The following is a 56060-nucleotide window of genomic DNA, read 5'->3' as shown; positions in this document are numbered from 1 at the left end:
AAACGCTCCACCGGCACGCCGCGCATGTAGCCCGACCCGCCGTGGACCTGCACGGCGCGGTCGGCGATGCGCCCGACGGCCTCGGAGCAGAAGTACTTCGCCGTGGACGGGCCGACGCTCGTGTCCGAGCCGTCGTCGTAGGCGCGCGCGGCCTCCCGCACCAGCGCGCGGCCGGCGTGCCAATCGGTCACCGCGTCGGCCACGAGCCCCTGCACGAGCTGGTAGGCGGCGATCTTGTGCCCGCCCTGCTCGCGCTCGGTGGCGAACAGCCGCATCTCCTCGACCAGCCGCGCGGCCATCCCCATGCACAGCGCGGCGATGTGCAGCCGGCCGTGGGCCAGGCAGCGCATGGCGGTGACGAAGCCGCGGTGCAGCCCGTCCTCGCCGCCGACGAGGTGCGCGGCCGGGACCCGGACGTCGTCGAGGTAGACCTCGCACGTCCACGAGCCCCGCTGGCCCATCTTCGCGTCGTGCTCGGAGAACGAGACCCCGGCCGCGGACGTCGGCACCAGGAACGTCGAGATGCCCTTGGCCGGCGGCGCGTCCGGATCGGTGCGGGCGAAGACCATGAGCACGTCGGCGAGCGGAGCGTTGGTGATCCAGCGCTTCTGGCCGGTGATCACGAACTCGTCGCCGTCCCGGACGGCGCGCGTGGACAGCGACGACGGGTCCGACCCCGCGTCGGGCTCGGTCAGCGCGAACGACGCCACGACCTCGCCCGTCGCCAGCCGCGGCAGCCACTCCTGCTGCTGCTCGGCCGTGCCGCCGGTGAGCAGCACCTGGCCGGCGATGCCGTTGTTGGTGCCGAACAGCGAGCGCAGCGACGGCGTCGTCCAGCCGAGCTCCATCGCGAGCTCGACCTCCTCGGCCATCGACAGCCCGATCCCGCCGAACTCCTCGGGGATCGCGAACCCGTAGAGGCCCATGGCCTTGCACTGCTCGCGGAGCTTCTCGGGGACCTCGTCGGCCGCCTCGATCTCGTCCTCGCGCGGCACCACCTGCTCGCGGACGAACTCACGGACCGAGGACAGGACGTCGGCGAAGTCGGAGGCCTCCATGCCGCTCACGGTGTCACGTTCCGCACGGCGCCGCCGCCGCTACCGCACCCCGCGCATCGCCCGCCGGATCCACGGGGCCAGGGCGAGCAGCACCAGGCCGAGGACGATCGCGGCGCCGCCGGTGATGCCGAAGTAGGTGCCCTCGTGCTCGGGGGCGTAGAAGCCCGCGAGCGTGCCCGACAGCGCCGAGCCCAGCGAGATCGACAGGTAGAAGAGCGCGACCGTGAGGTTGCGGAACGCGGCCGGGCCGATGCGGGTCGACAGCGAGAGGCCGACGGGGGACAGGTTGAGCTCGGCGAGGGCGAACACCAGCAGGATGAGCACGACCGCGAGCACCGGGGTGGTGTTGCCGACCCCGCCCGCCCACGGCAGGAACAGCAGGAACGCGATCCCCATGCCGGCGGCGCCGATCGCGAACTTGGCCGGGGTGGACGGCGCGCGGGTGCCCAGCTTGGTCCAGAGCACCGCGAACAGCGGTGCGAGCACGATGACCCAGAAGGGCTCGACCGAGTTGACCCAGTTGACCGGCATCTCCCAGCCGAACAGGTTCCGGTCGAGCCGCTCGTCGGAATAGAGCTCGACGACCGTGAACTGCTGCTGGAACAGCGACCAGAACACCACGCTGCCCAGCCACATCGGGATGAACGCCCGCACGCGGCTGCGCTCGTCGGCGTCGACCTTGTGGCTGGTCAGCATGATCGTGAAGATCACGATCGCGATGACGGCGACGACGATCGCCACGCTCGTCGAGAGCGTCGCCGCGGAGAGGATGCCGGTCGCGAAGCCCACCACCACGAGCACGACGACGACGGCCGCGGCCACCGCGGGCCGGACCCACGCGCCGGCCGGCAGCGGGTCGGGCACGATGGCGGCGCTCGCGGGCAGGGTCCGCCGGCCCAGGGTGTAGATCCCGAGGCCGAGCGCCATGCCGATCGCCGCGAGCCCGAAGGCCCAGTGGAAGCCCGCGACCTGCTGCGTGAGTCCGGTGAGCAGCGGCCCGACGAGCGCGCCGATGTTGACGCCCATGTAGAAGATCGAGAACCCGGCGTCCGCGCGGGGGTCGTCGCGGTCGTAGAGCGAGCCGACCACCGTCGTCGCCGACGTCTTCACGCCGCCGCTGCCGAGCGCGACCAGCACGAGGCCGACCGCGACCCCGGTGATCCCGGGCAGCACCGCGAGCGCGACGTGCCCGACCATCACCGTGATCGCGGAGTAGAAGAGCGTCCGCTCGGCGCCGAGCACCCGGTCGGCGACCCACGCGCCGACGACGGCGGCGAGGTACACCAGCCCGCCGTAGGCGCCGATCACGCTGGTCGCGGAGGCCTTCGGGAAGCCCAGGCCGCCCTCGGACGCCTGGTAGTAGAGGTAGAAGGCCATGACGGTCTGCATCCCGTAGAACGAGAAGCGTTCCCACAGCTCGACCGAGAACAGGCTGCCCAGCGCGAGCGGGTGCCCGAAGAAGCGGCGGTCGGTGGAGGGCCCGGTGTCGGTGGCGGGGCTCGTCGTCACGGGCAGCAGCGTCCTCCTCGCAGAGCGCTACCGCCAGAGGAGCGTCCGGGCGACCGGTGGCCGTCCCGCGAACGGACTGTGACCCGATCGAGTCGACAGCGGGCGACGAACAGGGCACCCTGCGCTACCACTCCGGCACTGAGGCCGGCGTGAGGTCGGGAGGTGGCTCGTGTACGTGCAGAACGACACCCCGCTCGGCGGATCGCTCGCCCTGAGCGCCGTCGTCGCGGTGCTGCCGCTGTTGGTGCTCTTCGTGCTGCTCGGCGGCCTGCGGGTCCGGGCCTGGCTGGCGTCGCTGATCGGCCTCGCCGTGGCGCTCCTCGTCGCGATCCTCGCCTACGGGATGCCGGTGGGTCAGGCGCTGCTCGCGGGCACCGAGGGTGCGGCGTTCGGTTTCTTCCCGATCCTCTGGATCGTCATCAACGCCTTGTGGATCTACCAGATGACGGTGGCGTCGGGGCACTTCGACGTGCTGCGGCGGTCGTTCGGCTCGGTATCGGACGACCAGCGCGTGCAGGCGGTGATCATCGCCTTCGCGTTCGGCGCGCTGCTCGAGGCGCTCGCGGGGTTCGGCACCCCGGTGGCCATCTGCACGATCATGCTCATCGCCCTGCGGTTCAGCCCGCTCAAGGCCGCCGTGGTCGCCCTGGTCGCCAACACCGCGCCGGTGGCGTTCGGGGCCATCGCGGTGCCGATCACCACGTTGGCCCAGGTCACCGGGCTGCCGGAGGCCGAGCTCGGGGCCATGGTCGGCCGGCAGACCCCGATCCTCGCCGTGTTCGTGCCCTTCGTGCTCGTCGCCCTCGTCGACGGCGCGCGGGGGCTGCGGGAGACCTGGCCGGTGGCCCTGGTCGGCGGCCTCGTCTTCGGCCTCGCCCAGTACGCCACGTCCAACTTCCTGTCGCTGCCGCTGACCGACATCGTGGCCGCGCTGCTCTCGGCCGGCGCCGTCGTGCTGCTCGTCCGCGTCCGCCCGCCGCGGTACGCGGCCGTCGGGTCCGGCGCGGACGCCGACACCCGCGAGCCGGTGTCCGTGGGCGGCGGGGGCGACGCCGGGGGGACCGGCGCCGGCGGGGACGGCGATCGTCCCGAGGCCCCGGAGGCGCCCGCGGGGTCCGGGCACGACGACCACAGCCGGGACTCCCGGCGCGACACCGTGCTCGCATACATGCCCTACGTGATCATCATCGCGCTGTTCGGCATCCAGCAGATCCCCGCGGTCAGCACGGCGCTCAAGTCCGTGACGGTGAAGTTCAACTGGCCCGGCCTGGACGTCCGGACCGCCGCGGGCAAGCCCGTCTCCACCGTCGCGTTCAACTTCAACTGGCTCGAGGCCGCGGGCACGATCCTGCTCATCGCGGGCATCGTCACCGCCCTGGTGCTGCGGGTGCGCCCCGGCGACGCGGTCGCCGCGTACGGCCGGACCCTGGTCCAGCTGCGTACCGCGATCCCGACCGTCATGGCCGTCCTCGCCCTGGCCTACGTCATGAACGACTCGGGCCAGACGCTGACGCTGGGCAGCCTCCTGGCCGGCACCGGCGACTTCTTCGCGGTGCTCTCGCCGGTGCTGGGCTGGCTGGGGACGGCCGTCACGGGCTCCGACACGTCGTCCAACTCGCTGTTCGGGGCGCTGCAGGTGACCGCCGCGAAGGGCGCGGGCCTCGACCCGATCCTGCTTGCCGCAGCCAACAGCTCCGGCGGTGTGCTCGGCAAGATGATCTCCCCGCAGAACCTCGCCATCGCCGCGTCCGCCGTGGCCATGAGCGGGCGGGAGGGCGAGATCCTGCGCCGCGTGCTGCTGTGGAGCCTGGTGTTCCTCCTCGGGATGTGCGTGCTCGTCTACCTGCAGTCGACCCCGGTACTGGGCTGGATGGTGGTCTCCGGCTGAGCGTCGGGCGCAGCGGCCAGCGACGTCCGGACGCTCTTGGTCCGGATGCCGCTCGTCGTGTCTGCGCACGGTCCGGAGCCGTAGCATGATCGCGACAGCGTCTCGGACCCGGGAGGACAGATGGATCCGGTGGTCATCGTCATCGTGGTGGCCGCGCTCGTCCTCGTCGTCGGTGTCGTCCTCGTCGTCATCGCCCGGTCGCGGTCGCGGTCACGGCGGGCCGCCCTGCGCAGCCACTTCGGCGACGAGTACGACCGCGTGGTCGGCGAGTACGGGCAGCGCGACGGCGAGCGCGAGCTGCGCGCGCGGCTCAAGCGTCGTCGCGAGCTCGAGGTCCGCGAGCTCGACGGCGGGGAGCGCGACCGCTTCGGCAAGGCGTGGGAGTCGGCGCAGGCGACGTTCGTCGAGCACCCCTCCACCGGGCTGCGGGACGCCGACCTGCTCGTCCAGCAGGTGATGCGCGAGCGCGGCTACCCCACCGAGAGGTTCGAGGAGCGCGCCAAGATGATCTCGGTGGACCACCCCGACCTCGTCGAGCGCTACCGCTCGGCCCACCGCACGTCCACCGACGTGGAGGACGGCTCGGCCGACACCGAGAACATGCGCCAGGCGATGGTCGACCACCGCTACCTCTTCGACGCGCTCCTCACCGGCGGTGACGCGGACCGCACCCGCCGGCTGTGAGCGCCCCGGGTCACGCGCGGGTCCTCAAGGACCGCTACGAGCTGCAGGGCCTGATCGGCCGGGGCGGCATGGCCGAGGTGCACCGCGCGCTCGACCGTGAGCTGGGCCGTCCCGTGGCGGTCAAGCTGCTGCCCGCGGAGCACCGCGGCGACGCCGAGTACGGCGGCCGCCTCCGGGACGAGGCCCGCGCCGCGGCCTCGATCCACCACCCGAACGTCGTCGCCGTGCACGACGTCGGGTTCACCGACGACGGCGAGGTCTTCGTCGTCATGGAGTGCGTCGAGGGGCGCACCCTGCGCCAGGAGCTCGACGACCGCGGCCGGGTGCCGCCCGGCGAGGCGGCCGCGGCGCTGGTCCCGGTGTGCGAGGCCCTGGCGGCGGCCCACGACCGCGGGATCGTGCACCGCGACGTCAACCCCGGCAACGTCATGCGCTGCGACGACGGCACCGTCAAGCTGATGGACTTCGGCATCGCGCGGGTCGCCGACGTCGAGGGGTTCACCGGCACCGGCGTGGTCATCGGCACCGCGGCCTACCTGTCGCCCGAACAGGTCCGGTGCGAGCCGCTCGACGGCCGGTCGGACGTCTACGCGGTGGGTTGCACCCTCTACGAGATGGTCACCGGCGAGACCCCGTTCCGCGGGCCGAGCTCGGTGGAGGTGGCTGCGCAGCGGCTGCGCGAGTCACCGGTGCCGCCGCGCGAGCTGGTCCGGGACCTCTCGCCCGACCTGGACGCGGTCGTCCTGCGCACCCTCGCCCTCGAGCCCGCGATGCGCCACCACGACGCCCGGGAGCTGGCCGACGACCTGCGCCGCTTCGTCACCCCCGAGCCGACGGCGCGCACCGAGGTGATCCGCGACGCCCCGGGCCGGCCCCGCGACACCGGCGGCGGCGTCGCCCGCCGCTCGACCGGGTCGACCGTGCCCGCCACGCGCCCCCACGACTTCCCCGACGACGACGGCCCCGACCCCGGCGAGCGCAACCCCTGGTCGGGCGTGCGGCTGCTCGGCATCGCGCTGGTCGTGCTCGCCGTGCTCGTCCTCGCGGGTGCCGGGGCGCTGCTGCTGACCCGCTAGGGCTGGCCGATCCGGCGCAGGGCCAGGCGGCCGTCCGCGGGGCCGGTGGGCGTCCAGGCGCCCGACGCGACCGTCCACGTCCGCCCGTCGTAGGTGACGCTGTCGAGCCCCAGCCGCTCGCCGTGGGCGACGAGCCACGTGGCCAGCGCCCACCCCGTCTGCTCGGGCTGCTCGCCGGAGAGCCGGCGGGTGCCGAGCTCCCGGGCCGCCAGATCGGCGACGGCGGTGCCCGACGGGTCGGCGGGCGGGGTGGCGGGCAGGTCGGAGCACGTCCACGCCGCCGGTGCCTGCCCGAGCAGCGCCACGGCCATCAGCCGCGCCTCGGGCTCGTGGTCGGCGTAGGCCTCGGGGTAGCCGCTGCGCTGCACGCGCTGCGCGGCGGCCGTGACGTCCATGCCCGCCCAGCCCGGCACCTGCACCAGCGCGGAGTAGAAGGCCGTGCTCGCGTACACCGGGTCGAGGATCTCGTCGGTCGACCCCCAGCCCTGGCTCGGGCGCTGCTGGAACAGGCCGAGCGAGTCGCGGTCGCCGCCGCGCAGGTTGGCGAGCCCGGACTCCTGGATCGCGGTGGCCAGCGCGACCGTCACCGCGCGGTCCGGCATGCCCAGCCGGCGCCCGACCCCGGCGATCGTCGCGGCGCTGTCGGCCTGCTCGGGCGACAGTGTCCACGTCGTCGGCAGGCCGGGGGAGTCGGGCGGTGCGGTGATCGTGCAGCGCGGCGTCGCGAGCGGGTTGCTGCGGCCGAGGACGACGACGAGGGTGATCACGAGCGCGAGCACGGCCAGCACCACCACGACCACGACGGCGAGGCGGCTGCGCTCGGCGAGGGGTGAGCTCAGGACGGTCCTCCCTCGGCGGTGGGCAGCGCGGTGGGCAGCGCGGTCGGCAGCTCCGCCCGGTGGTGCGCGACGGCGTCGACGACCTGGGTGAGGAAACGCTCGACGAGCGCCTGCTCGTCCTCCGAGTAGGTGGCGAGCACGCCGTCGATCCGGGCGGCGAGCGGGCCGAAGAAGGCGCGGCCGACGTCGGCGCCCGCCGGGTCGTGGTGCAGCGTCACGCGCCGGCGGTCGACCTCGTCGCGCACGCGGTGCAGGTGGCCGAGCCGCTCGAGGCGGTCGACCGCCGCCGTCGTCGCCCCCGAGGAGAGCCCGACCTCGGCGCCGAGGCGGCCCGGGGTGAGCGCGTCGCCGTCGCGCTCGGCGCGCAGGACGGCGAGCAGCGCGGCGGCGTCGGTGCGGTGCAGCCCGTGCCCGGCGGCGAACGCGTGGCCCAGCCGGCCGGCCTCGTCGGCGTAGGCCTGGAGCAGCTCGACGATCCTCTCCCGCACTCCTGCATCGTAGCGACACGTGGAGTAATCTCCACTGTCGAGAGATTCGATCGTGGAGGAGTAGCTGTGTCGACCCTGCTCGCGGCCCCTGTCCGTCCCGCCGACCGTGTGCGGTCCGGCGCCCTGCTGCTCGGGACGCTGCTCCAGCTCGTCGCCGGCGGGCTGGGCGGCTCCGGCGCCTTCGGCCTGTCGGTGGGCGTGGTGGCGCAACAGAACACCACCGTCGTCATGCCGGTCCCGGCGGCGTTCTCGATCTGGGGCCTGATCTACGCGGCGCTGCTGCTGCTCGCGGTGCGCCAGGTGCTCCCCGGCCAGCCCGGGCGCCCGGTGCACCGGGCGACGGGCTGGTGGCTGGTCGCGTCGACCGTGCTCAACGCCGGCTGGATCCTGGTGTTCTCGGCGCAGGCCGTGGTCCTGGCCCAGGTGGTGATCGTGGCCCTGCTCGTCGTGCTCGCGGTGGCCCTGGCCCGCCTCACCGCCCACCCGGCCGAGGGCGTCGCCGACCGGCTCCTGCTCCACGGCCCGGTCGCCCTCTACGCGGGCTGGGTGAGCGTCGCGACCGTCGTCGGCGCGGCCACCACCGGCACGTTCCTCGGCGCCCCGGGCGCGGGCGGCGTCGCGACGGTCCTGGGTGCCCTGGTGCTCCTGGTCACCGGGGCGATCGCGGCCGGCGTCGTCACCCGCACGGCCGGCGCGCTGCCCTACGCGGCGTCGGTGGTCTGGGCCCTCGGCGCGATCGTGGTCATGGCCCCGCCGCTCCCGGTGGTCGTCGCGGCGCTCGTGGCCCTGGTCGCGGTGGTCGCGGCGGCGGTCCGGCGCGTCCTCGCCGCTCCCCACTCCGGCCGTGTGGCCGCCGCGTTCGGCTGATCCCGTTCGCTGCGTCACCCGCGGGCCGCGTCACCACGGCGCCGGACGGCGGGGCGTGGTGAGCTGATCGGGTGCTCGTCTGGCTGGTACGCGCGGTGGCGGTGGTCTGGCTGGTCGGGGTGCTGGTCGTCGCGGTCGGGACGACGCTGCCGCGCGTACCGGTGATCGGGTTCCTCGGGTCGTTCGTCACCGGCCAGTACCCGCTGCACGCCGTGCTCGCCGGCGCGGTCGGGATCGGTCTCGGCGGGCTGGCCCTCGCCGCCGGGGCGCGCCCCGACGGCCTGGTCGTCGGCGCGCTGGCCCTGGTGGCGACGCTCGTGCTGACCGGCGCGCTGGTCGCCCAGGTGCGCGCCGCGACGGTGCCGGTCGACTGGTGGCAGGCGCTCACCGTCACCGGCCAGCCCGACGGCCGGCCCGACCGCACCGAGCCCTACGCGACCGACGACGCCGGCCGCACCCTGTCCCTCGACCTCTACCGGCCCCCGACGCCCGGCCCGCACCCCGTCGTCGTGTGGGTCCACGGCGGCAGCTGGGTCCGCGGCGAGCGCACCGACCGCACCGCGCTGTGCCGGTGGCTCGCCGACCGCGGCCACGCCGTCGTCGCCGTCGAGTACCGCCTGCCGCCGCCCGGACCGGTGGGGGAGGGCCAACGCCGCGACGTCGCGGCCGCCGCCGCGTGGGTGGCGGCGCACGCCGCCGCGGAGGACCTCGACCCCGGCCGCCTCGTCATCGCCGGCCAGTCGGCCGGCGCGACGCTGGCGCTCAGCACCACCGCGGGCATCCTCGCCGGCACGCTCGACGCCCCCAGCCCGCGCGCCGTCGTCGCCTACTACCCGGTGACCGACCTCCGCGCCGTCGCCCCGCAGCTCCAGGACGCCGTCCTCGGCGGCCCGGCCCGCGACCGCGACGCGGAGGTCCGGGCCGGGTCGCCGACCGACCTCGTCCGTCCCGACCTGCCGCCGACCCTGCTCGTGCTCGGGTCCGCCGACCACTTCGTCTTCCCCGACCGCGTCCGCGCCTACGACCGCGACCTGCGGGCCGCCGGCGTCCCCGGCCGGCTGGTCGAGGTGCCGCACGCCGACCACGTCTTCGACTTCCCCTTCGGCAGCCCCGGCGCCCAGGCCACCCGGCCGCTGGTCGCCGCCTTCCTCGCCGAGCACGTCGGGGTGCGGACGTGAGGGCCTCCCGGTAACGCCCTGTTCGTGGTGGACTGCGGCGTGTGACCGATCAGGAGACCGGCCAGCAGGCCCGCCGGCGCTGGAGCCTCGTGGGGCCGGGCATCGTCGTCGCGGCGACCGGCGTCGGGGCGGGCGACCTCGTCGCGACGCTGGTGGCGGGCTCGGAGTACGGCTACACGCTGCTGTGGGCCGTGGTGCTCGGGGTCGTCGTCAAGATCGCGCTGGCCGAGGCCACCGGGCGCTGGCACCTCGCCACCGGCACCACGATCTTCGCCGGTTGGCGCTCGCTGGGCGCCTGGACGACCGTCTACTTCGTCGTCTACGTCGCGATCTGGGGCTTCGTCTACGGCGCGACGGCGATGACGTCCTCGGCGCTGCCGCTGGCGGCGATGTTCGGCGGCTCGATCCCCGCGTGGGGCATCCCGTGCGGCCTGCTCGGCCTGGTGCTCGTGTGGTTCGGCAACTACGCCTTCTTCGAGAAGGTCATGACGGTGCTGGTCGGCGTCATGTTCGTCGTCGTGGTCGGGCTGGCGATCCTCGTGCTGCCCGACGTGCCCGCCCTGCTCGCCGGGCTGCTGCCGACCCTGCCGCAGGGTTCGGGGATCTACACGCTGGGGCTGGTCGGCGGCGTCGGCGGCACCGTCACGATGGCCGCCTACGGGTACTGGGTGAACGCCAAGGGCTGGCGCGACAGCTCGTGGATCCGGGTCATGCGCCTGGACAACCGCGTCGCCTACATCACCACCGGCATCTTCGTCGCGGCGATGCTCGTGGTCGGCGCGGAGCTGCTGTACACGGCCAACATCGCGCTGGTCGAGAGCGACCGCGGCCTGCTCGACCTCGACGCGATCCTCGAGCAGCGCTTCGGCCCGGTGATCGCCACGCTGTTCCTCGTCGGGTTCTTCGCGACGTCGTTCTCGTCACTGCTCGGGGTCTGGCAGGGCGTGAGCCTGCTGGTCACCGACTTCGTGCGCACGCGGCGCGAGGCGGTCGCGCGGACGCCCGACCAGCTCGCCGCCGCCGGCCAGCTCACCGACGACGCCGAGCGCAGCCTGCCGTTCCGGGCCTACCTGCTGTGGCTGACGTTCCCGCCGATGCTGCTGCTGTTCCTCGGGCGGCCGTTCGCGCTGGTCGTCGCGTACGGGGCGCTCGGGGCGTTCTTCATGCCGTTCCTGGCGATCACGCTGCTGTGGCTCCTGGGCAGCAGCCGCACCCCGCGGGAGTGGCGCAACGGGTGGCTCTCGACGTCGCTGCTCGTCGGCGCCGCCGCGCTCTTCGTGGTGCTCTGCGTGTCGGAGCTGGTGGACACCTTCGGCTAGCCACGTGGTCTAGAACGTCAGGACCAACCGGCCCCGGACGCCGCCGGCCTCGAGGCGGCGGTGGGCCTCGGGGGCCTGCTCGGCCGGGAGGGTGTCGGCCACGCGCAGGGTCAGGACGCCGTCCTCGGCCTGCCGGCGCAGCCGGTCCAGCGCGGCGTGGTCCTGCGCGACGTCGCGGACGAACACCGGGTGCCAGGTGATCCCGCGCTCCTCGGCGCCGCGGTGGCCGCGCACCGTCGCGATCCGCCCGCCGTCGCGCACCGCGTCGAGCAGGGCGTCGCCCTGCAGCGACCCGTCGGCGACGGCGTCGACGCCGCCGGGCTGGTCGTCACGGATCCGCGCGGCGACGCCGTCGCCGCGCCGCACCACGACGTCGGCGCCGAGGGACCGCACCAGCTCCTCGTCGGCCTCGGACGCGTCGGCGACGACGGTGAGCCGGTCGGCCTTCGCGAGCTGCACGACGTACCCGCCGAACGCCCCGGCGGCGCCGGTGACGGCGATCGTCTGCCCGGGGGCGAGCGCCAGGACGTCCAGGGCGTGCCGCGCGGTCAGGGCGTTCATCGGCAGCGTCGCGGCCGCGGCCACCGACGCCCCCGCCGGCGCCCGGACGACCGACCCGGCCGGCACCACCACGTGCTCGGCGTAGGCGCCGTGGCTGCCGTCGGGCACGACGACCGCCATCGCGGCGTCGCCGACGTGCAGCTCGGTGTCGGTGCCCTCGCCGATCTCGTCGACCTCGCCCGCCGCGTCCATCCCGGGCACGTACGGGGGCGGGTCCTTGCCCCATCGGCGTGCTGTATCGGATGCGCTCGAGGCGCGGTCGCCGTTGCGCACGAAGGTGTCCGTGGGGTTGACCGCGGCCGCCCGCACCCGCAGCCGGACCTCCCCGCGCCCCGCGTGGGGCTCGGGCAGCTCGACGACCTCGAGCGCCTCGGGCCCGCCGTCCGTGTTGACTCCGATGGCTCGCACGCATCGTGCCTACCCGGACGGGTAGACCGGGACGCGTGCGCCGCTTCCGTGTCGTCGACAGCCCGATCGGCCCGCTCACGCTCACCTGGGATCCCGACGCCGGGGCGGTGGTCGGCCTGCACGTGCACGACCAGCGGGACCGCGGCCCCGACCCGGCCTTCGGCGAGCCGGACGAGGGTCGCTGCGGCGCGCTCGACCACCTCGGCGGCGAGCTCACCGAGTACTTCGCCGGGCAGCGCCGGGCGTTCACCCTGCCCGTCGACCCGCCGGGGACGCCGTTCGCGCGGGCGGTCCTCGCCGCGCTGCGGGACGTCCCGTACGGCGCGACGACGACCTACGGCGCGCTCGCCGCGGCGATCGGGCGCCCGAAGGCGGCGCAGGCGGTGGGCACGGCGAACGCCCGCAACCCGATCAGCCTCCTCGTCCCGTGCCACCGCGTCCTGTCCGCCGCGGGCCGTCCCTCGGGTGGGGGCCGGGGATCGTCCGCAAGCGTTTGCTGTTGGCGTTGGAGTCCGGGAGGCCTTGACCGCGCGGTCCGCGCGGGTATGGTCGGAGACGTCGTTGTGGTGCTGATCACACGAGCTGAGGGCTGATCGGACCGCAGTCACGGCGCAGTTCCCCGACCGGGAAGAGGTGATGGATTGGACGCAGGGAACACCCCGCACCGCATCACTTGGACCCGGTCGTCCCGGCGCCGCACCGCGCACGGGAGCTGATCCACACCAGACTCCACGCTGACTCAAGCGCAGACGACGGTCGGTGGGACGTACCGGGGCCGTGCGGGTCCCGAGCTGACACTTCCTCCCAGAGACGAACCGGCGTCCCGATCACGGGGCGCCGGTTCGTCGTTCGTCTGGGTCAGTAGTGGACGGTGCCGCGCTCCCCGCCCGCCGCGGCGACGGCGCCGCCGGTCACCGACACCGCGCGGGGCGAGGCCAGGAAGACGACGACGTCGGCGACCTCGTCGGCGGTGATGATCCGCCGCAGGCTGGTGGCCGCCGCGAGCTGGGCCCGCACCTCGTCCTCCGTGACGCCGCCGGACGCGACGCGGTCGGCCACCATCCCCGCCGTCCGCTCGGTCTCGGTGTAGCCCGGGTGCACGACGACGACCCCGACGCCGTGCGGGCCGAGCTCGTCGGCGAGGTTGGCGGTCAGGGCGGCGACGCCGACGTTGCGGATCGTGCCGGCGATCGACCCGGTGCGCCGGGCGTTGAGGCCGGAGATGTTCACGATGCGGCCCCAGCCCTGCGCGGTCATGTGCGGCGCCACGGCGCGGGCGGTGCGCAGGTAGCCGAGCACCTTGGTGTCGATCTCGTCGAGCACCGCGTCGTCGGTCAGCTCGGTCAGCGGCGGGATCGGCGCCCCGCCCGCGGGCCGCGCCGCCGCGTTGACCAGCACGTCGACGCCGCCGAGCTCGTCGACCACCTGCGCCACCATCGCCCGCACCGAGGTGTCGTCGGTGGTGTCGGCGACGATCGTCAGCACCCGCGACGCCGGCCCCGCGGCCCGCACCCGTCCGGCCGCGGTCTCGAGCGCCCCGGCGTCGCGGGCCACGAGCACGACGTGCGCGCCCTCGGTCGCGAGCAGCCGCGCGCAGGAGAGCCCGATGCCCCGCGAGGCGCCGGTGACGATCGCGACGCGTCCGGCCAGTCCCAGGTCCATGCTCAGCTCCAGTCGTAGAAGCCGCGCCCGGACTTCTGCCCGAGCTCGCCGCGGGCGACCTTGTCGCGCAGCAGCTGCGGCGGGGTGAACCGCGGGCCCAGCTCGTTCGTGAGGTGCTCGGCGATCGCGAGGCGCACGTCGAGCCCCACGACGTCGGTCAGCCGCAGCGGCCCCATCGGCCAGCGGTAGCCCAGCTTCATGCCGGTGTCGATGTCCTCCGGACTGGCGACGCCCTCCTCGACCATGCGGATCGCCTCGAGCCCCACGGTCAGCCCGAGCCTCGACGTCGCGAAGCCCGGCGCGTCGTTGACGACGATCGCGGTCTTGCCCAGCGCGTCCACCCACTCGCGGGTGGCGCTCGTCGTCTCCTCCGACGTCCCCGGGTGCACCACCAGCTCGACGAGCTTCTGCGCGGGCACCGGGTTGAAGAAGTGCATGCCGATGACGCGGTCGCCGGGCAGGTCGGCGGCGATCGCGGCGATCGAGAGCGACGAGGTGTTCGACGCGAGCACCGCGGCGGGGCAGGCGCGGGCGGCGCCGCCGAGGACGGTCTGCTTGAGCTCGACGCGCTCGGGCACGGCCTCGATGACGATCGCCGCGTCCCCGGGCAGCTCGGCCACGTCGGTGGCGAGGGTGAGGCGGGCGAGCAGGTCGTCGCGGGTGGTGCCCTCCGGCAGCTTCCCGCGCTGGGCCGCGCCGTCCAGGCTCGTCACGACGGCCTGGCGCGAGGCGTCGACGCGGTCCGCGTCGGCCTCGACGAGCGCGACGGGCGATCCCGCGGCGAGCAGGACGTGGGCGATCCCGGCGCCCATCGTCCCGCCGCCGATAACGGCTGCCGTCGGGCGTTGATCCACGGATGACCTCCGGTGCGGTGGGGTGTCGCCCGGTATCTCAGCACGTCTCAGGACTGCGCGAGCGCCAGCGCCACGTGGTCGGGCATGAGCACCGCGGTGCGGGCGACGAGGCCGAGGAAGCGGTTGGTCAGCGCGTCGGGCTCGGAGCCGGTGTAGGCGACGAGCTCGCGCTCGACGCGGGGGACCGGCCGCGCGACCGCGCCGGCGAACTGGGGCGGCACGATCGCCGCGGGCACCAGCGACGGTCCGATCCCGGACGCGGTGAGCAGCGGTGCGACGGCGGTCTGCTCGGTCCGCACGGCCACGCGCGGGCGGTAGCCGACCTGGCGGCAGGCGTCGATCAGGACGTCGGCCAGGGCGTGGTCGGGCGCGTACTGCACCCACGGGACGTGCTCGAGCCGGCTCAGCGCGATCTCGCCGGCGGCCGGGCGCATGAGGTCGTCGGCGCCGAGGTTGGGCGGCAGCAGCACGACCATCTCCTCGCGGCCGAGGCTGCGCTGTCGCCCGCGCCACGGCGACGGGACGGGCCCGACGCCGACGTCGGCCTGACCCTGGGAGATCGCCGTGGCCAGGGTGTCGCCGTGGCGGTGCTCGTAGAGCCGGACGGTGACGTCGGGGTTCTCCGCGCGCCACCGGCGCAGCACCCCGGGCAGGAGCCCCAGGCTGACCGAGTACACGCAGGCGAGGCGCAGCTCGCCGCCCTCGGAGCCCGTCGCCGCCCGGGCGGCGGCGCTGCCGCGCTCGGCGGCGGTCACCGCGGCGCGGGCGTGGGGGAGCAGCGCCCGGCCGGTCGGGGTGAGAGACACCGCACGCGGCAGGCGGCTGAACAGTGACCCGCCCAGCTCCTTCTCCAGGGCGGCGATCTGTTGCGAGAGGCCCGGCTGGCTGACGAACAGGCGGTCAGCGGCCCGCGTGAACGAGCCCTCGTCCACGACGGCGACGAACGACTCGAGCTGGCGCAGCGTCGGCATCAGCTCAGCTTATGCTGATTCGTCAGGAGCTTCTTCGACTTATGGCGCTTGGGCTCCGACCGTGGAGGGCGACCGGATGAAGACCACTCGTCCTGCACCCCCTGGAGCTCCCCGTGCCTCTCGCTCTGCTCGCCCTCGCGCTGGGCACCTTCGGCATCGGCACCACCGAGTTCGTGATCATGGGTCTGTTGCCCGAGGTCGCGGCCGGCCTCGGTGTCCCGATCAGCGACGCCGGCCACCTGGTGTCCGCCTACGCCGCCGGCGTCGTCGTCGGCGCGCCCCTGCTCGCCGGTGCCACCGTCAAGCTGCCCCGCCGTCCGGTGCTGATGGCCCTCATGGCCGTCTTCGCGCTGGGCAACCTGGCCTCCGCGCTCGCGCCCGGGATCACCTCGCTCATGGTCGTCCGGTTCCTGACCGGCCTGCCCCACGGCGCCTTCTTCGGCCTCGCGTCGGTGACCGCGGCGGCCATGGTGAGCCGGGAGCGGCGCGCCACCGCCGTCGCGCGCGTCTTCCTGGGCCTCACGATCGCCAACGTCGTCGGCGTCCCGCTGGCGACGCTGCTCGGCCAGGCCGCCGGCTGGCGGGCCACGTTCGCCGTCGTCGGCGGGATCGGCGTGGTCGCCCTGGTCGCCGTCGCCGCCTTCGTGCCGGCGGCCGAGCCGACCGCCACCGGCAAGGGCGCCCTGCGCGGCGAGGTCGCGACGCTGCGCCGCCCGCAGGTCGTGCTCTCCCTCGCCGCGGTGATCTTCGGCTTCGGCGCGATGTTCGCCTGCTACAGCTACGTGACCCCGATGCTCACCGAGGTCGGCGGCTTCTCCACCGCCGCGGTGACCCTGATGCTCGCCGTCGTCGGCCTCGGCATGACCGCGGGCTCGGTGCTCGGCGGCCGCGCGGCCGACCGGGCCCCGCTGGCGACCCTGTGCGTCTGCCTCGTGGCCCTGGCCGGCGTGCTCGTGAGCTTCGTGGTCACCGTGCACCACCCGGTGCTCGCCGTGCTCTCGCTCTTCGGGGCGGGCATGTTCTCGCTGGCCCTGGGCCCGGCGATCCAGACGCGCATCCTCGACCTGGCCGGTGACGCGCCGACGATGGCGTCGGCGGCGATCCAGTCGGCCTCGAACATCGCCAACTCGCTGGGCGCCTGGCTCGGCGGCATGGTCATCGCCGCGGGCCTGGGCTACCTCGCGCCGACGCTCGTCGGCGCCGCCCTGGCCGTGGTGGGCCTGGCCGTGCTGGCCCTGTCCGGCGGCCTCGAGCTGCGCCTGCGCCGCCGCGAGGCCAACGCCGCCCTGGCCCTCGCCTGACCCCCACGTGAGCAGTTGCGGCCCGTATAGGGGCCGCAACTGCGCACGTACCTACAGCGCCACCACCAGCAGGACCGGGACGCTGATGAGCGTGGTCAGGAGGGCCGCGTCGCGGGCGAGGGCCACGCCGGTGTCGAAGCGGACGGCGTAGCCGAAGACGTTCTGCGCGGTCGGCAGCGCCGCGCTCACGACGACCGCGAGCAGCGCCGGGCCGGTCAGCCCGAACGCCGTCCCGATCAGCCAGGCCAGGGCCGGGTGCACGAGGTTCTTCAGCACGATGACCGCGCCCAGGCACACCGGGTCGTCGTCGCGGCCGGGCCGCTGGGCGTGGGCCAGCGACAGCCCGAACGCCAGCAGCATCGCCGGGACGGCGAGGTCGGCGAGCAGCTCGATCGGCGCGAGCAGGCCCTCGGGCAGCCGGACGCCGGTCACGTTGAGCACGAGCCCCGCGACCGTGGCCAGCAGCAGCGGGTTGCGCAGCGGCGCGAGCAGGGCCCCGCCCAGCCCCGGTGACTCGCCCCGGCGGCGGGCGGCGACGGCGTCGAGCAGCGTCGTGTACGCGGGCGTCAGCACCGCGAGCTGGAAGATCAGCGACGGCGCGATCTCGGCGGCGCTGCCCAGCGCGTACGTCGCGATCGGGATCCCGAGGTTGCCGGCGTTGAGGTAGCCGCTGGCCATCGACCCGACGACGGTCTCGCCGCGCGCGCGGCGCCGCAGCACGCCGACCGGCACGTAGAGCAGGCACACCGCCAGCGCGGCCAGGGCGGTGACCACCAGGCCCGCCGACAGCACCCGCGCCACGTCCGCGCGCAGCAGCGTGACGAACAGCAGCGCCGGGCTCGCGACGAAGAACGCCGTACGCGAGAGCACCTCGGTCGCGGCGTCCGGCAGCAGCCCGAGCCGCCCCACGAGCAGCCCGACCGCCACGACGACGGCGATGACGAGGAACCCCTCCAGCACCCCGCTCACGCGCTCGTCACCGACACGAGCCTAGGAGCGGTGGGTGCCCTACGGTCCTGTGACCATGGGCATCCTCGACCGCTTCCGCCTCGACGACCGCGTCGCCGTCATCACCGGCGCCTCCTCGGGGCTCGGCGCCGTCTTCGCCACCGCGCTCGCCGAGGCCGGCGCCGACGTCGTGCTCGGCGCGCGCCGCACCGAGAAGCTGGAGGACACGCGCAAGGCCGTCGAGGAGCGCGGCCGGCGGGCCGTGACCGTCGGGACGGACGTCGCGTCGCCCGAGGACTGCCGGGCCCTGGCCGACGCGGCGGTCTCCGAGCTCGGCCGGCTCGACATCCTGGTCAACAACGCCGGCATCGGCACCGCCTACCCGGCCACGAAGGAGACCCCGGAGCAGTTCCGGCAGGTCATCGACATCAACCTCAACGGCGCCTACTGGATGGCCCAGGCCGCCGCGCGGCACCTGCCCGCGGGAGGCGCGATCGTCAACGTCTCCAGCGTGCTGGCGCTGACGACGGCCGGCCTGCCCCAGGCCGCCTACTCCGCGTCCAAGGCGGGCCTGCTCGGCCTGACCCGCGACCTGGCCCAGCAGTGGACGGGACGCAAGGGCATCCGCGTCAACGCCCTGGCCCCGGGCTTCTTCACCTCGGAGATGACCGACAGCTACGCCGAGGGCTACCTCGAGTCGATGCTGCCGCGCGTGCTCTCGGGGCGCGTCGGCGACCCCGAGGAGCTCGCGGCCGCCCTGGTGTTCCTCGTCTCCGACGCCGGGTCGTACGTCACCGGGACCACCCTCACGGTCGACGGGGGCGTGACGACGACCTGACGTCGGGTAGCCCGACGGCCATGGACGACACGCTGAGTGAGGAGCAGAAGCGCACCGCCCGGGCGGTCCTCGAGCGCGAGGGCCGCGGGTTCGCCGAGGAGATCGGCCTCGGGCGCACCAACAACCCGGCGAGCCTCTTCGGCCTGCTCGTGGCGTCGGTCGTCGTCGCCCCGCGGGGCGAGTCGTCCGGCCCGGCCCGGGCGGCCCACGAGGTCACCAACCGCTGGCACACCGTCGCCGACCTGGCGGCCGCGTCCGAGCAGGACGTCGCCAAGGAGCTCGGCGCGGCGGTCGAGGGCTTCGACCGCGACGACGACCACGACGACAGCGCCTCCGGGGCGGCGTCGACGCTGGTGGCGCTCGCGTCGGCGCTGCAGGAGACCTGGGGCGGCGACCTCCGGACGCTGCGCGACGAGGCCGGCCGGGACCCGGCGCGTGAGCGCGCCCTGCTCACCGAGCTGCCCGGCGTGGACGACGCCGTCGCCGACGTCTTCTTCCGCGAGGTGCAGGTGCTCTGGGAGGAGGTCAGCCCCTTCGCGGACGGCCGCGCGCTGCGGGCGGCCGCGGCGCTCGGGCTGGGGGACACCGCCGCGGACCTCGCGCGCTACGGCAGCGACGCCGAGAAGGTCGGCCGTCTCGCGGGCGCCCTGGCCCGCATCGACGTCGAGGGATCCCACGACGAGGTCCGCCGCGGCTGACCGCTACGGGGCGTTGACCGTCACGTCCAGCGCCGCGGGCAGCTCGTGGGCGGCCTCGAGCAGACTCGGCCCGTACCAGGTCAGCAGCCGCCCGCTGACCAGCGCCGACGGGGCCGTGAAGCTCTCCGGGCCGTCGTCGGCGGTGAAGCGGTACGGCTCGTCGGGCAGCACGACGAGGTCGTGCGAGGGAAGCTCGGCGGGGTCGAACCTCGGGTAGCGCTCGGGGGAGTCGCCGAGGGCGTTCTCGATCCCGAGACGGGCGAGGACGGCGCCGGTGAACGTGTCCGACCCGACCGCCATCCACGGCTTGCGCCAGATCGGCACGACCGCGCGCCGCGGCGCGTCGGGCAGGGGCAGCGCGTCCCAGGCGGCGCGGGCGCCGTCGATCCAGGCGGGCCGGTCGAGCCCGCACGCGGCGAGCATGCGCTCCAGCGACCGCAGGGCACCGTCGACGGTGCGGATGTCGGTGACGTACACCGCGAGCCCGGCCGCGCGCAGCTTCTCGAGCTCCTCGGGCTTGTTCTCCTCGGCGTTGGCGAGCACCAGGTCGGGACGCAGGTCGACGATCGCGTCGACGTCGGGGTTCTTGGTGCCCCGCACGCGCGTGACGTCGAGGTCGCCGGGGTGGGTGCACCAGTCGGTCGCCCCGACCAGCAGGCCCGGCGCGGTGACGCCCACGGCCTCGGTCAGCGACGGCACCAGGCTCACGACCCGTGTCACGCGCTCCGGGAGCGCGACGTGCCGACCCTCGTCGTCGAGAACGTTCATGCCTCCAGGGTGCCGCAGGACGCGGCCGCGCGCGGTCGGCAGCCGCTAGCTTCTCGGCGTGCGCCCGACCGCCGTCCGCGTGATCGTCGCGATCCTGCTCGCCCAGGCGGCCGTCGCGGTGCTCGCGACGCTGCTCGTGCCGTCGGTGCCGGCGCTCACCCCGCTGCTCGGCCCCACGACGGCGCTGCTGGTCGCGACGCTCGTGGAGCCCTCGGCCGGCGACGTCGCCGTGGCCGGGCTCGCGGTCAACGCCGTGTGGGTGGCGGTCGCGGTGCTGCTGTGGCGGCGCCGGGGCGGTGCGCGGGTCGCGCTGGGCGTCCTCGGTGGGGCCGGGGTCCTGCTGGCGGTGACGTACCTGCTCAGCGCCGAGCCGGTCGAGGCCGTCGCGTTCGCCGTCACGGCCGCCGGCACCGTCGCCGCCCTGGCACTGCTCGGCCGCCGCGAGGTCCGGGACTGGTACCGCCGCGCGGGCTGACCTCCCGCACCCGATACCGTCGGTACCGGCATCGTGCGTCACACCCGGAGGCAGGACTCGTGGACCGTTGGGCGTCGGGGATCGACACCGCCTGGCTGCAGCTCGAGCAGCCGACCAACCGGATGGTGGTGCACGGGGTCCTGTTCTGCGACGGGCCGGTCGACGTCGCCACGGTGCGGAACCGTGTCGCGCAGCGCTGGGTGGCGGCCTACCCCGGCTTCCGCCAGCGGCCGACCTGGCCCGCGGGCGGCCTCGGCCCGGTGCGCTGGGTCGACCACGAGCCCGACCTCGAGCGCCACGTCGACACCGTCGCGCTCGCGGCGCCGGGCGACGACGCGGCGCTGGCCCGCCACGTCGGCGAGCTGATGTCCGGTCCGCTGCCCGACGACCGGCCGTGGTGGGCGATCCACGTGCTGACCGGGTGGGAGGGCGACGGGACCGCGGTGGTGGTGAGCATCCACCACGGGCTGGCCGACGGCGTCGCGCTCAACCACCTCTTCCACGCCCTCGCCGACGAGGCCCCGGGCACCGACGAGGGCACGCCCGTCGCGTACGCGGCGCCCCCGAAGCGTCGCCGCGGTGCCCGCGACGTCCGGCTGGTCCGCCGGGAGATCCCGCAGCGGCTGCGCCGCCTGACCCGTACGGTGGCGGGGTCTTCGCGGCCCGGCGGCGCCGAGGAGCTCGCGGCGACCGGGAGGGCGATCGGGCGCTCGACCGCGCTCATCGCCCGGCCCCCGTCGGACGCCGAGACGGCGCTGCAGGGCGAGCTGGGCACCGAGAAGGCCGCCCGCTGGACCGCGGCGGTCGACCTGTCCGACGTCAAGCGCGTCGGCAAGGAGCACGACGCGAGCGTCAACGACGTCCTCTGCGCCGCGATCGCCGGGGCGCTGCGGGAGTACCTCGGGGGCGACGAGGTGCCGCGCCTGCGCGCCGTCATGCCGACCAACCTGCGCCGGCTGGACCGTCCGGTGTCGCACTGGCTGGGCAACGAGTTCGGCCTGGTGCTGCCGACCATCCCGACCGACGAGCCCGACCCCGCCCGCCGGATCGACCGCGTGCACCGGACGATGTCGGAGATCAAGCGCACCAACCAGGCGCTGGCGACGTTCATCGGCATCGCCGCCGCCGGCCACGGGCGATCGGCCTGGACCCAGGCGCTCGTCGGCCGGTACGCCGAGGCCGCGACGCTGATCATCACCAACGTGCCGGGCCCGGTGCGCGAGCTCTCGATCGCCGGGACGCGGGTGCGCGACCTGCTGTTCTGGGTGCCGTGCTCGGGGCACCTGGCCCTGGGCGTCAGCATCCTGAGCTACGCCGGGCGCGTGCGCCTCGGCGTCGCCGCCGACACGGGCGTGCTGGGCGGCGAGCAGGGTGTCGACCGCTTCGTGGCGGCGCTGGACCGGGAGCTGACCCGCCTGTCGTCGCTCTAGCGCCTGAGGCGTCCCCCGTGACCGGCGGTTACTGGCTGGTATCGCTCGCTCAGCGAGCGATACCAGCCAGTAACGCTCACATGCTGCGGCGGTACTGGCCCCCGACCTCGAAGAACGCGTCGGTGAGCTGACCCAGGGTGCAGACGCGCGCCGCGGACATCAGCTCGGCGAAGACGTTGCCGCCCGAGGTGGCGACGTCCTGCAGCCGGCGCAGGGCCTCCGGGGCCGCGTCGGCGTGGCGGGCCTGGAAGTCGGCCACGCGCTGCAGCTGGCCGTCCTTCTCCTCCTGCGTGCCGCGCGAGAGCTCGAGCGCCGGCGCCTCCTGCTCGGCGTCCTCGGGCGGCAGGAAGGTGTTGACGCCCACGATCGGCAGCGTGCCGTCGTGCTTGCGCGACTCGTAGAGCATCGACTCGTCCTGGATCTTGCCGCGCTGGTAGCCGGTCTCCATCGCACCCAGCACGCCGCCGCGCTCGGCGATCGAGTCGAACTCCTTGAGCACGGCCTCCTCGACGAGGTCGGTCAGCTCGTCGATGACGAACGAACCCTGCAGCGGGTTCTCGTTCATCGACAGGCCCCACTCGCGGTTGATGATCAGCTGGATCGCCAGCGCGCGGCGCACCGACTCGTGCGACGGCGTCGTGACGGCCTCGTCGTAGGCGTTGGTGTGCAGGGAGTTCGCGTTGTCGTACAGCGCGCAGAGGGCCTGCAGCGTCGTGCGGATGTCGTTGAACTGCATTTCCTGCGCGTGCAGCGACCGGCCCGACGTCTGCACGTGGTACTTGAGCTTCTGGCTGCGCTCGTTCGCGCCGTAGCGCTCCCGCATCGCGACGGCCCAGATGCGACGGGCCACCCGCCCGATGACGGAGTACTCCGCGTCCATGCCGTTGGAGAAGAAGAACGACAGGTTGGGCGCGAAGTCGTCGATGTCCATGCCGCGCGCGAGGTAGGACTCGACGTAGGTGAAGCCGTTCGCGAGCGTGAACGCCAGCTGGCTGATGGGGTTCGCCCCGGCCTCGGCGATGTGGTAGCCGGAGATCGACACCGAGTAGAAGTTCCGCACCTGGTGCTCGATGAACCACTCCTGGATGTCGGCCATCATCCGCAGCGAGAACTCGGTGGAGAAGATGCAGGTGTTCTGGCCCTGGTCCTCCTTGAGGATGTCGGCCTGCACCGTGCCGCGCACGTTCCGGTAGGCGTGCTCGGCGAGCTCGGCGCGCTTCTCCTCCGACGGCTGCTCGCCGTGCTCGGAGACGTAGGCGTCCACCTGCTGGTCGACCGCGGTGTTGAGGAAGTAGGCGAGGATCGCCGGGGCCGGGCCGTTGATCGTCATCGACACCGACGTCGTGGGCGAGGTGAGGTCGAAGCCCGAGTACAGGACCTCCATGTCGTCGAGCGACGCGATCGAGACCCCGGACGTGCCGACCTTGCCGTAGACGTCGGGCGGGGTGGCCGGGTCGTGCCCGTAGAGCGTCACCGAGTCGAACGCCGTCGACAGGCGCTTGGCCGGCGAGTCCTGCGAGAGGTAGTGGAACCGGCGGTTGGTGCGGAAGGCGTCGCCCTCGCCGGCGAACATGCGCGCCGGGTCCTCGCCCTCGCGCTTGAACGCGAACACCCCGGCGGTGAACGGGAAGTACCCGGGCAGGTTCTCCTTGCGCAGGAAGCGCAGGACCTCCGCGTCGGAGGTGAACGGCGGCAGCGCGACGCGGTTGACCTTGTTGCCCGACAGCGTCTCGCGGGTCAGCCGGGTGCGCAGCTCCTTGTCGCGGACGTGGACGACCATCTCGTCGCCCGCGTAGGCCTCGACGGTGTCGGCCCAGCCGTCGATGAGCGCCGCGGCCTCGCCGGGCAGGTCGCGCTCGGCCTCGGCGAGCACCTCCGGCAGCGCGCCGGCGTCGCGGTCGCCGACGGCCTCGACGGCCTGGCGCAGCGCCGCGCGCCGGCGGGCTGCGGTGACCATCGCGTCGGTGTCGCGGTGGTAGGCGCGGACGGTGCCGGCGACGTCGGCCAGGTAGCGGGCGCGCTCGGGCGGGATCGAGGCGGCGAAGTCGGTGGAGACCTTGGTGTCCGGGATCGTCAGGCGCCCGTCCCCGACGGTGAGGCCGTGCTCGCCGAGCATGGTGCGCAGGTGGCCGTAGAGGGCGGTGACGCCGTCGTCGTGGAAGGTCGCGGCGCTCGTGCCGAAGACCGGCATGTCCTCCCACGAGGCGCCGAAGGCGTCGCGGTTGCGCACGAGCTGGCGCGCGACGTCGCGGCGGGCGTCGTCGGCGCCGCGGCGCTCGAACTTGTTGATGGCGACGGCGTCCGCGAAGTCCAGCATGTCGATCTTCTCGAGCTGCGACGCGGCGCCGAACTCCGGCGTCATGACGTAGAGGGAGGCGTCGACGACGTCCACGATCCCGGCGTCGCCCTGGCCGATGCCGGGGGTCTCGACGATGACGAGGTCCGCGCCCGACGCGCGCAGCAGCAGGATCGCGTCGCCGAGGTTCTCGGGCAGCGTGCCCCCGCCGCCGCGGGAGGCCATCGAGCGGAAGTAGACCTGCGCCCCGCCGAGGGAGTTCATGCGGATGCGGTCGCCGAGCAGCGCGCCGCCGCCCTTGCGGCGCGTCGGGTCGACGGCGAGCACGGCGATGCGGAGCTTGTCCTCCTGGTCGAGGCGGAAGCGGCGCACCAGCTCGTCGGTCAGCGACGACTTGCCCGAGCCGCCGGTGCCGGTGATGCCGAGGACCGGGACGTGCCGGCCCTCGGCGGTCGAGCGCGCGCGGTCGCGGACCTCGTCGGGCAGCCCGCCGGCCTCCACCACGGACAGGGCGCGGGCCAGCGTCGCCGGCTCGCCGGTGAACACGCCGTCCCAGCTGGACGGGGGCTGCGCGCCGAGGTCGACGTCGCAGTCCCGGATCATCGTGTTGATCATCCCGGGCAGGCCGAGGCGCTGGCCGTCGGTGGGGGAGAAGATGCGGGCGACGCCGTGGGCGTGCAGCTGGTCGATCTCCTCCTGGACGATCACGCCCCCGCCGCCGCCGTAGACCTTGACGTGCCCGGCGCCGCGCTCGCGCAGCAGGTCGACGAGGTACGAGAAGTACTCGACGTGCCCGCCCTGGTACGAGCTGATGGCGACGCCGTGGGCGTCCTCCTGGATCGCGGCGGTGACGACCTCGTCGACCGAGCGGTTGTGCCCGAGGTGCACCACCTCGGCGCCCTGGCGCTGCAGGATCCGCCGCATGATGTTGATCGCCGCGTCGTGCCCGTCGAACAGGCTTGCCGCGGTGACGAAGCGGATCGGGTGGGTCGGGACGTACAGGTCGTCCGTCATCGTTCCTCGCAGTCCGGGGTCGGCACCTCGTACGGAATACTAGGACGTCCAAGCGTTTCGGTGCGAGCGAGACACGTCACTCACGTAGAGAAGCGATCTACTGCGCTGAACGAGTGAATAGCTGGGTGAGCAGAGCGGGTTCTGGTTACTGTGCGTCCATCACGTCCGCGCCGTCCCCCGGGAGCCCGCCATGACCACGCCCACCTTCCCCGCCTCGGACGACGCCGCGTCGCGTCCCACGTCGGTCGTCGGCCAGGTGCCCGCGTCCGCCCAGCCGACGGCGGTGGTCGGCCAAGCGCCCGCCTCGCCCCCGGGGTATCCGCCGGGGTGGGGGCAGGACGCGACGGGGACCGGCCAGGCGGGCTTCGGACAGCCCGGGTACGGCCCCGCGACCGCCTACGCCCAGCCCGCGCCCTACGCCCAGCCCTACGGCCGGCCCGGCCCCGGCGGCTACGGCCCGCCGCCCACCGGCGGGATGCCCGGCTACGGGATGCAGCAGCCGCCGGCGCCGAAGAAGCGCGGCTGGATCGGCTGGCTGGTCGGCGGCGTCGCGCTCCTGCTGGTGATCGGCGTCGTCGGCGCCTTCCTGCTGCTCTCCGGCGGCAGCACCTACATCGGCGTGTCGAGCAACCGCGTGGCGATCCCGGACGACAACGCGGCCGGGGTCACCGACTCGATCATCGTCGACGGGTCCGGCCAGGTGCAGAGCGTGCACGTCGAGGCGACGATCACGCACCCCTACACCTGCGACCTCACCGTCTCGCTGATCTCGCCGCAGGGCACCGAGATCCCCCTGGCCGACCCGCAGACCTGCGACCGCGCCAACCCCAACCTCAGCGTCGTCATGGACAGCACGACGCCGGGCAGCCCGCTCGCCCAGCTCACGGGTCAGGAGGCCGGCGGTGAGTGGAAGCTGCACGTCGTCGACTCCGTCGGCGTCGACGAGGGTGCGGTCACCGGCTGGGGCCTGACCGTCAACACCGACTGACCCGGTCGGCGTCGCCGGCTGGTCCGCGTGCGCCTCGCCTGAACGAACGAACGGCGCCCTCGCTGCTACCGAAGCAGCGAGGGCGCCGTTCGTTCGTCACCGGGCGGGTGGGCGGGTGCTCAGCGGGTGCGCTCGGCGTGCAGGGCGAGGACGCCGACCATCGAGCCGGCGCCGAGGAGCTCGCCCGCGAGGGCCAGGCGCAGCGCCTCCGCGAACGGGATCCACGTCGCGCGACCCGGCTCGTAGGGGTCGAGCGGCTCGTCACCGGTGACGGCGCCGGTCCACACGTGCACCGACATCGGCGCCTCGGCCATCCCGGGCAGGGGCTGGAACGCGATCAGCGTGCGGCCCGGGCCGGAGGGCGCCCAGCCGGTCTCCTCGGCGGCCTCGCGGGCGGCCGCGGTCATCGGGTCCTCGCCCGGCTCGACGACACCGCCGGGCAGTTCCCACCCTTCGAGGTCCACGACGTGACGGTGCGTGCGCAGCACGAGCACGCGATCCTCCTCGTCGAGGACGAGCGCAATGGCCGCTTCGGGAAATATTGCCCGGTCGTGATCGAAACGGTCGCCGGCCGGCGCAGTAACGTCCTCCACCTCCACACGAAGAGTGCGGCCGGTCCACGCGGTGTGGCGCGAATGGACGACCCAGGAATGGTCCGGTTGCGGAGTGTCCTGGGTCATGTGTCGGGGTACCAGGCAGTCCCGGCCCACGGGCCGCCCGTTGACGAAGGAGTAGCGGTGATCATCCTCGGTGTCATCCTCCTGATCCTGGGCTACGTGCTCTCGATCTCGATCCTCATCACGGTGGGGTGGATCTTGGTCGTCGTGGGCCTCATCCTCACCATCCTCGGCGCCATCGGCCGTCCCATCGGTGGCCGCAAGACCTATTTGTAGCCACCCCGACACCCGGCGGCCCGGTTCCCTCGACGAGGGGGCCGGGCCGTCGTCGTGTACGCGATGTGATCAGCCCCCCGCGGCGTGGCGCTCCCGCTCGAGGCGGGCCACCAGCTCGCCCGCGGGCTCCTCGGTGACCGCCCGCCACCCCGTGCCCGCCCACAGGTGCACGGCCTCCGGGTCGCCGGCCTGCGCGGCCGCCGCCCGGACCGGTCGCGTGAGGTGGTGCAGCTCGGGATAGGCGGGCGGGGCGTCGGCGGCGTGCTCGTCGGTGAAGCGGTTGGCCAGCCCGCGGGCGGGCCGCCCGGTGAACGCCCGGGTGACGACGGTGTCGCGGGAGCCGGGAGCGAGCAGCGCGGCCCGGTGGGTGGCCGACGTGCCTGCCTCGGGGCAGGCGAGGAACGCCGTCCCCAGACCGGCGGCGACCGCGCCCGCGGCCAGCACCTGCGCGACGCCCGCGCCGCCGGTGATGCCGCCCGCGGCGACGAGGGGCAGGTCGGTGACCGCGCGGACCGCGGGCAGCAGCGTCGCGAGCGGTTCGGCGCCGGCCTCGGCATCCCCGCCGGCGTCCACGTGCACGCCCCGGTGCCCACCCGCCTCCCGCCCCTGCACCCACAGCGCGTCGAACCCCTGCCCGGCGGCGGCGCGGGCCTCGTCCGCTGCGGTCACGGTGGCCATCAGGACCGCGCCGGTCGCCCGCAGCGCGGCGAGGCGCTCGGGGGAGGGCAGCGCGAACGTCACCGAGACGATCGCCGGACGGTGCCGCGCCAGGACGGCGATCTTCGCGTCGACCGCGTCGTCGTCGGCGCGCGGCTCGCCCAGGGCCACGCCGTAGCGCTCGGCCTCGCCGCGCAGCGTCCGGGCGTAGGCCGCGACGGCCGCGGCCCGGCGGTCGGGGTGCGGGTCGGGGCCCGCGGGCAGGAAGAGGTTCACGCCGTAGGGCGCCGCGCTCCGCTCCTCGAGCTCGCCCAGCCGGGCGTCGAACGCCTCCGCGGTGAGGTAGCCGCCGGCGAGGAACCCCAGGCCACCGGCCCCGGCGACGGCCGCGACCAGTGCCGGCGTGGACGGGCCGCCCGCCATCGGCGCGGCGATCACGGGCACGGCGAGCGCAGGGAGGGCGGGCACGTCCCGCATCGTGCGCGCGTCAGCCCCGGAAGGCGAACTCGCCCGCGGCGTCCCACGGCCCGCCGCGGTAGTGCCACAGCCCCAGCCCGGTGATCGTCGCCGTCCACGGCACGTGCTCCGCGGCGAGCTCGGCGAGCGTGGCCCGCGCCGTCTGTGGGTCGACCTTGTTCTGCACGGTGACGTGCGCCCGCAGCCGCTGCTGGTCCTGGCGGGTCAGGTCGCCGGTGAACGCGCGGGCGATGCGGTCGTGCACGGCGCCGAGGCCGGGGGCGTCGAGCGGGTGCGCGACGCCGCGGCCCAGCGGGACCGGCGGCTGCACCGTCGCGGGGATCGGCGCCCGGTCGGTGACGTCGTCGAGGACGTCGCGGACCTCGGCGAGACGCTCGCCGGGCAGGGCGTGGAAGAGCGTCAGGTGGGCCCCGACGACGCGGCGACCCGCGGGGAACCACCGCCGGCGGCGGTCGTCGAGCTCGGCCTGGCTGTCGGCGTCGAGGAGCGCGGTGACGATGAGCGGGTCGGTCACGAGATCACCGACCCGGATGTCGGGGTCGAGCTCCGCTCCGCTGCGTCTCCCGCCGCCCAACCGTCGGGGTCCTCCCACGCCTGCAGCACCCGCCGGCTGGTGAACCGCCGCTCCCGCCCGGTGCGCGGGTCGGGGAACGCGAGCTCGCGGGCTAGCAGCTGCAGGGGCGCGCGGAAGTCGTCGAGCGGCACGTCGCGCACGGCGGGGTAGAACGGGTCGCCGAGCAGCGGCAGGCCCAGCGAGGCCATGTGCACGCGCAGCTGGTGGGTGCGCCCGGTCCGCGGCGTGAGCCGGTAGCGGGCGGTCCCGTTCCTCGCCTCGACCAGCTCCACCAGCGTCTCCGCGTTCGGCTCGCCGGGCACCTCCCGCGCCGTGACGACCCCCCGCTCCTTGACGATCCGGCTCCGCACCACCCGCGGCAGCGCGAGCGCCGGGTCGTGCGGTGCGACCGCCTCGTAGACCTTCGTGACGCGGCGGTCGCGGAAGAGGTTCTGGTAGGTCCCGCGCCGGTCGGGGTCGATCACGAAGAGCACCAGCCCGGCGGTGACGCGGTCCAGCCGGTGGGCCGGGCTCAGCGCGGGCAGCCCGAGCTCGTGGCGCAGGCGCACGAGCGCGGTCTCGCGCACGTGGCGGCCCCGTGGGATGGTCGCGAGGAAGTGCGGCTTGTCGACCACGACGATCTCCTCGTCGCGGTGCACCACGTCCACCGCGAACGGGACGGGCGCCTCGTCGGGCAGGTCGCGGTGGAACCAGATCACCGACCGCGGCACGAACGGCGCGTCGAGGGCCAGCGGGCCGTCGTCGCCGACGATGCGGCCCTCGGCGAGCATGGCGTCGACCCGCGCCGAGGGCACCGGCAGGCGCTCCACGAGGTGGTCGCGCAGCGTCGCCCACGGCCCGTCGTCGGGCATCCGCACCCGCGCCGGGTCGAGCCCGTCGCGCGGCGGGAGCGGGGGACGGCGGCGGGGCACGGCCCGAGGTTACGGACCCTCAGATCAGGGCGCGGGCCAGACCGGTCGCGACCTTGTCGAGCGTCGCCTCGGGGACCTTGCGGTAGTCCTCCTCGTCGCGGTTCCGCCACATGCGCTCGGCGAAGGTCCAGGCCAGATCGCGGGTGCCGACGACGAGCAGGTCCCCGAGGACGTTGCCCGCCCGGTCGAAGATCGAGTCGTGCCCGCCGACGTCCGACCACGGGGCGTCGAAGTCCTCGCAGAGGGAGTCCATGTTGCGCGCGAAGATCGTGTTGATCGCCTGGTAGTCGGCGTACTGCGCCTCGGTCGTGCCGAACGGCGCGTCGGGGAACTTCTCCCACACGTCGAGCAGGGCGAACGCGAGGTCGAAGTTGACGTGGGCGTTGACTCCCGCGGCCGCGAAGCGCCATTCCTCCGTGTCCGGCTCCTGCCGGCGCTCGAACAGCAGCTCCCAGCAGCCGGGGGCCTCCTGGCCCGCGGTGCCGTGGCGCAGGATCGCGTTCAGGTAGCGCTGGGCGAAGGCGATGTCGAGCTCGATGATGAACCGCCCGCAGCGGAACAGCGAGCCGTTGTCGTAGGACGCGAGGACGTCCTTCGTGATCTGCCGGTAGAGCCGTGCGAAGCAGGCCATGCCGTCCTTCTCGCCCAGCGGCGAGAGCGCGGCGGCCACCGTCGCGATCCGGTCGAGCCGGTCGACGACCGAGGGGACGTCGGTCAGCTGCTCCCGGGCGAGGCCGGTCAGGGAGGCCTTGTTCCCGGCCAGGGTGGTGTGGTCGTCGTCGCTCATCGTGGTCCCCCGTTGCTGGTGGGTCGTGCGCGCACGCGCTGGAGCAGCGCGGCGGCCTGGGTGCGCGAGCGCGTGCCCGTCTTGGCCAGCACGCGCGAGACGTGCACGGCGACGGTGCGCTCGCTGATGTAGAGACGGTGGGCGATCTCGCGGTTGGACAGCCCGTCGGCGAGGACGGCGAGCACCTCGTGCTCGCGGGAGGTCAGCGACGACAGCTCGGGCGCCCGGGTGGCCGCGGCGGCCGCCGGCGTGGCCGGGGCGGCGACGACGACGGCGTCGCCGGCGTGTGCCACGTCGAGGCGGGCCCGGTGGGCCAGGGCCGCGATCTCGGCGAGGAACGGGCCCGCGCCCATCTCGGTGGCGGTCTCGGCGGCCGCGCGCAGCGCCCGGGCCGCCTCGCCGCGCCGCGTGCCGGTGGCGAGCAGGGCCTCCGCGCGGCGCAGCAGCGCGTACGCCGCGGGGTAGGGGTTGAGCAGGGCGCTCCACATCTCGGCGACCTGGCCCCACGCGACCGGGTCGGACGCGCCGGCGACGCGGCTCGACTCGGCCCGGCACATGCGGGCGTAGGCGACGACCGTGCGGCGCAGGGCCGGGACCGTGTGCGGCACGCGGCGCTCGAGGTGGGCGACGTGGCGGGCGAGCCGGTCGAGCGCCGGACGGTCCGCGCCCATGCCGTGGCTGACCGCCTCCGCCTCGGCCCGCAGCCCGTGCCACACCAGCGGCGCGACGAGGAAGACGTCGTCGGGGGTGTGCTCGGCGACGTCGAGGCCGCGGGCGACGAGGTCGCGGGCGAGGTCGGGGCGGCCGCGCCACATCTCCACCCCGGAGCGCAGCGTCAGCAGCGGCACGCGGTACCGGGAGGCGACGGTGGCGCGGCGGGGCGCGTCGGCCTCGGCGGCCTCGGCGGCCGGGGTGGTGTCCGCGTCCTCGCCGGTGCCGTCGAGGGCGAGCAGGTCGACCGCGCGCAGGTCCTCGTCGGCCTCGACGAACTCGCCGCGCCCGACCTGCAGCCGGCACCGGGCGAGCCGCACCTCGAGCGCGTCGGCCCCGGTGGGGGCGAGCGCCCACGCCTCGTCGACGGCGTCGGAGGCCTCGGCCCAGCGTCCGAGACGGAACAGGCCGTTGGCGGCGGTGGCGAGCAGGCGCACCCCGACCGAGCGGGCGAGCCCGAGGTCGCGCATCCGGGCGACGCCCTGGCGCGCGACCTCGACGCCCTCGTGCAGCTCGTTCAGCGGGCCCGACAGGAGGTCGGCCCACGACTGGTACGCGCGGCCGATCGCGGCCGGGTCGCCGGAGCGCTCGGCGGTCATCAGGCCCTCGGCGACCGCGGCCAGGCCGGCGTCGGGGTTCTCCAGGTAGGCCAGCGCGAAGCCGAGGGTGGCGAGCATCGGCGCCTGCTCGGGCAGCTCGCCGGCGGCGCGGGAGACCGCGAGCGCCCGCTCGGCCTCGCGGCGGGCGCCCCGCACGTCACCGGTGATCAGCAGGGCGTCGGCGTGGGCGGCGTGCACCGCGGCCAGCGCCGGGTCGCCGTCGGCGGTCGCCGCGGCGTCGTGCAGCACGGCGACGGCGTCGCGCGTGTGCCCGGCGTCGAGCAGGGAGCGGCCGAGCCGCACGACCGCGGGCAGCTCGCCGACCCCGGCCGTCGCGGGGTCGGGCACGATCCGGCGCAGGAGGTCGACGGCCGCGTCGTACTCGCCGGCGAGGTGCGCGGTGTCGGCGGCCCGCCGCAGCAGGGTCCCCCGCTCGCCGTCGCCGGCGGGGAGGGCGCGCGGGGTCTGGCCCGGGGCGAGGCGGGCGGCGGGGGAGGCGACCTCGGTGAGCTCGAGGGCGGCCATGTACTGGCGGTACGCCGTGCCGAACTCGTGCATCTGCTCGGCGAGGTGGGCCGCGTGCACCACGGCGGGCAGCGCGCGGTCCGGGTCGTCGGCCCGGGCCCAGTGGTGGGCGCGCCGCAGCGCGACCGCCGGGTCGTCGTCGGCGGCGGCGGTCCGCGGGACGGCCGGGTCGGGGTCGAGGGCCAGGGCGTAGCGCCGGTGCAGGCGCCGGCGCTCGCCGGGCATCAGGTCCGCGGCGACCACGTCGCGCATCAGACCGTGGCGCAGGCCGTAGCCCTCGACCTCGCCGTCGACGACGACGACCGCGGCGTCCGCCGCCTCGCGCAGCGCGTCGACCAGCTCGTACTCCTCGGCCCCGACCACCGCGGCGAGCAGCCCGTGCGCCACCGGCTCCTCGCCCAGCGCGATGGCCTGGACCACGGCCCGCGCCGCCCGGCCGAGCGCCGCGACCCGCCCGAGGACCAGCCCGCGCAGGCCGGGGGACAGGCCGTCCGCGTCGCCCTCGGAGACCGCGGCGAGGGTCTCGGCGACGATGAAGGCGTTGCCGGCCGAGCGGTGCCAGACGAGCCGGGCGAGGCCGGGGTCGCCGCCGGCGTCGGTCACGATGCCCTCGACGACGTCCCGCGGCAGCGGCCCGAGCTCGAGCATCCGCACCGCCCGGTCGCGGGCGAGCTCGGGGAGCATCCGCTGCAGGGGGTGGCTGGGGTCGAGGGCGTCGGAGCGGGCGGTGCCGACGACGAGCACCGGGTCGTCGACGAGGTGGGCCACGAGCGTGACGAGCAGGTCGCGGGTCGAGCGGTCGGCCCAGTGGAGGTCGTCGAGGACGAGCAGCACCGGGGCGTGGCTCGCGACGTCGGTGAGGACGCGGCGCACGATCTCGAGCAGGTGGCCGGTGGAGGGGGCGGCGACCCGGGGGCCGGGCTCCAGCAGCGGGGTGAGCTCCTCACGCCACGGGTCGAGCAGGGCCCGGGCGGCGAGTGCGGCGGGCGGGGCGTCGTCGGGGACGCGCAGCGCGCGCCGCAGGCCGGTGGCGACCGGCCACAGCGGCAGCTGCTCGCCGACGTCGATGGCCGCGCCGTAGACGACGACGCCGCCGTCGGCCTCGGCCCGCTCGGCCAGCCCGCGCACGAGACGGGTCTTGCCGGCGCCCGCGTCGCCGGTGAGGACGACGGTCAGTGCGCCCTCGGTGACCGCGCGTCGCCAGTACCGGGCGAGGGTGGCCGCGTCGGCCGCCCTCCAGGGCGCCTCCCCGGTCTCCGGATCGGTCGTCGGAGCCCCCTGACCTGGCACGACGACGACGCTAGAGGGGGGCGGACGACGCCGTCCAGGGCACTAGTCAGGGTCCGCCGGCCGCCTGCGGGGCCCCTAGTCATTTCTGCCTATGTACGCACCGCTCGATGATCGGTGAGGCTGTGTCCCGAGGGCGGGACGACGGTCGTCGGGGGGCCGGGTGGGGGTCGCGCCGACGTCCTCGCGCTCGCCCGTGCACGTCGGCCGGGCGCGTGGCGGGGAGGGGGAGACGGGGTAGGCCGGCGGGCGCCCGGGGGGACGCCCGCGCCCCCCGTCTCCCCCTTCCTGTGCCTCAGCCCCAGAGCCGCTGTGTGGCGATCGCGGCGCCCGCCGAGAGCGCCCGGAACTTCTCCCACACCACCGACGGGTGCACCTCGGGCGCGTAGCTCGCGCGGGAGGAGAACCCGCAGTCGGCGCCGGCGATGACGTTCTCCCGCCCGACGCAGGACGCGTACCAGCCGATCATGTCGGCGATCAGCTCCGGGTGCTCCACGTAGTTCTGCGCGTGCCCGAGCAGGCCCGGGATGAGCACCGCGCCGTCGGGCAGCGGCAGGTCCTGCCAGACCTTCCACTCGTGCATGTGCCGCGGGTTCGCGACCTCGAACGAGTAGGCCCCGGCGTGGATGCCGAGCATGTAGGGCGCGACCTCGCCCATCCCGATGTCGTGCACGCGCGGGCCGTGGTTGAGCCCGTAGCAGGTGTGCAGGCGAATCTTCTCGGTCGGGATCCCGCGCAACGAGTGGTTGACGATCTCGGCGTGCTCGCGGGCGGTGCGGTCGCGCTCGCCGGGCTCGAGGGACGGGTCGGACAGGATCTCGATCAGCCACGGGTCGTCGACCTGGAGCACGAAGCCGGCGTCGACGATGGCCAGGTACTCCTCGCGCAGCGCCTCCCCGACGGCCTCGTAGTACTCGCGGTCGGTCGGGTAGTACTCGTTGCGGCCGAACCCGCGCGGCGACGTCGAGGGCATGAAGGCCTCGACGACGCCGGAGACACCGGCGAGGGCCTTGTGCAGGTTCGCGAGGTCGGTCTGCAGCTCCTCCTGGCCGGTGTAGGACACCGGCCCGACGCAGGCGATGCTCTGCATCGGCGCGACGGTCTTCGTGTACTTGCCGAGGTAGCCCGCGTAGTACTCCGGGAAGGCGTCGATCTCGACCTGCCAGGACGGCGGCAGGAGCCGCTCGCCCGAGTCGGGGGAGAAGCCGTCGAGCCGGCGCTGCACGTACGTCGCGAAGCTGACCTTGCCCATCTCGCCGTCGGCGACGACGTCGATGCCCACCTCCCGCTGGCGGGCCACGACGTCGGCCACGGCGTCGGTCACCTGCCGGGCGAACAGGTCGGCGTCGTACGGCCGCCCGTGCTCCTTCTCCCGCATGGTGTCGAGCAGGGCCTCGGGGCGGGCGAGGCTGCCGACGTGGGTCGTCAGGACGCGGTCGGTGCTGCGCTGCATGGTGCCCGACGCTAGGAGCGGCGGGAGGCCGTCGGCACCGTCCTGTTCCGGTGCGGCGAACGCGCGGCGGCGGCCGCCCCTCAGCTGCGGGCGCGCTCCAGGTCGGCCGAGACGCGGGCGGCCGCGCGCCGGACGCCCTGGACGACGGCCGGCTTGCGCGGGCCCAGGATGCGCGACGTCGGCGCCACGACCGACAGGGCGGCCACGGGGTGCGGCCGCCCGCCGCGGCTCAGCGTGATCGGCGCGGCGATCGACGACCACCCGGGCTCGAACTCCTCCCGCGACGTGGCGTAGCCCTGCTCGCGGGTGGTGGCGAGGATCTGCCGGTAGCGCCCCGGGTCGACCACGGTGAACGGGGTGTAGCGCTGCAGGCCGCGCTCGAGGATCGCCGTGATCAGCGCCGGGTCGCCCGCCGCCAGCACCCGGCCCGCGCTCGACGAGTGCGCCGGGTTGCGGCGGTGCTCGCTGCGGAAGCGGACGTTCATGCTCGCGGCCTCGGCGCGCTCGACGTAGAGCACGTCGGTGCCCACCACGACGCCGAGCTGGATGGTCTCGCGCAGCAGCTCGCGCAGCTCGCCCATCGCGGGCAGGGCCACGTCGCGCAGCATGAGCCGGTCGACGGCGAGCTGGCCGTACTCGAACAGGCGCAGGCCCAGGCGGTAGCGGCCCGAGCCGGTGCGCTCGAGCAGCCCGCCGGTGGACAGCGCGGCGAGCATCCGGCATGCGGTGCTCTTGGCGATGCCGAGCCGGGCGGCGACGCGCGTGGCGCCGAGCTCGGCCTCGTCGGCGAAGCAGTCGAGCACCGCGACGGCGGTGGAGACCGACCGCAGCGGCGAGTCGTCCTCTCCGGCCGGAGCGGGCCCGTCGAGGTCGAGCGGGGGGAGGGACAGGACGCTCATCGGTTCAGGCCTCCCACTGGGGAAATTCGTCCGGCGGCGGCACGTTCACCTCGGTGACCCGGTTGCGGTAGGAGACGAACGCCGTCCGGCCCCCCTCCCGCATCTTGATCCGGATCTCCTCGGTGTTCAGCGGCTCGCCCGGGTCGTAGCCGTGCGCCCAGGTGGCGAACGCGCGCATGGGCCCGGAGTGGGTCGCGGCGATGATGCGGCGGTGGGTCAGCGAGCCGTCCGGCCGCGTCGACTCGGTGATCAGCCGGTGGAACCCCCGCCAGAACCGGCGCACGCACATCGCCGGCGGCTCGAAGTACATCATCGGGATCGTCAGCCACTCCTGGATCGGGTCGGCCCCGCCCAGCTGCGTGCGGTAGAACCGGTCGATCTCGACGAGCCACCGCGGGCGGTCGCCGACGGCGAGGCGCTCGAGGGTCTCGTTCGTGGCCTGGTACTGCCGGAACGCCGAGGTGACGTCGCGCAGGCCGTCGGGGGTCCACACCCCGAAGTTGCGCAGCTCCGGGATCGGCTCCTTCTCGCTGATCTCCGCGTCGATGCCCCACATCGCGAGGCCGTCGGTGACGCCGTTGTAGAGCTGGTCGGCGGTCTGCCGCGCGCGGTTGGTGTCGGCGCAGACCAGGCGGACCTTGTCGCCGGCGTCGAACCGGCGGGCCAGCTCGTGGCCCCGGCGGTGCGCCTGCCAGCCGCCCATCGGCGTCAGGCCCGCATCGGTGGAGTAGCCCTGGGTGATGCCGTGCCGGATGATCGAGATCTCGCAGACGATCTTCTCCGACGCGCGCCGCTCCACCGGGGCGGCGATCTCCTTGCCGCGGCTCGCCTCGGCGAGGGCCGGCGTGAACTCCTTGCCCTCGTAGGTGACCGTCTGGGTCTCGACGGGCGCCGAGCCCCGCTCGCGGAAGCGGCGCAGGTAGAGCGGCGTGCCGTCACCCTCGGGCGGCGCCTCGGGAGCCGTCGGGGCGGCCGCCGCGCTCGCGCGGTCGGACTCCGGGGCCTTCTGGCCACCGCGGCGCGAGCGGTAGCGCGACAGGTAGTCCGGAGCCTCGTACCGGTGCACCGAGCGGGCGTCGGGCCGGTTGTCGGTGCTGGTCATCGAACTGCCCCCATCAGGAGTGAACAGTGAAGAAGCGCTCGTTGACCTGGCGGTGGTAGTAGAAGATGGCGCGCCCCATCTCCTCCTCGGTCCAGGTGATCGGCTCGAAGTCCGGGTCGACCCAGTAGCCGCCGGTGAAGAGCTCGTTGCGGTTGCCGGCCGGGTCGAAGAAGTACGTCGTGTAGCCGCGGGTGACGCCGTGGCGCGTGGGGGCCACGTCGATCGGCACCCCGTGGTACGCGAGCGCGTCGGCGGCCTCGCGGATGCCGTTCCAGTCGTCCATCCAGAACGCGAAGTGGTGCAGCGCCCCGTTCGGGCCGGTGATGACGGCGATGTCGTGCGGGGTGTGGGAGTGCTCGAGGAACGTCGCGAGCTGGTGGCCGTCGTTGGCGAGGATCTGCTCGGTGAGCCGGAACTCCAGCAGCTCGCAGAAGAACGCGGTGAACGCCTCGACGTCCTCGGCCATGACGAACAGGTGGTCCAGCCGCGGCGGCGCGATGCCGATGAGGTCCTGCGGCCGGGGCGGCGGGTTGGTCTTCGGCAGCATGTTGCCGATGCGCTCGGTGCCGTGCGTCAGCTCGACGAGGTGGCCCGACGGCGCCTCGAAACGGATCGCCTCGCCCCAGCCCGGGCCGAGCTCGCGGGCCGCGAAGCGCTTGACCGGCACCCCGGCCGCCTCGAGCTTCGTCGTGAAGTGGTCGAGGTCCGAGGCCTCGTTGAGCTTGAACGACATGTGGTCGAGGCCGTAGGTGGGGGCCTCGCGCAGGATCACCGAGTGGTGCTCGCGCTCGTCCCAGCACTTGAGGAACACCCGCGGGGCACCGTCGCGCTCGTCGCGCGCGGTCTCCACGAGGCCCAGGACCTCGGTGTAGTAGGCGGTCGCGAGCTCCAGGTCGGGGACCCGGACCTCGACGTGCTGCAGCCGGATGATCCGGTCGGACGTTGTTGCCACGGTCGACGTCCCCTTTACGTGTGCATCCGCAGGAAGCGCTGGCTGACGACGTTCTCGTAGTAGAAGAGGCCCTTGCCGAAGTTGTCCTCGGTCCAGGTGAGGATCTCGGTGTCGGGGTCGACCCAGTAGCCGCCGGTGAAGACCTCGTTGCGGATGCCGAGCGGGTCGAAGAAGTAGATCGTGTTGCCGCGGGTGACGCCGTGCCGCGTCGGGCCCTGGTCGATCTGCACCCCGTTGTAGGCCAGCGTGTCGGCGGCCTTGCGGATGCTGTCCCAGTCGTCGAGCCAGTAGGCCCAGTGGTGCAGGGCGCCGTTGGGGCCGTTGACGATGGCGATGTCGTGGGGCGAGCGGGTGTTGCCCGCGAGCCACACGCCGAGCTGGTGGCCGTTGCCGTCGAGGACCTGCTCGGTCATGCGCATGCCGAGCACGTCGATGAAGAACGCCGCGGACTCGGCGACCTCCTCGGCGTTGACCAGCATGTGGTCCATCCGCGGCGGGGCGATGCCGGGCAGGTCGGGCGGCGGCACCGGCGACGGGTTGTGCTTGCCGAGCATGTTGCCGGTCTTCTCGATGTCCCAGACCAGCTCCATGATCTGGCCCGACGGCACCTCGAACCGGATCGACTCGCCCTGGCCGACGGCGCCGCCGCGGCTCACGCGCGACGTCGGGCAGCCGTAGGCCTCGACCTTCTTCTCGAACTCGTGGAGGTCGTCCTCCTCCTCGACGCGGAACGTGAAGGAGTCCATCCCGGTGCGCGGGTTGTAGCGCATCCGCAGGGAGTGGTGGTCCTCCTCGTCCCAGCACTTGAGGTAGACGCAGTCGTCGGTGCGCTGCACCTGCTGCAGTCCCATGACCTCGGTGTAGTAGGCGGCCGACAGATCCAGGTCGGGCGTGCGGACGTCGACGTGGGCCAGGCGGAGGATTCCCATCCCGGGCTCCCTTCGGGCTTCCTTGACGTCGCGACGCTAACCGTCCTAGCGTTCCGGAAGGAAGAAGCGCCGTTCCGGATGTCGGAACAGGCGGTCTTGACGGAGGTGAGCCGAGTGCCCGACCCGATGGCGATGCGCCGCGCCGTCGCGGGCTACGTCGAGGGCATCCACCGCGCGTACCTCAAGCAGGCCGAGACGTTCCCGCCGGCCGTGCGCGGACGCCTGCCGTTGCTGGCCGCGGGCCGGCTGACCGTGGCCGCCGTCGGCGCGCGCAACCTGCACATCCTGGCCACCACCGAGGGCCTCGGGCCCCCGCAGGGGCAGGAGGTCGAGCTCCCCGGGTCGCTCGACGGGCTCGAGTGGAGCGTGCGCTTCTACGACCCGGTGGTCGTGCCGGCGCTGGGGCTCATCGACGAGTCCGAGGGGCCGGCGTCGGAGAGGGTCCGCGGCGCGCTGGGCATCTCCACCGTCGTCTACCACGTGGTGACGCAGCCGGGCTCCGGTCTCTCGCCGCACCACGCGGGCCACGTCGGCTCGGGGCTCGCGAGCGCCCACTCCGCCGCGGCGCGCGACTTCGAGCGCCTGCGCGACCGGGCCCGCGGCCGCGAGGCGCTGGTCGACGAGATGGAGGGCGCCGCCGTCGCCGGCCTCGCCCGCGCCCAGATCCTGCTCGCCCGTGCCATCCGCCCCTACGACGCCGCCGTCGGCGAGGCCGTCGACGCGGCCCTGCGCCCGGGGGCGACGCCCGACCCGGACGCGGTGCGGAAGGTGCTGCTGGCGTCGCTGACGGAGGAGCCGGCGTGAGTGATGCGCCGCTGCAGACCGTCACCAACGCGGCCCGGCTGCTCAAGGCGTTCCTCACGCGCGAGGAGTCCCTGGGCGTCTCCGAGCTGGCCCGCCGCCTCGGGCTGGGCAAGAGCGCCGTGCACCGGCTGCTGACCACCCTCGCCGGCGAGGGCCTCGTCGAGCAGGACCCCCACACCGGGGGCTACCGGCTCGGGCTCGTGGTGTTCGAGCTGGGCGAGGCCGTGCGCGTCCACATGGACCTGCACGCCGCCGCCGGCTCCGTGCTCGCCCACCTGCGCGAGGAGACCGGCGAGTCCGCCCAGGTCGGGATGCTCGACGGCCACGACGTCGTCTACGTCGACCGGCTCGAGTCCAGCCACGCGCTGCGCCTGTTCACCGAGACCGGCCGGCGCGTGCCGGTGCACTGCACCAGCTCGGGCAAGGTGCTGCTCGCCTTCGCGCCCGAGCCCGTGCGCGAGCGCTACCTCGCCACCGCGACGCTCACCCGGCACACGCCGCACACGGTCACCGACCCCGACGAGCTGCGCCGTGCCCTCGTCACCGTGCGCGCCCGCGGCTGGGCCGACGCCGTCGACGAGCGCGAGCTCGGCGTGGCCTCCCTGGCGGCGCCGATCCGCGACGTGCGCGGCGCGGTCGTCGCGTCGATCGGCATCGGCGCGCCCGTCACCCGCTTCCGCGCGATGCCCCGCAAGCGCCTGGCCCGCACCGTCGTCGAGGCCGGTGAGGCCGTGTCCCGCCGCCTCGGGTGGTCCGAAGAGGCACCGGTACTGGAGAAGGAGAGCTGAGTGGCCGTCACCGACCCCGCTGCGAAGGCGCGGGCGCTGTACGAGGCGCGGCGCACCCGCGTGCCGATCGCGCCGTTCACCGACAGCGAGCCCGACCTGGACATGGCCGACGGCTACGCCATCCAGCAGGAGCTCGTGCCGCTGCTGCTCGCCGACGGCGACCGGGTGGTGGGGCACAAGGTCGGCGTCACGTCGGCGGCCATGCAGAAGATGATCGGGATCGACACCCCGGACTACGGGCCGGTGCTCGCCTCCACGGTCTACCGCGACGGCGACGCGATCCCGCTCTCGCGCTTCATCGCCCCCAAGGTCGAGGCCGAGATCGTGTTCGTCCTAGGCTCGCGGCTGCAGGGGCCCGGGGTCTCGCCGACCGACGTCGCCCCGGCCGTCGCCGGGGTCGCGGCCGCGATGGAGATCGTCGACTCCCGCATCGCGGACTGGCGCATCAAGCTCGCCGACACCGTCGCCGACATGGCCTCCAACGGCGCCGTCGCGGTGTCGTCGCGGCTCGTGCCGCTGGCCGGCCTCGACACGCGGCTGATCGGGATGACGTTCACGCGCAACGGCGAGCTCATCGACACCGGGGCCGGGGCCGCCGCGCTCGGTGACCCGCTGGCCGTCGTCGCGTGGCTGGCCAACGTGCTCGGCGAGGTCGGGGTGGCCCTCGAGCCGGGTCACATGATCATGACGGGCGCGCTGCACGCGGCCGTCCCGCTGGCGGCGGGCGACGTGTTCCGCGCCGAGTTCGACCGGCTCGGGCCGGTGACGATCCGGGTGGAGGCCTGACCATGAGCGCTGATGTCCATGAACTGGCGTCCCGGCTGACGAAGGCGGTCAGCGGGCGCACGGCGATCGACCCGCTCACCGACGACGTCCCGGACCTCGACCTCGAGGCGGGCTACGCCGTGCAGCGCGTGCTGCGCGAGCAGGCCGGGCCGCTCGTGGGCTGGAAGCTCGGGGTGACCTCGCGGGCCAAGCAGGCGCAGGTCGGGGTGTCCGACCCGGTCTTCGGCTTCCTGCCCGGCGCCGCGGCGCTGGACCTCGGCGAGCCGCTGATCTCCGGCGAGCTCATCCAGCCGCGCGCCGAGCCGGAGATCGTCTTCCGCCTCGGGCAGGACCTCGCCGGCGAGCACGTCACGGCGTCCGACGTGCTCGCAGCGACGTCCGGGCTCGCGGTGGGCATCGAGATCCTCGACTCCCGGTTCCGCGACTACCGCTTCACCATGGCCGACGTCGTCGCGGACAACACCTCGGCCGCCCGCTTCGTCGTGGGCACGCCCGTGCCCGCCGCCGGGATCGACGTCCGTCTGGTCGGCGTGCTGCTGGAGAAGAACGGCGAGCTGGTGGCCACCGCCTCGGGCGCGGCCTCCCTCGGCCACCCGGCCGCGGCCGTCGCCTGGCTCGTGCGCCGCCTCGCGGCGCAGGGCGAGGGCCTCGCCGCCGGCGAGGTCGTGCTGTCCGGCGGCCTCACCGCCGCCACCCCCGTCGCCCCCGGCGACGTCGTCACCGTGACCATCGACCGTCTCGGCACGGTCGAGCTCGCCTGCGCCTGAAGGAGACCGCCGTGCCGCTCGTGCAGATCACCCTCGCCCGGGGCCGCAGCCCCGAGCAGCTCGCCGCGCTGGGGGAGGAGGTCACGGCCGCGGTCACGCGCGCGGTCGGGGCGCCCGCGGAGAACGTGCGCGTCGTCGTCACCGAGTGCGAGCCGGAGCTCTGGTTCGTGGGCGGGGAGTCGCTGTCCGCGCTGAGGGCCTCGGGCCGGCGGTGACCCTCGTGCGGGTCGACGGGCCGGGCGTCGTCACGAGTGACGACGGCCGGCGCTTCGTCGCGCTCGCGCTGCCCGACGGCTGGCGCGTCGTCGACGCCGTCTGCCCGCACAACCAGGGCCCGCTCGAGCAGGGCTGGGTTCGGGAGGGCCGCACGCTCGTCTGCCCCTGGCACTGGTACCGCTTCGACCTCGACACCGGCGCGTGCTCGACGTCCCCGCAGCACGTCCTCGGCGTCCACCCCGTACGGGAGATCGACGGCGTCGCCTACGCCGACGTCGGCGAGCCGCCGCGGCCGATGTCGTGGTCCGAGCGGCTGCGCGCGCACGCGCGGGAGTAGCGGCCCGGCATCGGTTCGGAGCGATCTCCCGCGGGGGCGCCGGAGGAGACCGGGTGGGAGGTATGTTGCCGCGCGTGTCCTCCCCCTTCGGCGGTTCCGGCTCGGGTGACCCCAACCGCCCGGAGTCGTTCGGGTCCCAGCCCACCCAGTACGGCCCGCAGGCCGACCCGAACGCGGGCGGCTACTCGCCCTACGGGCAGCAACAGGGGTCGGGGCCGCAGCCGTACTACGGCGGGCAGGATCCCTACCAGCAGGGCTACGGCCAGCAGCCGGGCTATGGCCAGCAGCCCGGCTATGGCCAGCAGCCTGGCTATGGCCAGCAGGGCTACGGCCAGCAGGGGTACGGGCAGCAGGGTTACGGGCAGCCCGGCTACGGCCAGCAGCCCGGCTACGGGCAGCCGGGGTACGGCCAGCAGCCCTACGGCCAGTACGGGCAGCCGTACGGCCAGCAGGGCTACTACGGGCAGCAGCCGCCCAAGAAGAACAAGGCGCTGCCGTGGATCCTCGGCGGCGTCGGGCTCGTCGTCGTCATCGTGGTGGTCCTCGTCCTGGTGTTCACCCTCGGCGCGAGCGGCCCGATCAGCGGCGCGTCGTCGCGCTCGCAGGCGATCCCTGACGACAGCCCCGCCGGCGTCACCGACGTGATCAACCTCGACGGCTCGGGGACGGTGTCGTCGATCCAGGTCGGCGTCACGATCACCCACCCCTACACGTGCGACCTCGTGGTCACCCTGCGCTCGCCGCAGGGCGCGACGGCGACGCTCGCCGACAGCAACGACTGCGACCGCAGCCGGCCGGGCCTCGCCCTGCAGCTCGACAGCCGCCAGGGCGGCCCGCTGACCTCGCTCGTGGGCCAGCAGGCCTCCGGCCCCTGGACGCTGCAGGTCGTCGACGACGTCGCCATCGACCGCGGCACCCTCGACAGCTGGAACATCACCGTCAACCGGTAGGCGCGGGCCACCTCCTCGCCCGCCCGTCTGAGCGAGGGTGCCCCTCGCTCGGAACCGGGGCGCGCGGAGTGGTGGGTCGGCGTTCTGGTCAGGGACGCCCCTCGCTCGTCTAGTCGACCGAGGGTGCCCCTCGTTCAGGGGCGGGGCCGGCGGTGTGGTGGGTCGGCGTTCTGGTCAGGGGCGCCCCCCGCTCGTCTAGTCGACCGAGGGTGCCCCTCGCTCGGAACGGGGCGCGCCGGGGCGCCGCGCGGCCGTCAGTGCTCCGGCTCGTGCCCCAGCGCCGTGTTGCCCGTGGTCGTGACCTCGCCGGTCCAGTCGCAGCTGGCGCACCAGCAGTAGAACCGGCGCTGGTCGCCCTCCCAGAACTCGTTGGCGAGGCCGAGGTCGCGCGCGCACGCCGGGCAGAAGCGCGGGGCGTCGCGGCGGTGGGCGGCGACGTCGCCGGCGAAGCGCCGGTCGATCTTCGCGCCCGGGGAGCCGTCGGGGACCGTCACCGCGGGATCAGCCCCGAGTCCACCTGCGCGTCGGTGTCGGGCGCCAGGGTGGCCGTGCCGATCCCGCCCTCGGGTGTGAACGACGGGCGCCCGGCGGCCTTGTCCGCCTCGACGCGGGACGCCGCCTGCAGGTGCACCTGGCGGATCGTCTCGAGCTCGGGGGAGTAGCGCGTCGAGCCCATGGCGCAGAAGTCGAGCGCGAACTCGGCGGCGCCGGCGTGGAACTTGTCCTTCTCGCAGGGCAGGTCGATCCGCTCGTGCGGCTCGCGGATGACGCCGAGCGGGTCCTCGCCCTTGGCCACCGCCTGCATCGACTGGCGGAACATCTTGCGCAGGAGCGAGACACCGATGTCGGAGCGGCCCAGGTGCTCGGTGGTGCGGTCCGTGATCGGACCCTGCGTGCACCAGGCCATAATGTCCTGGCCCTCGACGTAGTTGACGACGTGGTTGCCGCGCTCGTCGAACACCGGGATCTCGTAGTCGGGCACCCGCTGCTGCTCGACCGGCTCGTACCCCTCGGGGGCGTGCACGGTGTAGAGCATGAACCGCGTGGTCGTGCGGTTGATCGGCACGCGGATCTGCATCTGGTGGATGCCGCCGCCGCCGACGCGCATGTTGTAGGGGAAGACGAGCGGGTGGCCGACCTTCCAGTCGTCGTTGTCCTCGCTCGCCCCGGCCAGCACGCGGCGCTTGATGATGCCCCACTCGAAGGCGTCGAAGCCGATGCGCTGGTGCTTCTTGCCGAAGGACGCCGGCGCCTCGAAGCCCTCGTGGCGCCCGATGAACTCGAAGTAGCGCCCGTGCAGGTGCTCCACGTGGTGGGGGTCGACGGCGTTCTCCATCACCTGCACGTAGTTGCAGGGGATGTCGGCCCAGCCGATGTCGCGGTAGCCGTCCATCACGTAGACGTCGAAGCGCGGCAGCAGCGGCGCCGGGTCCGGCCCGACGTAGGCCCAGACGAGGCCGCCGAGCTCCTCGACCTTGCCGGCGGTGGCGCGCACGCGCTCCTGGAAGTTGGTGTTCTCCTTCTCCGCCGGCTGGTCGGTGCACGCGCCGTCGGTGTCGAACTTCCAGCCGTGGTACGGGCAGCGCAGCCCGTCGCCCTCGACGACGCCGTAGGCCATCGACGCCTTCCGGTGCGGGCAGGGCTCGGGGATGATCCCGTACCGCCCCGACGGCGAGCGCCACAGCGCGAAGAACTCGCCGAGCAGCTCGACGCGCTTGACCGGGAACTCCTCGAGCTCGCGGGTGAAGGCGACGGGGTACCAGTAGCGGCGCAGGACCTCGCCCATCGGCGTGCCGGCCTCGACGGCGGTGAGTTCCTCGTTCTGCTCGGCGGTCAGCACGTGAGCCCTCCCGGGGTGGTGGCGGTGCGGACGACGCTAGGCAGCGCCCGCGCGGAGGAGAAGAGCCGCGTCCCGCCCTGAGGGATGCTCAGGCACTCTCGCGCCGGAAGCGGCGCCGGTAGGCGAGCGGCGACAGGCCGACCTGCTCGGCGAGGTGGGCCCGCAGCGACGCGGCCGTCCCGAGCCCCGCGGCCGTGGCGACCTGGTCGACCGGGAGGTCGCTGCCCTCGAGCAGGCGGCGCGCGCGGGCGACGCGCTGGGCGACGAGCCACGCGTGCGGCGACGTGCCGGTCTCGGCGCGGAAGCGGCGGGTGAACGTCCGCACGCTCATCGACGCCCGGGCGGCGAGGCCGGCGACGTCGAGGTCGGCGTCCAGGTGCTCGACGGCCCACGCCCGCACCGCGCCGGTGTCGCCCGGGCCGTCCGCCGGCATCGGTCGGTCGATGAACTGCGCCTGCCCGCCGTCGCGCCACGGCGCCACGACGAGGTGGCGGGCGACGGCGTTGGCCACCTCGGCGCCGTGGTCGCGGCGCAGGACGTGCAGGCAGAGGTCGAGCCCCGCGGCGAGGCCCGCCGAGGTGGCGATGTCGCCGTCGTCGACGAACAGCACCGACTCGTCGACCTCGAGCTCGGGGTGCAGCCGGCGCAGCTCGGCGGCGCGGGCCCAGTGCGTCGCCACCCGGCGCCCGGCGAGGCGTCCCGCGGCGGCGAGCACGAAGGCACCGGTGCAGATCGACATCCACCGGGCGCCCGCCGGCACGGTGGCGAGCGCGTCGTGCAGGGCGGGCGGGAGCACGCCGTCGCGGCGGGCCGGGACGTAGTGCGTCCCGGGGACGATCACCGTGTCCGCCGCCGCGAGGGCCTCCGGGCCGTGGGCCAGGCGCAGCGCGAAGCCGGCCGTCGACGGGACGTCGCGCTCGAGCCCGCAGACGCGCACGTCGTAGAGCGGCTGCCCGTCCCGCGCGGCCTGACCGAAGACCTGCGGCGGGATCTGTAGGTCGAACCCGACGACCTCGGGCAGGGCGAGGACGGCCACGACGTGACGAGCCATGGCCGGATTCTTGCACGAGTTGGCGTTCGGGCCACTGGTCGTGCGTCGACCGATGCCCCAGGCTGTGCTCTCGTGACCGAGACGCGGCCCGAGACCGAGGAGCCCGACACCCCGAGAGCCCGCCCGTCCGCCTGGCCCTGGGCCGTGGCGGCGACGGCGTTCGTGACGCTGCTCGGCGCGTCGGGCTTCCGCTCCGCGCCGGGGGTGTTCGTCGAGCCCCTCCACGCCGAGTTCGGCTGGTCGACGGCGACGATCTCCTCGGCCGTCTCGCTCAACCTCCTGCTCTACGGCGTCGTGTCACCGTTCGCGGCGGCGCTGATGGAGCGGTTCGGGATGCGCCGGGTCGTGTCGCTCGCGCTGCTGCTGGTGGCCGCCGGCAGCGGGCTGACGGTGTTCATGACCGCCGCCTGGCAGCTGGTGCTGCTGTGGGGCGTGCTGATCGGGGTGGGCACCGGGTCGATGGCGCTGGCCTTCGTCGCCACCGTCACCGGCCGGTGGTTCGTACGCCGCCGCGGACTCGTGTCGGGCGTGCTCACCGCCGCGCAGGCCGCCGGCGGCCTGGTGTTCCTGCCGCTGATGGCGGCGCTCGCGGGCTCCGTCGGCTGGCGCGGGGCGAGCCTGGTGATCACCGCGGGGGCGCTGCTCGTCGTGCCGCTCGTGGTGTTCCTGCTGCGCGACCGGCCCTCCGACGTCGGCACCGTCGCCCTCGGTGCGGATCCCGAGCAGGAGCAGCCCGAGGAGGTCGTCACCGGCGGGGCCGCCCGGCGCACCCTGACCGTCCTGCGCGACGCCGCCCGCACCGGCACGTTCTGGCTGCTCGCGGGCGGGTTCGCGATCTGCGGCGCCACGACGGTCGGCCTGCTCAACACCCACTTCGTGCCCGCCGCGCACGAGCACGGCATGCCCGCGACGACGGCGGCCGGGCTGCTGGCCGTGGTCGGGGTGTTCGACGTCGTCGGCACCATCGCGTCGGGGTGGTTCACCGACCGCGTCGACCCGCGCAAGCTGCTCGCCGTCTACTACGTGCTGCGCGGGGCGTCGCTGGTCGTGCTGCCGTTCCTGCTCGCGCCGACCGCGGCGCCGCCACTGTGGGCGTTCATCGTCTTCTACGGCCTGGACTGGGTGGCCACCGTCCCGCCGACGGTCGCGCTGTGCCGGGAGCGCTTCGGCGCCCGCGCGCCGATCGTCTTCGGCTGGGTCTTCGCCGCGCACCAGGTGGGCTCGGCGATCGCCGCGGTGGGCGCCGGGCTGATCCGCGACCTGTCCGGCTCCTACGACGGCGCCTGGTGGAGCGCCGGCGCGCTCTGCGCCGTGGCCGCCCTCCTGTCGCTGGCGGTACCCCGGATGGTGGCGACCCGGACTGCCCCGGAGCCGGTGCGGAGCTAGCGTCCGCGTCATGACGATCTCCGTGCACCCCGGCGCCGACGACCGCGACTGGGGCGGCCGGCTCCCGCGGGCCGAGTCGATCGAGCTCGACGACGACCAGCGCGCCGCCCGCGCGGAGATCCTCGAGCGGTCGGCGCGCTGGGCCGAGCGCTCCGGGTTCGCGCCGACCGACGACGAGGGCGGCCTCATCGGCCCCTTCACCGCGTTCGCCCTGCGCCCGGAGCCGGGTCGGGCGTTCAACCGCTGGGTGCAGACCGACCAGCGCGGCTCGTCGCTGCCGGCCACGATCCGCGAGGTCGTCATCCTCACCGTGGGTGTGGCCTGGCAGGCCGAGTACGAGATCTACGCGCACGTCGCCGTGGCCCGCACCGTCGGCCTGTCCGAGACGGTGATCGACGGGTTGCGCCGCGGATCCACCGACGGCTTCGGGCCCGACGAGCTCGCCGCCTACCGGTTCGTCGACGAGCTCGTGCGGACCCACCGCGTCGCCGACGACACCTACGCCGCGGCGGAGGAGGCGTTCGGGCGCGACGGGGTGCTCGACATGGTCCACCTGACCGGTATGTACCTCGCGACGTCCGCGCTGCTCAACGCCTTCGCGATCCCGGCGCCGCCGATCCCGGACCCGTCCTAGGCTCCGCGCATGGCGGGACGTCCGAGCTGGGAGATCGGCTCGGTGCGCAACGCCGCGCGGCTGCTCAAGGAGTTCTCGGTCGCCGACCGCGAGCTCGGGGTCGCCGAGCTCGCCCGCCGTCTCGGGCTGGGCACGAGCACCGTCCACCGGCTGCTCGCGACCCTCGCCGACGAGCGGCTGCTCGAGCGCGGTCCCGGCGGCACCTACCGGCTGGGGCTCGCGGTGCACGAGCTCGGCGCGAGCGTCGCCCCGCACGTCGGGCTGCACGAGGCGGCGATGCCGGCGATGGCGGGCCTGCGCCACGCGACGGGGGAGACCGTCCAGCTCGCGGTGCTCGACGGCATGCACTCGGTCTACGTGGAGCGCCTCGAGAGCCCGCACACGGTCCGGATCTTCGCGCGGGTCGGGACGCGGCTGCCGGCGACGACGACGAGCACGGGCAAGGTGCTGCTGGCCGCGCTCGCGCCCGAGGAGCTCGACGCCCGGCTCGCGGCCTGGACCCCGGAGCGCCCCACCCCGCACTCGATCACCGACGAGGCCGTCCTGCGCCGGCGCCTCGCCGAGATCGCGGTGCGAGGGTGGGCCGACAACCGCGAGGAGAGCCGCCTGGGCGTGGTGTCGGTGGGGGCGCTCGTGCGCGACGACGCCGCGGCCGCGGTGGCCGCCGTCAGCGTGGCCGTCCCCGTCTCGCGCGCCGCGGCGGCGACGATGCGCCGCTACACGACGCTCGTGTGCGACACCGCCGAGGTGATCACGCGTCGGCTCGCGGCCGGCGCAGGAGGCTGACGAAGGCGACGAGGGCGAGCAGGGCGACGATGCCGGCGAACACGACGCCCGAGGCCACCAGCCCGAACGCCGCCGACGCGAGCCCCTCGCCGATCACCGGGAGCGAGATGCCGACGTAGAGCACGAGGAAGAAGCTCGAGGCGACCTCGCTGCGACGCTCCAGCGGGCTGCCGGCGCTCACCGCCCCGAGGCCGGCCCGGAAGCTCATGCCCTGCCCGGTGCCGGCGACCGCGGCCCCCACGACCAGCAGCGGCAGCGACGTGAGCCCGATCGCGGCCCCGACGGTGAGCACGCCGAGCACCAGGGCCGCGCACCCGACGAGCAGGGCCGGGCGCTCGCCGAGCCACGAGGACGCGACCTGGCCCACCGTCGAGAAGCCGAGCAGGGTGAACACGACGAGCCCGGTCACCAGGTGGTTCTGCACGTGCAGGACCTGGGTGAGGAAGGACGGGGAGATCGCGGTGAACAGGCCCAGCACGGCGAAGCCCGCGAACCCGGCGATCGCGGCCCGGACGAAGACGCCGCGGACCTCGGGGGGCACCGAGACCTTCTGCGGGCGCCAGCTGATCGGGCCGCCGGGGACCTCGACCGGCTCCACGACGCGCCACACGAACACCCCGGCGACGAGGACCAGCACGATGTGCACGAGGTAGGTGAGGTCGAGGGGTGCCGGGGCGTACTCGGCGAGGGCGCCCGAGAGGACGGGTCCGAGCCCCAGGCCCAGCATGTTCACCGCCGCGGCGAGCAGGCTGTAGCGCTGCTGGCGGCCCTCCGGCGCGAGGTCGACGATCGCCGCGGTCGCCGTCCCGGTGAAGATGCCGGCCGACAGCCCCGAGAGGACGCGCCCGACGAAGAGCGCCGGGACGTTGTCCGGGATGAGGAAGACCGCGCTCGAGACCGCGGCCAGGGCGAGGCCGGGCAGCAGCACCGCCCGCCGTCCGACCTGGTCGGAGAGGCGCCCGAAGAGCACGAGCGCGGCGGCGACGCCGACCGCGTACGTCGCGAAGACCAGCGTCACCATCACGCCGCCGAACCCGAGCTCGCGCTCGTAGAGCGGGTAGAGCGGGGTCGGCATCGTCGTGCCGATCATGGTGACGAGGAACGCGAGGGCGACGACGACGGCCGCCGACCGTCCCCGCAGGCCCCGGGCGGGCGTGGTCGCGAGCGACGAGCTGATGGTGTCCTCCGTCCGGTCGTGCACGACGGAGGCGAGTTTCCCCGGCCACGGGATGCGCAAGCGCCGGTGAGTGATCCGGGTCGTCACCGCGACCCGGATCACTCACCTGGCTACCGCCCCGGGATCGGCTTGCCGGAGAACAGGTACTTCTGCGCCAGGGCCACCGGGTCGTAGGCCGCGGGGGCGGCTTCCTCCGGCGGCGCCGTGACCGTCACCGGACGTGTCTGGACGATGCAGACCGGGTCGCCCGCGCGCCGGTGGCGGCTGATCACCCACTCGACGTCCACGGGGTGGCCGTAGTGGTCCTCGATCGACCGCACCGCCGAGGCGATGGCGGTGATCTGCTCCTCGTCGAGCACCTGGCGGTGGGCCAGCTTGGCCGGCATGTCGATCTCGGTGACCGCGCCGACGGCGAAGTCGAACGCCGACACGACCCGCTTGTGCGCGACGTCGTACTTGAGCACGCGCCCGTCGGCCTTGCCGACCTCCACGTGGTCGGGGTCGACGACGCCCTGCACGACCGCCTCGCCCCAGCCCCAGTTCGTCTCGATGACGATGCGGTCGGACTTGCCCGTGACGGGGTGGACCGAGAAGGCCACGCCCGAGCTGCGGGCGTGGATCAGCTCGATGACGCCGACGGCGATGGGCATCGCGTGGTGGCTGATGCCCTTGCGCAGGCGGTAGGCCAGGGCGCGGGCGGTGAAGAGCGAACCCCAGCAGTTGCGCACCGCGTCGAGCACCCGCTCGATGCCCGAGACGCCGAGGTAGGTGTCGAAGATGCCGGCGAACGAGGCGTCCGCGGCGTCCTCCCCGGTGGCCGACGAGCGCACCGCGACCGGCACGTTGACGTCGACGGCCCGCAAGCACAGCTCCTCGTAGGCCTCCGTGAGCCGGCCGGTGAGGTGCTCGCCGACCGGCGTCGCCCGGAACATCTCCCGGATCTCCGCCGACGCCGCCTCCACCTCCGCGTCCGACGGCGCGTCGCCGAGCCGGCCGATGACGGCGTCGATGCGGTCGTCGAGGCCGGACTCCCGGCAGTGCCGCGCGTAGGCGTTGACGGTGACGGCGAACCCGCGCGGGACCTCGACCCCGGCCCGCAGCAGCTCGGCGAGCCGGCCCATCTTCGAGCCACCCGCCGCGATGGCGCGCGCCGGCTCGACCTCGTCGATCCAGACGACGTCGTCGCAGCTGTGGACGGTCGGCCCGTCCCCGGTGTCGGCGGTCATGGGCGGTACCTCCGGGGCGGCGGTCACCCGGCGACCCCCGCGGAGGCGGCGGCGTCGGGCGTGGTGGTGGATGCCTTCGTGAGGATCGTGACGGTGCCGGTGGTGCCGTCGACCTCGACCTCGTCGCCGTCGGTGATCGAGAGCGTGGCCACACCGACTGCGGTGACCGTCGGGACGCCGTACTCCCGGCCGACGATCGCCGCGTGGGAGAGCATGCCACCGCCGTCGCAGACCGCACCGGCGATCTTGCCGAAGGCCGGCGTCCAGTTCGGCGAGGTCGACTCGCAGACGAGGATCGAGCCGGGCTCGAGACGGTGCAGCTCGTCGGACGACTGCAGCACCCGCGCGATCCCGCGGGCGGTGCCCTTGGCGGCGGCGACGCCGGACATCACCGTCTGCTTGGCGGCGTCGGGGTTCTGCACGGCCTTGATCGAGCCGGGGTTGAGACCGAAGATCTCGATGAGGACCGGGTCCTCCACGGCCTCCGGGATCGTCCCGAGCACCTTGGGCATCTCGCCCCGCTTGGCGTGCCAGTGGTCGAAGTACTGGCGGCGCTCGGCGACCAGGCTCCGCAGCTCGCCCTGGTAGGGCCGCCGGCCCGACGCGACGTCGAGCAGCTCGGGCCAGAACAGGTAGAGCATGTCGTCCTGGTTGTCGGCGCCCTGCCGGCGCGCGAGCTCCTGGCAGCCCCAGCGCAGCGGGAGCATGACCTTGAGGTCGATGTAGTAGTTGTGGTCGTCCTGCCACCAGGGGAAGTTGGCCTCCTGGTTGGACCGCAGACCGGCGTCGAAGACCGCCTGCTCCTCCTTGGTCAACCCCGAGCGCGCGTTCTCGATGGCCTCCTCGCGCTCGGCCATCGCGTTGCGGGCGGCGACCTCGAAGTCGTGGGCGTCGTCCTTCTTGAGGAACGTCTTCACCAGGCCCAGCGGGATGGTGTTGTCCTCGATCCAGCTCGGGACGCCGACGTCGCACGTCGCCTCGGCGCGCCAGCCGTAGACCTGCAGGAAGTCGTCGAACTCGGTGAGCCAGACCGACGCCGCGCCGCCGTGGCGGCCGAGGGCGGCGCGCATCTCGTGCGGCTCGTGGGTCTCGAAGACCTCGCCGAGGCCGGCCGCGCGCGCCTTGAGGGCCAGGGCGTAGAGCGCGCGGTCGGTCTCCATGATCTTGGTGTCCTCGCCCTGGAGGAACTTGCCGATCTCGGCCGGGTTGATCCCCATGTCGGCGCAGGCCCCGTAGAAGCCGAGGAAGTTGGCCAGCATCGGGTACATGACGTCGAAGTGGATCTCCATCGAGCGCTTGTGGTAGCGCCGGCCCTGCGTGAGGAGGTCCGTGAGGTCCGGGGTGCCCGCGAAGTCGACCCCGCGGAAGTACTGCCAGGTGGCCTCGAGCTCGTCACGCCCGGCCTCCCAGATGCTGCGGTAGTTCTGCAGGAAGTGGGGGAGGTTCGTCGCGATGCGGTTGGCGCGGGCGCCGATCTCGCGCGGGTCGGTCTCGGGCAGCGCGCACCCGTAGAGGTGGGTGCCGGCGAAGCGCGCCGTGATCCCGCGCCCGGGCGGAAGCGGCAGCTCCTCGGCCGCGTGCTGGGTGCCCCAGCAGTAGCCGTCGGAGCTCCACAGCGTCGCCGCCAGCGGCGTGAGGCCGCGCGACCAGTGGAAGTCGAGGAACCAGAACCCCTGCTCGTCCCCGGGCTTGAACGGGCTCGCCGGGTCGACGATGTAGGGGGCGGCGAAGTGCTCGGGCTTGTAGCCCGGGTACCACTCGCCCGTGGCGAACTCGTCCAACGGCACCACGTTGGCCATCTGATCCTCCTCGTCGATGAGCGCTCGATCACGGTCGTGGCCCGGGACCTGTGAGGCAAGCAACACGTTCCGCGCGCGGGAACGTTGCCAACCGCCGAACGGGCGCCTGCGGTCGTCCACCCGTGATCCCTAGGGTCCGTCCCCGTGGATGACGGAGGGGTGGGCGAGCCGGTGGCCGTCGTCGTGGGCGCCACCGGGGCCCTCGGCGGGGCGATCGTGCGCCGGCTGCGGTCGCGGGGCGTGCCGGTGATCGCGGTGGCCCGGTCGGCCGACGCCGTCGCCGCGCTGACCGCCGACGACGAGGGTGTCGTGGCCTGCGCCGCCGACATCGGCGACGACGGTTCCGTCGCCGCGATCGGCGAGGGGCTCGCGGCGCGCGGGGCGCCGGTGCGGATGGTGGTGCAGGCCGCCGGGCTCCCGGCCCTGGGCGGGCTCGACGTCGTCGACCCGGCGGCGCTCGGCGCGGCCGTGGCGCTCAAGGTCGGCGGCATGCTGCGGCTGGTCCGCGCGGCCGACCCCTGGCTGGGGGAGGGGTCCCGGCTGGTGGCGCTGGGCGGGCACTACGGCGTCGAGCCCTCCCCGCACGTCCCCGGCGCCGGCGTCACCAACGCCGCGCTCGCGAACCTCGTGCGCCAGCTCGCCGACGCCTACGGCCCGCGCGGGATCACGGCGCACCTCGTCGCCCCCGGCCCGGCCGACACCGACCGGCTCCGCCGCCTCTCGGCGTCCCAGGCTTCCGCCCGCGGCCTCGACGTCGAGGACGTCCTCGCGGAGCGCCGCGCGGAGTCGCCGCTGGGGGCCCTCGTGACTCCCGAGCAGGTCGGCTGGGCGGTGGCGACGCTGCTCGACCCGGAGGCCGCGGCCCTCACCGGCTCGACGCTCTCCCTGGACGTCGGCGCCCGGCGGGGGATCTAGAGGACCTGCAGGCCCAGCGCCCGGCAGACGTCGGCGGCCTGGGCGGTGGAGACGATCGCGCCGCGGAGCACCGCGGGCGTCTCGGGGGTGATCTCGCCGAGGTCGGCCCCGCGCAGGTCGGCGCCGATCAGCCGGGCCCGGGTCAGGTCGGTCCCGCGCAGCGCGCAGTCGGTGAGCACGACGTCGCGCAGGTCGGCGCCGGAGAGGTCGGCGTCGGAGAGGTCGACGCGCTCGAGCCGCCAGCCGCGCAGTGAGGCGTCGGCGAGGCGGGCGAGGGCCAGCGAGCAGCCGTCCACGGTGAAGGTGACCGCGAGGCTCCGCATCCCGGTGAGGTCGGCGCCGATCATGCGGCAGTCGCGGAACGTCGTGTCGGTGAGGCGGGCCCCGACCAGCCGGGCCCGCGAGAGGTCCACGCCGCTGAAGTGGGCGTCGGTGAGGTCGGCGTCGGTGAGGTCGGCCCCGGCGAGCGAGCCGCCCTCGACCCGGACGCCGTCGAGCACCGCGCCGCGCAGGCGGACGGCCGGAGCCCGTACCCGGTCGAGGAGGGCGCCGGTGAGGTCGACGCCGGAGAGGTCCCGCTCGTCGAGCACGCAGCGCCGCAGTGTCCAGGGCCCGCCCCGGCCCAGCGTCTCCCGGAGCTCGTCGGCGTCGGCGCCGGTGAGGTCGGCGTCGACGACCTCGGTGCCGACGTGCAGGGCGGCGAGCGGGTCGGTCACGGGCCGCAGTGTGGCCGCCCGGCGGTGCTCAGCCGAGGATGGGGGCGCCCGACGGCACGCCGGCGGCGAGGTAGCCCTGGTACCGCTCCTCCCAGGCCGGGGTGCGCCCGCCCGGTGCCCTGGTGGGGGAGCCGTCGAGCGCGGCGCCGAGGGCGTCGAGGCAGAGGTCCCAGCCGGCGGCGTTGCGCGACGCCGCGTCCCGCTCCGTCATGAGGTGGGTGAAGGTCAGCCGCGAGCGGCCGTCCTGCAGGGTCTCGACGGCGAACCACAGCTCCTCGCCGCCCCACGAGAACCCGACGCGGTGCGGCGGCTCGTGCGCGAGCACCTCGCCGGTGCCGCCGTCGCCGTCGGTCTCGAAGGTGTAGGTGACGGTCGCGCCCGGGTCCCACGACGCCGTCGCCACCCGGGCGGGGAACCAGTGCGCGAGCTCGGCCGGATCGGTGAGCAGCGCGAACACCCGCTCGGCGGGGTGGCCGTAGTCGCGCACGAAGCGCAGAGCGGGACGCCCGTCGATCTCGAGGTAGCTGCCGGTGGGGCTCACGGTGTCTCCTCCGCGTCTCTGTCCACGTCGCTGTCCTCCAGGCGCCGGCCGAGGGCGTCGAGGCTGTCCGACCACATGCGCCGGTACGGGGCGAGCCAGGCGTCGAGCGCCTCCAGCGGGCGGGGGTCGATCTCGTAGACCCGGCGCTGTGCCTGCGGCACGACCCGCACCAGCCCCGCCTCGCGCAGGACCTTGAGGTGCTTGGACGTGCTCGGCTGGCTGAGCTCGACCGCGTCCACCAGCTCGGACACCGCCCGCGGCCGCTCGCGCAGGAGCCCGAGCAGCACCCGTCGGTGCGGGTCGGCGAGCGCCGCCCACATCGACGCGTCCGGTGACGTGGTCACGCGGGAAGCATGCCTTAGAGGGAATATGCCGCACAAGGCATAGTGCAGCGTTCGGTCGCGGGCGCCGTCGAAGATCACCAGGACGTGAGGCACCTCCCGAGCCGCCCTGAGGTGCCTCATGTC

Annotated in this window: 56 protein-coding genes (1 of these 56 running past the window's edge); 25 read left to right on the top strand and 31 right to left on the bottom strand. The window is 74.4% G+C overall.

Features of this window, described 5'->3' with window-relative positions; all coding sequences use genetic code 11:
* Together ABD994_RS22830 and ABD994_RS22825 are read right to left on the bottom strand one after the other, a co-directional pair.
* Positions 1-1058, bottom strand: partial view of an acyl-CoA dehydrogenase family protein gene (locus ABD994_RS22830; RefSeq protein ID WP_345420630.1) — the 5' portion only. It extends 100 nt beyond the left edge of the window; 1058 of the gene's 1158 nt are visible here — the first part of the coding sequence; it begins with the start codon at positions 1056-1058; its stop codon lies beyond the left edge, outside the window.
* A gap of 39 nt (positions 1059-1097) precedes the next feature.
* Positions 1098-2567: a peptide MFS transporter gene (locus ABD994_RS22825; protein ID WP_345420627.1), complete on the bottom strand. Its 1470-nt coding sequence runs from the start codon at positions 2565-2567 to the stop codon at positions 1098-1100.
* A gap of 169 nt (positions 2568-2736) precedes the next feature.
* On the opposite strand from ABD994_RS22825, the gene ABD994_RS22820 reads away from it, so the two are divergent.
* From ABD994_RS22820 to ABD994_RS22810, 3 genes are all read left to right on the top strand, one after another.
* Positions 2737-4455, top strand: a complete 1719-nt coding sequence (locus tag ABD994_RS22820) for an L-lactate permease (protein WP_345420624.1) — start codon at positions 2737-2739, stop codon at positions 4453-4455.
* A 120-nt stretch (positions 4456-4575) separates the two neighbouring features.
* Positions 4576-5139 carry a hypothetical protein gene (locus tag ABD994_RS22815; RefSeq protein WP_345420621.1) on the top strand — a complete coding sequence of 188 codons (564 nt, stop codon included), beginning with the start codon at positions 4576-4578 and terminating at the stop codon, positions 5137-5139.
* Positions 5136-6215 (top strand): protein kinase domain-containing protein, encoded by a 1080-nt coding sequence (locus ABD994_RS22810; protein ID WP_345420618.1) that lies wholly within the window; start codon positions 5136-5138, stop codon positions 6213-6215. The genes ABD994_RS22815 and ABD994_RS22810 overlap by 4 nt, the downstream gene beginning before the upstream one ends.
* On the opposite strand, the gene ABD994_RS22805 is transcribed toward ABD994_RS22810, so the two are convergent.
* Together ABD994_RS22805 and ABD994_RS22800 are read right to left on the bottom strand one after the other, a co-directional pair.
* Positions 6212-7015 (bottom strand): VldE C-terminal domain-containing protein, encoded by an 804-nt coding sequence (locus tag ABD994_RS22805; RefSeq protein ID WP_345420615.1) that lies wholly within the window; start codon positions 7013-7015, stop codon positions 6212-6214. The genes ABD994_RS22810 and ABD994_RS22805 overlap by 4 nt on opposite strands.
* 35 nt (positions 7016-7050) lie before the next feature.
* Positions 7051-7542: a MarR family transcriptional regulator gene (locus ABD994_RS22800; RefSeq protein WP_345420613.1), complete on the bottom strand. Its 492-nt coding sequence runs from the start codon at positions 7540-7542 to the stop codon at positions 7051-7053.
* A gap of 66 nt (positions 7543-7608) precedes the next feature.
* Here ABD994_RS22800 and ABD994_RS22795 point away from each other — a divergent pair, with 66 nt between their 5' ends.
* From ABD994_RS22795 to ABD994_RS22785, 3 genes are all read left to right on the top strand, one after another.
* Positions 7609-8409, top strand: a complete 801-nt coding sequence (locus ABD994_RS22795) for a tryptophan-rich sensory protein (protein WP_345420610.1) — start codon at positions 7609-7611, stop codon at positions 8407-8409.
* A gap of 71 nt (positions 8410-8480) precedes the next feature.
* Positions 8481-9587, top strand: coding sequence for an alpha/beta hydrolase (locus ABD994_RS22790; RefSeq protein WP_345420607.1), 1107 nt, complete (start codon positions 8481-8483; stop codon positions 9585-9587).
* A gap of 41 nt (positions 9588-9628) precedes the next feature.
* The gene (locus tag ABD994_RS22785; RefSeq protein ID WP_345420604.1) at positions 9629-10906 is read left to right on the top strand and encodes an Nramp family divalent metal transporter; all 1278 of its coding nucleotides are present in this window, start codon (positions 9629-9631) and stop codon (positions 10904-10906) included.
* 9 nt (positions 10907-10915) lie between these two features.
* Here ABD994_RS22785 and ABD994_RS22780 read toward each other — a convergent pair whose 3' ends face one another.
* Positions 10916-11875, bottom strand: coding sequence for an NADP-dependent oxidoreductase (locus ABD994_RS22780; protein ID WP_345420601.1), 960 nt, complete (start codon positions 11873-11875; stop codon positions 10916-10918).
* Positions 11876-11910: 35 nt separating this feature from the next.
* Here ABD994_RS22780 and ABD994_RS22775 point away from each other — a divergent pair, with 35 nt between their 5' ends.
* Complete coding sequence (locus tag ABD994_RS22775) at positions 11911-12468, top strand: methylated-DNA--[protein]-cysteine S-methyltransferase (RefSeq protein ID WP_345420598.1); 558 nt, start codon at positions 11911-11913, stop codon at positions 12466-12468.
* A 265-nt stretch (positions 12469-12733) separates the two neighbouring features.
* Here the strand turns inward: ABD994_RS22775 and ABD994_RS22770 are convergent, their stop codons facing one another.
* Genes ABD994_RS22770 through ABD994_RS22760 form a run of 3 tightly spaced genes read right to left on the bottom strand, consistent with a single transcriptional unit; the run spans position 12734 to position 15362 of the window.
* Positions 12734-13537 (bottom strand): SDR family NAD(P)-dependent oxidoreductase, encoded by an 804-nt coding sequence (locus ABD994_RS22770; RefSeq protein WP_345420596.1) that lies wholly within the window; start codon positions 13535-13537, stop codon positions 12734-12736.
* A 2-nt stretch (positions 13538-13539) separates the two neighbouring features.
* Positions 13540-14391, bottom strand: a complete 852-nt coding sequence (locus tag ABD994_RS22765; protein ID WP_345420593.1) for a 3-hydroxyacyl-CoA dehydrogenase family protein — start codon at positions 14389-14391, stop codon at positions 13540-13542.
* A 47-nt stretch (positions 14392-14438) separates the two neighbouring features.
* Complete coding sequence (locus tag ABD994_RS22760) at positions 14439-15362, bottom strand: LysR family transcriptional regulator (RefSeq protein ID WP_345420590.1); 924 nt, start codon at positions 15360-15362, stop codon at positions 14439-14441.
* A 113-nt stretch (positions 15363-15475) separates the two neighbouring features.
* Here ABD994_RS22760 and ABD994_RS22755 point away from each other — a divergent pair, with 113 nt between their 5' ends.
* Positions 15476-16663 (top strand): MFS transporter, encoded by a 1188-nt coding sequence (locus ABD994_RS22755; RefSeq protein WP_345420587.1) that lies wholly within the window; start codon positions 15476-15478, stop codon positions 16661-16663.
* A gap of 51 nt (positions 16664-16714) precedes the next feature.
* On the opposite strand, the gene ABD994_RS22750 is transcribed toward ABD994_RS22755, so the two are convergent.
* Positions 16715-17632, bottom strand: coding sequence for an AEC family transporter (locus ABD994_RS22750; RefSeq protein WP_345420584.1), 918 nt, complete (start codon positions 17630-17632; stop codon positions 16715-16717).
* Between the two features lie 55 nt (positions 17633-17687).
* On the opposite strand from ABD994_RS22750, the gene ABD994_RS22745 reads away from it, so the two are divergent.
* Both ABD994_RS22745 and ABD994_RS22740 read left to right on the top strand, forming a co-directional pair.
* Positions 17688-18449, top strand: coding sequence for an SDR family NAD(P)-dependent oxidoreductase (locus tag ABD994_RS22745; RefSeq protein WP_345420642.1), 762 nt, complete (start codon positions 17688-17690; stop codon positions 18447-18449).
* Between the two features lie 20 nt (positions 18450-18469).
* Positions 18470-19147 carry a hypothetical protein gene (locus tag ABD994_RS22740; protein ID WP_345420582.1) on the top strand — a complete coding sequence of 226 codons (678 nt, stop codon included), beginning with the start codon at positions 18470-18472 and terminating at the stop codon, positions 19145-19147.
* A 3-nt stretch (positions 19148-19150) separates the two neighbouring features.
* Here ABD994_RS22740 and ABD994_RS22735 read toward each other — a convergent pair whose 3' ends face one another.
* The gene (locus tag ABD994_RS22735) at positions 19151-19915 is read right to left on the bottom strand and encodes a helical backbone metal receptor (protein ID WP_345420580.1); all 765 of its coding nucleotides are present in this window, start codon (positions 19913-19915) and stop codon (positions 19151-19153) included.
* Positions 19916-19973: 58 nt separating this feature from the next.
* Between ABD994_RS22735 and ABD994_RS22730 the strand changes: the two genes are divergently transcribed.
* Positions 19974-20390 (top strand): hypothetical protein, encoded by a 417-nt coding sequence (locus ABD994_RS22730; protein WP_345420577.1) that lies wholly within the window; start codon positions 19974-19976, stop codon positions 20388-20390.
* A 59-nt stretch (positions 20391-20449) separates the two neighbouring features.
* Positions 20450-21820, top strand: a complete 1371-nt coding sequence (locus tag ABD994_RS22725) for a wax ester/triacylglycerol synthase family O-acyltransferase (RefSeq protein WP_345420574.1) — start codon at positions 20450-20452, stop codon at positions 21818-21820.
* A gap of 76 nt (positions 21821-21896) precedes the next feature.
* On the opposite strand, the gene icmF is transcribed toward ABD994_RS22725, so the two are convergent.
* Positions 21897-25130 (bottom strand): fused isobutyryl-CoA mutase/GTPase IcmF, encoded by a 3234-nt coding sequence (gene icmF, locus ABD994_RS22720; protein ID WP_345420571.1) that lies wholly within the window; start codon positions 25128-25130, stop codon positions 21897-21899.
* A gap of 190 nt (positions 25131-25320) precedes the next feature.
* Between icmF and ABD994_RS22715 the strand changes: the two genes are divergently transcribed.
* Positions 25321-26118, top strand: coding sequence for a proprotein convertase P-domain-containing protein (locus ABD994_RS22715; protein ID WP_345420563.1), 798 nt, complete (start codon positions 25321-25323; stop codon positions 26116-26118).
* 119 nt (positions 26119-26237) lie between these two features.
* Here the strand turns inward: ABD994_RS22715 and ABD994_RS22710 are convergent, their stop codons facing one another.
* On the bottom strand, positions 26238-26606 hold the full coding sequence (locus ABD994_RS22710; protein ID WP_425550109.1) for an NUDIX domain-containing protein: 369 nt from the start codon (positions 26604-26606) through the stop codon (positions 26238-26240).
* Between ABD994_RS22710 and ABD994_RS31710 the strand changes: the two genes are divergently transcribed.
* Entirely contained in the window at positions 26586-27011 is a 426-nt protein-coding gene (locus ABD994_RS31710; protein WP_425550107.1) for a hypothetical protein, read from the top strand. The two genes, ABD994_RS22710 and ABD994_RS31710, sit on opposite strands and share 21 nt — an antisense overlap.
* Before the next feature lie 69 nt (positions 27012-27080).
* Here ABD994_RS31710 and ABD994_RS22705 read toward each other — a convergent pair whose 3' ends face one another.
* The 10 genes from ABD994_RS22705 to ABD994_RS22660 form a co-directional block, all read right to left on the bottom strand.
* Positions 27081-28145 (bottom strand): nitronate monooxygenase, encoded by a 1065-nt coding sequence (locus ABD994_RS22705; protein ID WP_425550106.1) that lies wholly within the window; start codon positions 28143-28145, stop codon positions 27081-27083.
* Positions 28146-28155: 10 nt separating this feature from the next.
* Positions 28156-28659 (bottom strand): 2'-5' RNA ligase family protein, encoded by a 504-nt coding sequence (locus ABD994_RS22700; RefSeq protein ID WP_345420550.1) that lies wholly within the window; start codon positions 28657-28659, stop codon positions 28156-28158.
* Positions 28656-29570 (bottom strand): RluA family pseudouridine synthase, encoded by a 915-nt coding sequence (locus ABD994_RS22695; protein ID WP_425550108.1) that lies wholly within the window; start codon positions 29568-29570, stop codon positions 28656-28658. Before ABD994_RS22695 ends, ABD994_RS22700 begins: the two co-directional genes overlap by 4 nt.
* Positions 29571-29649: 79 nt before the next feature.
* The gene (locus ABD994_RS22690; protein ID WP_345420544.1) at positions 29650-30417 is read right to left on the bottom strand and encodes a DUF5995 family protein; all 768 of its coding nucleotides are present in this window, start codon (positions 30415-30417) and stop codon (positions 29650-29652) included.
* The gene (locus ABD994_RS22685) at positions 30414-33542 is read right to left on the bottom strand and encodes a helix-turn-helix transcriptional regulator (protein WP_345420541.1); all 3129 of its coding nucleotides are present in this window, start codon (positions 33540-33542) and stop codon (positions 30414-30416) included. The genes ABD994_RS22690 and ABD994_RS22685 overlap by 4 nt, the downstream gene beginning before the upstream one ends.
* A 292-nt stretch (positions 33543-33834) precedes the next feature.
* Positions 33835-34992 carry a cobalamin-independent methionine synthase II family protein gene (locus tag ABD994_RS22680; RefSeq protein ID WP_345420538.1) on the bottom strand — a complete coding sequence of 386 codons (1158 nt, stop codon included), beginning with the start codon at positions 34990-34992 and terminating at the stop codon, positions 33835-33837.
* Between the two features lie 80 nt (positions 34993-35072).
* Complete coding sequence (locus ABD994_RS22675) at positions 35073-35891, bottom strand: IclR family transcriptional regulator (RefSeq protein WP_345420535.1); 819 nt, start codon at positions 35889-35891, stop codon at positions 35073-35075.
* A gap of 4 nt (positions 35892-35895) precedes the next feature.
* On the bottom strand, positions 35896-36993 hold the full coding sequence (locus tag ABD994_RS22670; RefSeq protein WP_345420532.1) for a histidine phosphatase family protein: 1098 nt from the start codon (positions 36991-36993) through the stop codon (positions 35896-35898).
* Between the two features lie 13 nt (positions 36994-37006).
* Positions 37007-37945 carry a catechol 2,3-dioxygenase gene (locus ABD994_RS22665; RefSeq protein WP_345420529.1) on the bottom strand — a complete coding sequence of 313 codons (939 nt, stop codon included), beginning with the start codon at positions 37943-37945 and terminating at the stop codon, positions 37007-37009.
* Between the two features lie 14 nt (positions 37946-37959).
* Positions 37960-38874, bottom strand: coding sequence for a catechol 2,3-dioxygenase (locus ABD994_RS22660; protein ID WP_345420526.1), 915 nt, complete (start codon positions 38872-38874; stop codon positions 37960-37962).
* Between the two features lie 114 nt (positions 38875-38988).
* Between ABD994_RS22660 and ABD994_RS22655 the strand changes: the two genes are divergently transcribed.
* The 7 genes from ABD994_RS22655 to ABD994_RS22625 all read left to right on the top strand — a co-directional run bounded on the left by ABD994_RS22655 (position 38989) and on the right by ABD994_RS22625 (position 43522).
* The gene (locus ABD994_RS22655; protein WP_345420523.1) at positions 38989-39678 is read left to right on the top strand and encodes a hypothetical protein; all 690 of its coding nucleotides are present in this window, start codon (positions 38989-38991) and stop codon (positions 39676-39678) included.
* Positions 39675-40466 (top strand): IclR family transcriptional regulator, encoded by a 792-nt coding sequence (locus tag ABD994_RS22650; RefSeq protein WP_345420520.1) that lies wholly within the window; start codon positions 39675-39677, stop codon positions 40464-40466. Before ABD994_RS22655 ends, ABD994_RS22650 begins: the two co-directional genes overlap by 4 nt.
* Complete coding sequence (locus tag ABD994_RS22645) at positions 40467-41252, top strand: 2-keto-4-pentenoate hydratase (RefSeq protein WP_345420517.1); 786 nt, start codon at positions 40467-40469, stop codon at positions 41250-41252.
* Positions 41253-41254: 2 nt separating this feature from the next.
* A complete protein-coding gene (locus tag ABD994_RS22640; RefSeq protein ID WP_345420514.1) occupies positions 41255-42019 on the top strand; it encodes a 2-keto-4-pentenoate hydratase in 765 nt (254 codons plus the stop codon).
* A gap of 11 nt (positions 42020-42030) precedes the next feature.
* Positions 42031-42234, top strand: coding sequence for a 2-hydroxymuconate tautomerase (locus ABD994_RS22635; protein ID WP_345420511.1), 204 nt, complete (start codon positions 42031-42033; stop codon positions 42232-42234).
* Complete coding sequence (locus tag ABD994_RS22630) at positions 42231-42572, top strand: Rieske (2Fe-2S) protein (RefSeq protein WP_345420509.1); 342 nt, start codon at positions 42231-42233, stop codon at positions 42570-42572. The genes ABD994_RS22635 and ABD994_RS22630 overlap by 4 nt, the downstream gene beginning before the upstream one ends.
* Before the next feature lie 74 nt (positions 42573-42646).
* Positions 42647-43522, top strand: a complete 876-nt coding sequence (locus ABD994_RS22625) for a proprotein convertase P-domain-containing protein (RefSeq protein WP_345420507.1) — start codon at positions 42647-42649, stop codon at positions 43520-43522.
* Positions 43523-43776: 254 nt separating this feature from the next.
* On the opposite strand, the gene ABD994_RS22620 is transcribed toward ABD994_RS22625, so the two are convergent.
* The 3 genes from ABD994_RS22620 to ABD994_RS22610 all read right to left on the bottom strand — a co-directional run bounded on the left by ABD994_RS22620 (position 43777) and on the right by ABD994_RS22610 (position 46413).
* Positions 43777-44016, bottom strand: coding sequence for a hypothetical protein (locus tag ABD994_RS22620; protein ID WP_345420504.1), 240 nt, complete (start codon positions 44014-44016; stop codon positions 43777-43779).
* Positions 44013-45362: a Rieske 2Fe-2S domain-containing protein gene (locus tag ABD994_RS22615; RefSeq protein WP_345420501.1), complete on the bottom strand. Its 1350-nt coding sequence runs from the start codon at positions 45360-45362 to the stop codon at positions 44013-44015. The genes ABD994_RS22620 and ABD994_RS22615 overlap by 4 nt, the downstream gene beginning before the upstream one ends.
* Before the next feature lie 88 nt (positions 45363-45450).
* Positions 45451-46413 carry a GlxA family transcriptional regulator gene (locus tag ABD994_RS22610; RefSeq protein ID WP_345420498.1) on the bottom strand — a complete coding sequence of 321 codons (963 nt, stop codon included), beginning with the start codon at positions 46411-46413 and terminating at the stop codon, positions 45451-45453.
* Between the two features lie 72 nt (positions 46414-46485).
* Here ABD994_RS22610 and ABD994_RS22605 point away from each other — a divergent pair, with 72 nt between their 5' ends.
* The 3 genes from ABD994_RS22605 to ABD994_RS22595 are packed head-to-tail and all read left to right on the top strand — an operon-like array spanning position 46486 to position 49219.
* Positions 46486-47799: an MFS transporter gene (locus ABD994_RS22605; RefSeq protein WP_425550105.1), complete on the top strand. Its 1314-nt coding sequence runs from the start codon at positions 46486-46488 to the stop codon at positions 47797-47799.
* Positions 47800-47809: 10 nt separating this feature from the next.
* A complete protein-coding gene (locus ABD994_RS22600) occupies positions 47810-48433 on the top strand; it encodes a carboxymuconolactone decarboxylase family protein (protein WP_345420495.1) in 624 nt (207 codons plus the stop codon).
* A gap of 9 nt (positions 48434-48442) precedes the next feature.
* The gene (locus ABD994_RS22595; protein WP_345420492.1) at positions 48443-49219 is read left to right on the top strand and encodes an IclR family transcriptional regulator; all 777 of its coding nucleotides are present in this window, start codon (positions 48443-48445) and stop codon (positions 49217-49219) included.
* Here the strand turns inward: ABD994_RS22595 and ABD994_RS22590 are convergent.
* From ABD994_RS22590 to ABD994_RS22580, 3 genes are all read right to left on the bottom strand, one after another.
* The gene (locus tag ABD994_RS22590) at positions 49185-50420 is read right to left on the bottom strand and encodes an MFS transporter (protein WP_345420489.1); all 1236 of its coding nucleotides are present in this window, start codon (positions 50418-50420) and stop codon (positions 49185-49187) included. The genes ABD994_RS22595 and ABD994_RS22590 overlap by 35 nt on opposite strands.
* Positions 50421-50506: 86 nt before the next feature.
* Positions 50507-51622 carry a PEP/pyruvate-binding domain-containing protein gene (locus tag ABD994_RS22585; protein ID WP_345420486.1) on the bottom strand — a complete coding sequence of 372 codons (1116 nt, stop codon included), beginning with the start codon at positions 51620-51622 and terminating at the stop codon, positions 50507-50509.
* Positions 51623-51645: 23 nt separating this feature from the next.
* Entirely contained in the window at positions 51646-53421 is a 1776-nt protein-coding gene (locus tag ABD994_RS22580; protein ID WP_345420483.1) for a PEP-utilizing enzyme, read from the bottom strand.
* Positions 53422-53565: 144 nt separating this feature from the next.
* Between ABD994_RS22580 and ABD994_RS22575 the strand changes: the two genes are divergently transcribed.
* Positions 53566-54336: an SDR family NAD(P)-dependent oxidoreductase gene (locus ABD994_RS22575; RefSeq protein WP_345420480.1), complete on the top strand. Its 771-nt coding sequence runs from the start codon at positions 53566-53568 to the stop codon at positions 54334-54336.
* Here ABD994_RS22575 and ABD994_RS22570 read toward each other — a convergent pair.
* From ABD994_RS22570 to ABD994_RS22560, 3 genes are read right to left on the bottom strand one after another with little or no spacing between them, the layout of a single operon-like run.
* Positions 54333-55052, bottom strand: coding sequence for a pentapeptide repeat-containing protein (locus ABD994_RS22570; RefSeq protein WP_345420477.1), 720 nt, complete (start codon positions 55050-55052; stop codon positions 54333-54335). The genes ABD994_RS22575 and ABD994_RS22570 overlap by 4 nt on opposite strands.
* 28 nt (positions 55053-55080) lie before the next feature.
* Positions 55081-55593, bottom strand: coding sequence for an SRPBCC family protein (locus ABD994_RS22565; protein WP_345420474.1), 513 nt, complete (start codon positions 55591-55593; stop codon positions 55081-55083).
* On the bottom strand, positions 55590-55913 hold the full coding sequence (locus ABD994_RS22560; RefSeq protein WP_345420636.1) for an ArsR/SmtB family transcription factor: 324 nt from the start codon (positions 55911-55913) through the stop codon (positions 55590-55592). The genes ABD994_RS22565 and ABD994_RS22560 overlap by 4 nt, the downstream gene beginning before the upstream one ends.
* Positions 55914-56060: the final 147 nt, after the last annotated feature.

The sequence above is a fragment of the Actinomycetospora chlora genome (assembly GCF_039542135.1).
In the GTDB taxonomy this organism is placed as follows: domain Bacteria; phylum Actinomycetota; class Actinomycetes; order Mycobacteriales; family Pseudonocardiaceae; genus Actinomycetospora; species Actinomycetospora chlora.
The sequence above is the reverse complement of the archived record's forward strand: the minus strand, read 5'-3'. Positions and strand labels throughout refer to the sequence as shown.

Coding starts and splice junctions, on each gene's coding strand:
- ABD994_RS22610 (WP_345420498.1), bottom strand. CDS start 46,413: ATGGCTCGTCACGTCGTGGCCGTCCTCGCCCTGCCCGAGGTCGTCGGG.
- ABD994_RS22760 (WP_345420590.1), bottom strand. CDS start 15,362: ATGCCGACGCTGCGCCAGCTCGAGTCGTTCGTCGCCGTCGTGGACGAG.
- ABD994_RS22815 (WP_345420621.1), top strand. CDS start 4,576: ATGGATCCGGTGGTCATCGTCATCGTGGTGGCCGCGCTCGTCCTCGTC.
- ABD994_RS22695 (WP_425550108.1), bottom strand. CDS start 29,570: ATGCCCGACGACGGGCCGTGGGCGACGCTGCGCGACCACCTCGTGGAG.
- ABD994_RS22715 (WP_345420563.1), top strand. CDS start 25,321: ATGACCACGCCCACCTTCCCCGCCTCGGACGACGCCGCGTCGCGTCCC.
- ABD994_RS22675 (WP_345420535.1), bottom strand. CDS start 35,891: ATGAGCGTCCTGTCCCTCCCCCCGCTCGACCTCGACGGGCCCGCTCCG.
- ABD994_RS22560 (WP_345420636.1), bottom strand. CDS start 55,913: ATGTGGGCGGCGCTCGCCGACCCGCACCGACGGGTGCTGCTCGGGCTC.
- ABD994_RS22660 (WP_345420526.1), bottom strand. CDS start 38,874: ATGGGAATCCTCCGCCTGGCCCACGTCGACGTCCGCACGCCCGACCTG.
- ABD994_RS22705 (WP_425550106.1), bottom strand. CDS start 28,145: ATGCGGGACGTGCCCGCCCTCCCTGCGCTCGCCGTGCCCGTGATCGCC.
- ABD994_RS22735 (WP_345420580.1), bottom strand. CDS start 19,915: ATGAACGTTCTCGACGACGAGGGTCGGCACGTCGCGCTCCCGGAGCGC.
- ABD994_RS22640 (WP_345420514.1), top strand. CDS start 41,255: ATGAGCGCTGATGTCCATGAACTGGCGTCCCGGCTGACGAAGGCGGTC.
- ABD994_RS22580 (WP_345420483.1), bottom strand. CDS start 53,421: ATGGCCAACGTGGTGCCGTTGGACGAGTTCGCCACGGGCGAGTGGTAC.
- ABD994_RS22595 (WP_345420492.1), top strand. CDS start 48,443: ATGGCGGGACGTCCGAGCTGGGAGATCGGCTCGGTGCGCAACGCCGCG.
- icmF (WP_345420571.1), bottom strand. CDS start 25,130: ATGACGGACGACCTGTACGTCCCGACCCACCCGATCCGCTTCGTCACC.
- ABD994_RS22670 (WP_345420532.1), bottom strand. CDS start 36,993: ATGACCAGCACCGACAACCGGCCCGACGCCCGCTCGGTGCACCGGTAC.
- ABD994_RS22690 (WP_345420544.1), bottom strand. CDS start 30,417: ATGAGCGACGACGACCACACCACCCTGGCCGGGAACAAGGCCTCCCTG.
- ABD994_RS22585 (WP_345420486.1), bottom strand. CDS start 51,622: ATGACCGCCGACACCGGGGACGGGCCGACCGTCCACAGCTGCGACGAC.
- ABD994_RS22600 (WP_345420495.1), top strand. CDS start 47,810: ATGACGATCTCCGTGCACCCCGGCGCCGACGACCGCGACTGGGGCGGC.
- ABD994_RS22740 (WP_345420582.1), top strand. CDS start 18,470: ATGGACGACACGCTGAGTGAGGAGCAGAAGCGCACCGCCCGGGCGGTC.
- ABD994_RS22745 (WP_345420642.1), top strand. CDS start 17,688: ATGGGCATCCTCGACCGCTTCCGCCTCGACGACCGCGTCGCCGTCATC.
- ABD994_RS22680 (WP_345420538.1), bottom strand. CDS start 34,992: ATGCAGCGCAGCACCGACCGCGTCCTGACGACCCACGTCGGCAGCCTC.
- ABD994_RS22770 (WP_345420596.1), bottom strand. CDS start 13,537: ATGGACCTGGGACTGGCCGGACGCGTCGCGATCGTCACCGGCGCCTCG.